This is a genomic window from Thermostichus sp. MS-CIW-34, assembly GCF_054060435.1.
In genome coordinates, this window is record NZ_JBSSDE010000023.1 from 1 (window position 1) to 50,509 (window position 50,509).

Here is a 50,509-nt window from a genome sequence, read left to right on the forward strand (position 1 = left end):
CGGATAAGTTGATTGAGAAGATAGGGGAAGCTCAAGCGGTTATTCCGCCTAAAAGGAATAGAAAGACGCAGCGGCATTATGACAAGCATCTGTATCAAGAGAGGCATTTAATCGAATGCTTTTTTCATAAGTTAAAGCAGTACCGGCATCTATTTTCTCGTTTTGACAAATTGGCCAGGAACTTCTTGAGTTTTCTCTATCTCGTCAGTGCTCTCTTTTGGCTCAAATGAAAGATCAACACAACCTAGTTTGAATCGAAATGACTACAACACCTACTAACAAGTAGACCTGAACAGAAATCCGGCACGGTTAGGAGCCAAACTGCAAACGGTAAACCTCCTCCTCTTGATCAGTTTCCACCTCCAAATCAGAGGTAGCATAGGCTACACACAGCAGCACAAAGCCCTGAGCCTGCAGTTCTGGGCCAATCCCCATTGCCTCTGTCTGAGTCACGGATCCCGACCTCAGCCGCCCCGCACAGGTAGTGCAAACCCCCGCCTGACAAGAGGAAGGTAGCTCTATCCCGTGTTCAAGAGCAGCTTGTAAAACCGTCTGATCCGCAGAGGCAGGGAAGCGGTAGGTTTGGCCGCGGTGATGAAGGGTTACTTGATAAGCCGTAGCAGACATCAGGAACGGGCTCCCGACGGAGTACGGGTCACCGTCAGAGACTGTGGCTGGCGCATTTTCTTCACCAGAGCCTGGATCTTTTTGGCTCCTTCCTTTTGCAGGTCGGCGATGTAGTGGCCTTTGAGCCGCTCCGCCTCAGCTTCATCGGAGAAGGGGCCGTAGTAGTAGGTACAGTCCTCGGTGGTGATCTCGATCCAGACCGATAGGCCGCGCAGCTTATCCAACAGATTGGCCAAAAGGTTGCTCACGGGATCCATCCCCCATTATCAAGTCTAGCAATCATTGGATGTCCTTTTGCAATCCCCTAGATTCTACTACTTTTATTGACGATTTGTTGAGGAATGTATCAACCTCAGGGCGTTTGAGGTGGTGGGGAGAGCGCTGCCGGTGGATTTCGTAGAGGGCAATGCCGGCGGCCACAGAAGCATTCAAGCTTTCAGTGCGGCCTGCCAAGGGAATGGACAGCAGTTGGTCACAATGGCGTTGTGTGAGCAGGCTAATCCCTTCCCCCTCGGATCCTACTACCAAAGCAATGGGCCGCTGAAAATCGGCGCTATAGATGGGGTCAGCCCCTCGGCTGGTGGTGCCATAGACCCAAAACCCCTGCTCTTTGAGGTATTCCAAAGCCCGATTCAAATTCACCACCCGCGCCACCGGCAAGGTGGAGAGGGCTCCCGCCGCTACCTTCATCACCGTCGAGGTTACCCCTGCTGCCCGCCGCTGGGGGATCACCATCCCCTGCATGCCAAAAGCTTCTACACTACGGGCAATAGCTCCCAAGTTATGGGGATCCTGGATCCCGTCTAGAACCACCAGCACCGGATTGGGGCCGGCCTGCCGGCTTCTTTCCACCAAATCCTCCAGGGCCACGTACTGATAAGGCGTGGCTTGGGCAGCGATACCCTGGTGGTTGGCGCCAGCCGTGAGGGCGTTCAGCCGCTTTGGAGACACTTCGTCGATAACGGTGCCCCGCGCTTTGGCTTCTTCCAACAGAGATAAAAATTGGGGGCTGTAGCGCAACTTCGGCAAGATCCAAACCCGATTGAGGGTGGCTTGACTTTTCAAAGCAGCCAGTACTGTCTGGCGACCGTAGATAATCTCTTGCTCCAGCTCGGTCTCCGGATTCCCGTCGGCCTGAGGCTGAACTTCCCCTGGCAAGATCCCTGTCTCGCCAGTGGAGAGGCCGGGATCCAGCTCGCCTACTGGTTGAGGAGCCATCTTGCCTTGGGGCCACTGCCGTTGCGCGTCGCGACGGATGGGCTTCACTGGAGCCTCTCGGAGGGCAAGCTTGGGATCCCCGTCTCGGCGTTTGGGCCGCTGTACCCGCTTGCTAACGGATTGCCCTGCCCTTCGCGGCTGCAGTTTGCCCGAGCGAGACAGCCGTGAAGCAGGTTTGCGCTGAGAAGTCTTGGGCATGGGCGTGGAAGATGGAAAGACGGAAAGACTATCCTAACCTTCCCACTCGCCTAGGGTCTCAGCCAAAACATCAGTGAGGGCGAGGATATGGCGCAGCCGTTCGGGATTGGCCAGGTAGAGATAGCCCAGAACTGTTTCCAGGCCGCTGGCGTTTTGGTAATCGGCCAGAGGCAGATGCCGGGGTGGGCGACCGCAGCCATTGCGACCCCAGCGGACAATTTCCTGCTCTTCGGGGTTGAGATGGGGCAACAGGGCCAACAGCAACTTGGCCTGAGCCGAGCCGCGCACCCGCCTCACCACCTGCTGATGATAGCGCTCCAGTCGATCCGGAGGAAATAGCCGTTGCCGCCGCACGTGCAGTTCGTAAATGGCGTCTCCCAGGTAGGCCAAGGCTGCGGGCGATAGGCGGCGAATCTCGGCCAAGGAGGGCCTTTCGGAAGTGGGTTCGGACAGCAGATCGTTCACAGCAGCTCACGAAAGATAGGCAGAAAAATCTCTAGAACCGCTGTCATCGGCTCATTGCAGGATTCAGTCCATGCTAAGACAAGCTTCCTCTGGTCTGCTAGCCTGACTCGCGCTCTTTCCCCCCTTGCAGGTGATTTGGATCACGAGGCCCAGAGAGAAAAGGTGCTATCGAGTAGACAGGGCAAAGCCGGTTAAGGGGCTGATGTTATGAGCCTTGAAAAGCCAGTTGGAGTTACTGCCAAGAATCTGGAGAGCAAAATCCAAGAAATTGTGGGTGAGCTGGCCAGCGATCAGCGTGAAAGGCTGGAAGGTAAGGCCGAGCAAACAAAGGCGGCCACCCACCCTGGAGTCGAGGATGCTCGAGAAGCGATTAAAGACGTTGTGGATGATCCAACGGATGGCCAATAGCTCCAGTTAAGATGCGGGGACAAGGAGATCTGCATTCAGCAAAAGCAGGTAGGCGACGACCGCCCCCCCCATACCCCCTACCAAAAAGCCAGCGGCCAATTCGCTCCAAGATTGGGATCCCCCTACCGGCCCTATGTTGCGCTGCGAGGTGACAGAGCCGTAGAGAGAAAGGGCCGCCGTCAGGATCAGGATCAGGCCACAGGCTCCCAAAAAGCCGCTCAGCAGACCGATGGGCTCGTTGCGCAGCGGCCCCAGCTTGGCAAAGGGGCCTACCAGCCAATAGCCGTGGGCCATACCGATTTCCAAGCCCCGCCAAATGGAACTCAATCCCGGTCGGTTGATGGGCAGCCAGTCGATCAACAGCCGGACAACAGGCGCGTGGTTGATCGGTGTCCAGAGATCCCCAATTTGCGGATCTCCCTCAGGGACGGTGACGTATCCCTTATTCATGTTCAACCTATTCAACGGAGCAGGATCGGCATTGGGTTCGACCATTTCAGCAACTCTGTGTCCAGTTCAAAGGAGGATGGAAAAAAGCCTAAAAAAGCAGGGATCCCACCGGGCGTAGGTTGCGCTGGGGATCCCTGGCCTACACTCAGAACGTCAAAATGTCGGGGAAGAAGCGATTGATCTCGATGAACAGGGCAAAAACAAAGCTGGAAAACAGGATAAATGCCACCGGAGCAGTGGTGAGAAACTTGGTGAAATCAGCCATAGATGCCTCTCAAAAGTTGAACAGATCGAGTTGGAAAGCCAGGCTCAGCGGGGCGAGATGGGCACAGCCGCTTCCGGCTCTTGAATTTCGCCGCTGGCAATCTCCTTGAAAGCAGCAGCAGGCCAAGCCAAAGCCGTGAGGAAACAGCGCAGCGCCAAGGGAACGTCGATGATGCTTTCTTTCATCTCCGGTTCGTCGCTATTCCGCACGGCAATCAGATAAGAGCGCCCTGCCCAGCCCAGCCAACCGGCGATGTAGAGAAAAAGCAAGCCGGGGATGAGAAACTCGCCCGCATGGTTCAACCGACCATCTGTAACCAGGTGGGGCAGGCCCTCTTCGCCGCAGAGCAGCTTGCTGTAGCGCTCAAAGCGCTTGCTGGTTTGGGCCAGCTTTTGCTGGTAGACGGGAGCCATAGCAGGGCTGGCGTTGAGGATCTTCTCCTCTAGGCTGCTCAGGCGTTCGTTCATCAGAGCCTGAAAGGCGGGAACTTCGCTGCAAGGTTTCAGACCAATCAAGGGCTCTGCCTGCACAGATTGGGCGAGGCCAAGCGCGATGCAAAGGGCCAAAAGAAGGCTTAAAAAGGTTCGCATAGCAGGATGTGTCCTTGAGGTAGGGGTCTAAGATCTGTCCAAATGCTAAGGGATGCTAAGTGCAGAAACAGGCACTAAACGGTTAGTATCATACTCCTGAGCGCCTCGCCCCGACGGATCCCGGGTTTTAGCTCACACAATTCTTAATTCAAGTATCTCAAGTATCCCAAAGCTCTCCTATCCCTTTTGCCCAGCTTGCTCTCCCATGCCCCGCGTCCTTGCCATCGAAACCAGTTGTGACGAAACGGCTGTGGCTGTGGTGGCGGCGGATGTGGCCTGGCCGGGATTTGCCCCACGGCAGCTCAGCTCCGTGGTGGCCAGCCAAATCGACCTTCATGCTGCTTACGGGGGGGTGGTGCCGGAGGTGGCCTCACGGCAGCATGTGGAAACTCTGCCCTTTGTGCTAGAGGCTGCTCTGCAGCAGGCCGGATTGGAGGTGGCCGAGGTAGATGCCATTGCCGTAACCTGTGCGCCGGGCCTGGTGGGATCCCTGCTGGTGGGGCTGATGGGGGCCAAGACCCTGGCTTTGCTTTACGACAAGCCCCTGATCGGGGTGCATCATCTGGAGGGCCATCTCTTCAGCGGCTTCTTGGCAGAGCCCGATTTGCGCCCCCCCTGCCTATGCCTTTTGGTATCGGGAGGCCATACCAGCCTGATTTGGATGAAGGACTACGGGGACTACCAGACGGTGGGCCGCACCCGCGACGATGCTGCCGGCGAGGCATTTGATAAGGTGGCGCGGCTGTTGGGGCTGGGCTACCCGGGGGGGCCGCAGATCGACCGTTGGGCCCAGCAGGGGGATCCAGAGCGGTTCCCGCTGCCAGAGGGCAAAGTGGATCATCCCTACGACAGCAGCTTCAGTGGCCTAAAAACGGCGGTGTTGCGCCTAGTACAGCAGTTGCGGCAAGAGGGCCAGGAGTTGCCCATTGCCGATATTGCCGCCAGCTTCCAGGCCTGTCTGACCCATGTGCTCACCGAAAAGGCAGTGGCCTGCGCCGAGGCGCTGGGCCTCTCGACGCTGCTGCTGACGGGAGGGGTAGCTGCCAATCGGGAGCTGAGGGCCCGCCTCACAGAAGCAGCCCGGCAAAAGGGGTTGCGGGTGGTGATCCCGCCTCTAGCCCTCTGCACCGACAATGCCGCCATGATTGGGGCAGCTGGGCTCTGCCACTGGCTGCGGGGGGAGGTCTCGCCGCTGGAGCTGGGGGTAGCCTCGCGCATGCCCCTAGAAGGGATCCCTTCCCTCTACCTGGGTGGGGGCGGAGCTCACAGAGAAGAACAGACGGGATCCGCCGCCCTCTGACGTTGCCTCACCTCAAGGTAGATGAGCAGCGCGTTGATGTCGGCGGGGTTGACACCGCCGATGCGGGCCGCCTGGCCCACGGTTAGCGGGCGCACCGCCGAGAGCTTATCCCGCGACTCTTTGGAGAGGGTGGGGATGGAGTGGTAGTCCAGATCGGGGGGCAGAGGGCGGTGGTACTGCTTGCTCACCTGCTCAATTTGGCTCTGCTGCCGCTGGATGTAGCCGCTGTATTTGACGGCAATCTCTGCCGCCTCCTGCTCAAAGGGATCCAGCTCCGCATCCCCCAGCCCCAGTTCCAGGAGATCGGAGTAGTGAATCTGGTTGCGGCGCAAGATCTCGGCCAGGGTGGCGGATCCCTTGATCCCCTGCCCCGTCAGTTGGCTTAGTTGGATGCCGGCCAGGTCGTGGGCCTTCACCCGCTGCGTTTCCAGGCGCTCGATTTCTGCGGCAATGCGCGCTTGCTTGGCTTGGAACAGGGCCCAGCGCCGGTCATCGATCAAGCCCCATTCTCGCCCCAGGGGGGTGAGCCGTTGGTCGGCATTGTCGGAGCGCAGGATGAGGCGGTATTCGGAGCGGCTGGTGAGCATGCGGTAGGGCTCCCGCAGTTCTTTGGTGCAGAGATCGTCGATGAGGGTGCCGATGTAGCTGGACTCCCGCGGCAGGGTGACCAGGGGCTTGCCTTGAACCAGGCGGGCAGCGTTGATCCCGGCTATGAGCCCCTGAGCTGCCGCCTCTTCGTAGCCGGTGGTGCCGTTGATCTGGCCGGCGCAAAACAACCCCTGCACCTTTTTGGTCATCAGAGTGGGGTAGAGCTGGGTGGCCGGCAGATAGTCGTATTCCACCGCATAGGCAGGCCGCAGCATGACGCACCGCTCCAGGCCAGGCAAGGAGCGCAACATCTGGATCTGGATTTTCTCAGGCATCCCCGTGGAGAACCCCTGGATGTAGAGCTCCGGCAGATCCCGCCCTTCCGGCTCAATAAAAATCTGATGGCTTTCCTTGTCGGCAAAGCGGACAATCTTGTCTTCGATGCTGGGGCAGTAGCGGGGCCCTTTGGCCTCCACCCAGCCGCCATAGACAGGGGTTTCGTGGAGATTTTCCCGGATGATGCGGTGGGTCTCTGGGGTGGTGCGGGTCAAGTAGCAATCCATCTGCTCCCTTGGCACCCACACCTCGGGGTCGAAGCTAAACCAGCGCACATCGGGATCCCCCGGTTGCCGCTCCATGACGGAAAAATCCACGCTGCGCCGATCCACGCGGGCAGGGGTGCCGGTTTTCAGCCGGCCCGTTTCAAAGCCCAGTTGGCGCAGGGTGTCGGTCAGCCCTTCCACGGCAAATTCCCCTGCCCGTCCGGCAGCTTGCCAGTGGCGACCAATCCAGATGCGCCCCCCCAAAAACGTACCGGTGGTCAGGATCACCGCCCGACAGCCGAAGATGGTGCCGAAATGGGTGACCACGCCCACCACCTCGTCGTTGCGCCCCAACACCAAATCGGTGACAGTGCCCTCGCGAATCGTCAGGTTAGGCTGGTTTTCCACCACCGAGCGCATCACCCGCGCATATTCCCTTTTGTCGGTTTGCGCCCGCAGCGCCCACACCGCCGGCCCCCGCGAACGGTTGAGCACCCGCTTTTGCAAATAGGTGCGGTCGGTAACTTTGCCCATCTCGCCGCCGAGGGCATCGATTTCGTGTACCAGTTGCGATTTGGCCGGGCCGCCGACGGCGGGGTTACAGGGTTGCCAGGCGATCTTGTCCAGATTCAATGTCAGCATGAGGGTGTTGCAGCCCAGCCGCGCTGCTGCCAACGCTGCCTCGCAGCCGGAGTGCCCCCCGCCGACCACCACCACATCGTAGTGATCGAGAAAATCAAGGCTATCCTGTCCAACTTTGAGCATAAGGTGGCAATTCCAAAATGAATAGCCGGGATCCCCGGTCTTTTAATTTTCAGGTTATTTCAGCTCGCTTATCCAGCTTAGCGATGGCGGCAACGGATAGGGTTATTTGCGACCGGCCTGAGGCAGGCAGAGCAGTAGGGAAAGTTTTCTGTTGCCCTGGGAAATAAAGTTGGGTAGAGGCTCAGTTCCCAGCCTAAGTCACCTGATTGAAGAGTTGAAGAGACCTCAGGGCGCTGGGATCAGCTCCCCCAAGGCTGCCGATAGCAGGGGATCCCAGAGGAAAGGGCAGAGTCGCCCAAGGGATGTTGCGGCTCATACAAACACCAGACAGCCCGCCTGAGAGAGCCAAGCACCGATTCCATTATCCTCAACCGGATCTAATCCAGACTATTTTAGTCGGGTTTAGTTGACGCGGCAGATTGCGGGTGATAAGATTCCCCCCAACGATAGGTAAGTTCAATCCAGCGCCCACCCTTTCCTTCACCTTGAGGCTGCCCATGTCCCAAACTCTTTCCGAACGCCCGCTCAGCCCTGCCGATTCCCCGTTGGCCTCTGCCTTGCACAGCTCCAAGGTGGGCTTCAGCCGTTTGCGCTGTCGGGAGTGTGGCGCCGAGTATGAGCCGGTCGCCAAGCATGTTTGTGAGCTGTGTTTCGGCCCCCTCGAAGTGGCTTATGACTACGACTGGCTGAAGCGCACGGTTAGCCGTCAGAGCATCCAGGCCGGGCCGCATTCCATCTGGCGCTATCGGCCTTTTCTGCCGGTGACTTCTGAGAAGCCCATTGATGTGGGCACCGGCATGACCCCTCTGATCAAAGCGGATCGGCTGGGTCGGCGGCTGGGGTTAAAAAATCTTTACATCAAGAACGATGCCGTCAACATGCCCACCCTTAGCTTCAAGGATCGGGTGGTGTCGGTGGCGCTGACCCGCGCCAAGGAGCTGGGTTTTACCACCGTTTCCTGCGCCAGCACGGGCAATCTGGCCAACTCCACCGCTGCTATTGCCGCCCACGCCGGCTTGGACTGCACCATCTTCATCCCGGCGGACTTAGAAGCGGGCAAAGTGCTGGGATCCCTGATTTACAACCCCACCGTCATGGCGGTGGAGGGCAACTACGACCAGGTGAACCGCCTCTGCGCCGAGGTGGCGGATCGCTACGGCTGGGGCTTCGTCAATATCAACCTGCGCCCCTACTACTCGGAAGGCTCCAAAACCCTGGCCTACGAGGTGGTGGAGCAACTGGGCTGGCAACTGCCGGATCAGGTAGTGATCCCGCTGGCCTCGGGATCCCTGTACACCAAGGTTTATAAAGGCTTCCAGGAGTTTGTGAAGGTGGGGCTGGTGGCGGATAAGCCGGTCGCCTTCCACGGCGCACAGGCGCAGGGCTGCGCGCCCATTGCCCAGGCGTTTCGCGAGGGGCGGGATTTTGTCAGCCCTGTTAAGCCCAATACCATCGCCAAATCCATCGCCATCGGCAACCCTGCCGACGGGATCTACGCCCTGGACATTGCCCGCAGAACCGGTGGGCAGATCGCAACGGCCACGGATCCCGAGATCATCGCCGGCATTAAGCTCCTGGCCGAGACCGAAGGCATCTTCACCGAGACTGCCGGCGGCACCACCATTGCCGTGCTCAAACGCCTAGCAGAGTCCGGCCAACTTGATCCCGAGGCGGTTACAGTAGCCTACATTACCGGCAACGGCCTGAAGACCCAGGAGGCGGTTCAACCCCACGTAGGCCATCCTCTGGTGATCTCGCCCAGGCTGGAGAGCTTTGAACAGGCTTTGGAGCGGGCCCGCACCCTGGAGCGGCTGGACTGGCAGGAGGCATCAGTATGAACTCGGTTTGCAGGGAAGACCCTCTCCATTGCCTCTTAACAGAATCTTAATGAAGAACTGTTAAGATCCCTGGCGTAGACCTATTGGCTCAGGAGCTTTGCACAATGCCTATCTTTCCTTCTGTTCAACGCCTTGTTCGCCGTTGGATCCCGTTGGCGGCTGTAGTGGCCCCGCTTGTCTTTGCTCCTGCGGCCCAGCCTCAAGGGCTAAACACCATTGCCGTTGAGCTGGAAACTTTGCCCAGCAGCTACTCGACGCTGGCGGCAGCTTTGCGGGCGACGGGCCTGAATACGGCGTTGGCAGGGCCGGGGCCGTTCACGGTCTTTGCCCCTTCCGATGTGGCCTTTGGGCAACTGCCGCCGGGTACGGTGGAGACGCTGTTGCAGCCGGCCAGACGGGCTCAGCTCACCCGCATTCTCACGTATCATGTGGTGCCGGGGCGGATTACCTCGTTTGACCTGCGGCCCGGCCAATCGACCACTCTGACCACCTTGGCAGGGCTGCCGCTGCAGGTGCAGGTGGGATCCGATGGCAGCATCCGGGTCAACGGGGCTAACGTGAACCTGGCGGATATTCCAGTTTCCAACGGCGTGATTCACGGCATCGATGGGGTGCTGCTACCCTAGTTTTTTGATGTTGGTTAATGGACGAGGCATTGGGCTATGGCAGTCAAGGTGCTGATTCCTAACACGCTGCGGGCGCTCACCCAGGATCAGGGGGTGGTGAATTGCGAGGGATCCACCATCCGCGAATTGTTGGATGCTTTGGAACAACGCTGTCCGGGGATTAAGGCGCGGCTGTGCGATGAGAAGGGGGAATTGCGCCGCTTCGTCAACTTTTATGTGAACAGCGAAGACATTCGCTTCCTCAAGGGATGTGACACCCCTCTGCAAGATGGGGATGAGGTGAGCATCGTCCCTGCCGTTGCTGGGGGCTGAGGGCTGCCAAGCCTGCCGTGGACGCTGTGGAGTGGTTGAGCCAGCCGGCCCCGCTGGTGGCACCTGCCTTGCTGGGCATGGTTCTGGTGCGGCAATTTGCCGATGGGCTGCAGGTGCGGGCCCAGATCGTAGAGACGGAGGCCTACACGGCTGGGGATCCGGCCTGCCATGCCTACCGCCGCAAGACCCAACGCAACCAGGTCATGTTTGGCCCGCCAGGGCATCTCTACATCTATCGCATCTACGGCCTCTACCACTGTCTAAATATCGTTACCGAGCCAGAAGGGATCCCGGCGGCGGTTCTGATCCGGGCAGCTCAGTTGGATCGCCTGCCAGACTGGATCCCGGCCAACAAACAGAATCAGCCAGCACGGGCGGCGGCGGGGCCGGGCCTGCTCTGTCAAGCACTGCGCATCGACGGATCCCACAACGGCTGGCGGCTAGAGCGGGCGGAAGCCGGCCAGGAAGGCATTTGGCTGGAGGGATCCCCCTCTTGGCAAACGCAGTTGTCCATCGTCCAAACCACCCGCATCGGCATCACCCAAGGAGCCGAGATCCCCTGGCGCTGGTACATTGGTGGACATCCGGCGGTGTCGCGCTATTAGTGGGGGCAGGCGGACAATGCTCGCAGAAGGCAGTGGCTAAAGGACTGATACATTTACGCTGAACACTGCTGAACATCACTGTTCAACTATGCAGCGATAGCATTCTGTTTGTTTCCAACCAGAATGGCGGTATCCCGCAAAGCTTTGAGTAGAATACCCAAAGCGCAGTTTCCGTGTCGTCTTACTACCAATTTTCTGCTTTGCTTTGGCTACCATGTTGGCAGACTCGAAAGTAAACAGAAAGATCAACTGGTAGTAATCCGTACTGAACATATTATACATTATTTTCAGTATAGTTGAGCTTATTATTGACTAGAGTCATGCTCCGTCCCGCTTACGCGAACGGCAGGGGCTGCCTGGGCTGGTCAGCGGGGTTGTGCTGCTCTTGCTGGGGTTGCCCACGTTGGCCCAGCCTGTTCCAACTTTTCCAGGACTGATACATTTACGCTGAACACTGCTGAACATCACTGTTCAACTATGCAGCGATAGCATTCTGTTTGTTTCCAACCAGAATGGCGGTATCCCGCAAAGCTTTGAGTAGAATACCCAAAGCGCAGTTTCCGTGTCGTCTTACTACCAATTTTCTGCTTTGCTTTGGCTACCATGTTGGCAGACTCGAAAGTAAACAGAAAGATCAACTGGTAGTAATCCGTACTGAACATATTATACATTATTTTCAGTATAGTTGAGCTTATTATTGACTAGAGTCATGCTCTTGACGATGCAATCCCAGACCCACTTCACCTATCGCACCGGGTTTCAGCGCTGGCGGGCGGGAGAAGCTCAGGGGTTTCAGGACTGGTCAACCCAAGGGATCTGCCTGAACGCCCGAGGGCAATTGGTCTTGGATCCAGAGGGTTTGCGGCAAGAAGTCAGCCTTGAAGAGCCTGAGGTGGCGCTAAGGACTCCGTCCCGCTTACGCGATAATGCTCCGCACCGCTTACGCGAACGGGGGCGCCCTTTCTATCCCCTTGGCCCCTACTGGGTGGGAGAAGCCACCAGCCCAGCAGTCCCCACCAGCTTCCCTATGGTCGGGGCAATCGCTTCCTGGAATGCCACCACGCCCCCCGGCACCTGGTTGGAACTGTGGATTCGGGCCAAGCTTTCAGACCGCTGGACAAAGTGGTATCACGGCGGGGTATGGGCTGCGGATCCCTTGACTCTGGCCAGCCACTCAGTGCAAGGACAAGGGGATGAGGATGGCAACCTGTACACGGACTTGCTGGTGCTCAAGGATACCCTCAACGGAGCAGAAGCCTTCCAGGTCAGGGTGCGCCTGTTCACGCAAGAGCCAGGCCGTTCTGCCGTTGTGGATCAGGTGGCAGTTGCCATTTCCAACGAGCCGGTCAGGCCCAGCCGCCTATCCCCTGGGGATCCCAGCCGCTGGGGCAAAATCTTGGATCTGCCTTGGTGCTCCCAGATGGTGTACCCCGATGGGGGAGAGGTCTGGTGTAGCCCCACCTCTTTGGCGATGGTGATGGCCTACTGGAAGCGGGATCCCCGCCCCTGTGAGGTGTTGGTGCGCGCAGCAGTGGCCGGTGTGTATGACCGGGTTTACCAGGGCCATGGCAACTGGGCTTTCAACGTCGCCCATGCTGCCGAGCAGGGTTTGTCCGGCGTGGTGGCGCGGCTGGAGAGCTTGGCTCAAGCAGAAGCCTGGATCGCGGCAGGGGTTCCGGTGATCCTCAGCTATGCTTGGGGTGAGGGAGAACTGGAAGGGGCGCCAATTCCCAGAAGCAACGGCCATCTGGCGGTGCTGGTGGGGTTTGCTCGCGGCAGCGGTGCGGAGCAGTTTAGCCACGGGGATCCCATCCTCCACGATCCGGCAGCCAAAACCAACGAAGAGGTTCGCCGTACTTACCGCCGCGAACAGCTAGAGTCGTTGTGGCTGGAGCACTCCGGGGGTACCGTCTACTTGATTCATCCGCGAGAGTGGCCTGTCCCCACTCTATAGCCGAACCGGGCGAACGCGGGCAGCATCGACTTACAGCGCTACCGCTATGGCCTGGATGATTTCCTGGCCGCTGAAACTGCTATCTGGTCTTTCGGTGGGGATTTGAGTAAGGATAGATGGAGTGAGGAGTGCGACTCACCTGCGGGTGAGGATGGTTGGTCATGAATAGGAATGCGGTTCAGGGGCCAAGGCATTGGTCGAGGTGGCTCCTGCGGCAGAGAGGGTGCTGGGCAATTCTCGCCGGTTTGTACGCTGATGAAGGTAAGCGTGGGGGTTTGGGTTTCCGCCATTTCCCAGTTTGTGGGAGGGGATGAGCTGCATCATGCCACGACGGGCTTCCCTGACACCGCTACCTTGGCCTGCGCTGAGTGCCTTGGTGCTGGCTCTCTCGGGCTGTGGCGAGCTTTCTTCTTCTAGTCTGTCTCCCAGCGTTGTTCCCCCTGCGGCCCTACAGCCGGTTTTAACTCCAACTCCTCTCCCTCCCTCCCCGCTTTCTCTGACTTTCGAGCAAGCCCGCCAGTCCGGCTTGTCGGTGCCCAGCAACCGCATTGTTCTGCTGCTTCAGGAACAGGGATCCGATCTGGTGGCCCAGCTACCGGCCTCAGAGGTGGATCGCTGGCTGGCTCGCACTCCCACCTGGCCGGGGGTGGAAGGCATCGACCTGAGCATTACCCTGGGCACTTATCGCCAAACCGCCACTGCCCCTCTGCGCCCAGGGCAACCGGCCACTTTCACCTTCACCAATCCTCCCGCCGGAGAAGCGGAGCTCAGCGCCATTGCCTATCGGGGATCCACCACTCTGGCGCAGGGGAAGGGATCCCTGACCCTTTCTGCCCGCTCTGGGAGTTCTGGCAGTGTCAATCGTCCTCCCCAAGACACAGAGCGCCAGCGCCGCCTTTCTATGTTGGTGCTCTCTGAGGTGGGGGTACCGCTGCTGCACACCAGCTCGGCAGCGCCCACCCTTGGCCAGCCGTTGCTGCTCTCAGGGGAAAATTTGGAGCGGGTGGAAACAGTTCTCTTTGCTGCAGCAGCCAATCCCGAGCGCATCCTGAGGGGGGAAATTCGCTCCCGCAGCGGTGACCGTTTGGTGGTGATGCCGCCTTCTTCTCTTTCCGGCTCAGTTTGGGTTGCTGTTGCGGATGCTTCCGGGCAAGGGTTGGGCACTCTGGTCTACGATTGGCCTGCCGCTACTCCTTCCCCCAGCCCCTCTCCCACCCCCACTGCTCCGGCAGCATCGGCCTGGGTGGTGGAAACTTTGCTGGATGGCCGCACCTCGCCCGCGGCAGATCCTGTCGGCAACGCCCCTGATAACACCGGCACCGAGTCCAGGATCTACCTGCAGCAAATCAGCGGCATTGCTGTGGATCCTGAAGGAGCCTTCTATTTAGCCGATAGAGCCCAGCACCGCATCTTCCGGCTGTCTCCAGAGGGGGAATTGGAAGTTTGGGCCGGCACAGGCCAAGCAGGCCGCCGCGACGGAGCAGCCAATCAAGCTCAGTTTGACTCCCCACAGGGGCTGCTCTGGGATCCCAAGGGGGGATTGTGGGTAGCCGACAGCGGCAACCATTGCCTGCGCTATATCAACCTGCAACGACAGGTGAGCACCTTTGCCGGCACTTGTATAGCCGGATACCGAGATGGGGGGCTTGACCGAGCTCAGTTCCGGGAGCCATCTGGGCTGGCTTTGGGTTCAGATGGCAGCCTCTACGTTGCCGACCGCGCCAATCGCCGCATCCGCCGCATCACCCCTGCCGGTGAGGTGACCACCGTTGCCGGCACGGGCCAGCCGGGATCCGTCGATGGCCCAGCAGAACAGGCCCAGCTCCTGCAGCCCACGGCTCTGGCGGTGGATAAGGAGGGGAACCTCTGGATTGCCGATGGACATCGCCTGCGCCGGCTCTCTGCTGGCGGACGAGTGACCACCCTCTCCGGGGCAGAGCCAGGCTATCGGGATGGCCCCCTGGCAGAGGCCCGTTTTCAAACCCTGGGGGGGCTGGCCTTCGATGCGGCAGGCAACCTCTGGGTGGCCGACCGAGATAACCATCGCATTCGTCGTCTTCAGCCTGGGGGACAAGTTTCCACCTTGGCCGGACAGAATCAGCCCGGCTGGCAGGATGGCCCCACCTCGGTGGCCCGGTTCGATCAACCTGCCGGCTTGGTAGTCTTAGCGGATGGCAGTGTGGTGGTGGTGGATGCCGGCTTGCCGGGCTTGCGTCGCATAAGCCGCGTTGCTTCTGGGCCTGTCACCCCAACCCCTGGGGGATCTCTGTAGGCTCTTGACAGGCCGCCGTCTCTCAGGTTTCACAGGGATCCCCATCTACTCAATCACCACACTCTTCGGGCCGGCGTTCACCTCTGGGCGACCCTGATTGAAGTTGGCCAGGAAGGTGTCTGGATCTTTGAGGCTGAAGACCAGCTTTTTGCAGGGCACTTGCAGCCCCACCGGCCCCAGCAACGGAATAAAAAGAGGCTTTTCCTGCACCAGTGGAATGGCGATCACCCCTTGGGTGCTGGTGACCGGGCCAACGATCCCCTGAAAATCGGTGCGCACGCCCAGTCCGTAGTACCAAGGCCAGGGGAAGCGCTCCCCTTGTCCCAACTCGCTCAGGGAGAACGTCTCGTTGAACAGGCTGCCCGCCCGCACAATGAGCTTGTCTTGCAGCAGATCGACATAGGCCGCCTCGCTGCTCACCCCAAACAGAGCCAGCGGCAAACTGGCTAGGGGATTGGAGTCGATGGCCATGTAATAACGCATGAGAAGTCTCCGAGTTCACAGATGGGTGACCAGGTGAGCCGCGGCCCCTAGCCTTGCCAATTATAGAAAATCTTCCCCGTTGCTCGACTGACCAAAAGGGATCCCATCTGCCCACAAGCTAACCGAGTATGATGGGTTGCTTGGAGCGTCCTTTGAGGACTCCGTCCGAATAGCGCGAACAGCAAGCCACTGGCCAGCGAGGAAAACAGGATGGATCTGCGAGCCCTCATTCGCTTGGTGCCCGATTTTCCCAGACCCGGCATCCTCTTTCGGGATATGACCCCCCTGCTGCAGGATCCGGCAGGCTTCCGGGCGGCTATTGAACAGTTGGCCGCCGGCACCACCGGCATGGGATCCCTAGATTATGTGGTCGGCATCGAGTCGCGGGGGTTCATTTTAGGGGCTGCTTTGGCACAACACCTGGGCTTGGGCTTTGTCCCGGTTCGCAAGCCAGGCAAACTGCCGCCGCCGGTGCTCAGCCAGACTTACAGCCTGGAATACGGCCAAGACCAGCTCCAACTGCACGCCCACGCCCTGCGGCCTGGAGAGCGGGTGTTGATCGTGGATGATGTCATTGCCACCGGGGGTACAGCCGCTGCCACCGCCCAATTGGTGGCCCAGAGCGGCGCTGAGGTGGGGGGATTTGCCTTCTTAATCGAGCTGGCCTTTTTGTCCGGCTGCAAGGCTCTTCCCCCTGGGATCCCTGCCCATGTGGTGATGGTAGAGGAAGGCAACTGAGTTCCTCAAGTAAGGTGCACCGACTGTTGGACGAGGATCCCTGGTGTTTTGGGCAAAGGTTGGCTCAAGCGGCTGATCTGAGCCTGCGCCTGCAGTTGTTCGTCAATCCAGTCCGCCAGTTCCCGCATGTAAAGCGCCACATGGATCGCCTGGTCGCGCTGTGCTGGCTCCACACCTTTTTCCGCCAGGCGGGCCAGAATTACGGGATCGCTCAGCTCCTCCAGGGCGGCAAAGTCTTCCGGTTGGTCGAACCCCAGCTCTGCCATTTTCTCGAACACATACCCCAGCCGCAGGCCGGTGGACTCGCAGCGCCCTTCCGGTTGCCAGGGATCCCTCAAGGCCAGGGCAACAGTTCGGTAGGCGGTTTGGGCGATGGAGCGCCAGGTGCCGCGGTGGATGCGCAGGCTGAGTTGCTGCCGATCCCAGCCCAGGGCTTCTCGCACCAACAGGCCGCAATTGCAGCGGGTGCTGTCCCGCCAGCAGTACTCCCAGTCCCAGAAGCCCCAGTGTTGGGATTGGATACGATCCGCGGTGCGGCGCAGGAGAGCTGCCAACTCAGGTGTGGGGCGCATGAGGCAACACAGAGCTAAACAAAAAACAACAAAACAAAAAACAACAAATATAGAGCGCCTCCAGTCTAGGCAGGCGAGCGATGGAGAACAAGCCCAGCTCAATCTTCTTTACATTCCTGGTCGCAACAGCATTGCGGAGCAACATATTCCTGTTCGGGCCTGTCCTCCGAGGGCAAAGCTCGTCGCCGTTGGCGATGCCGTTGCCAAGCCCCCCAGGCCACCCCCCCCAGCACCAGCGAGGCCCCGCCCAGGTAGGTGCCTCCTGCCGGCAAGCCCGCCAAGGCCAAGGCCAGGGATCCCCCCCAGAGGGTCATGGCGTAGATCAGCAGCACCGAATGCCGCTGGGATAGGCCGGCTTTGAGCAGACGGTGGTGCAGGTGGCCTTTGTCGGGATGGAAAGGCGACTTCCCCCTGGCCAGCCGCTTGAGGATTACGGTGGACATATCCAGGATCGGCACCGCCAAGATAAAGAAAGGCAGAGCCACTGCCAGCGTGGTCACCCCCTTGGCCACCCCGATCACCCCGATCCCAGCCAGGGTAAAGCCCAAAAAATAGGCCCCCCCATCCCCCATGAAGATCTGCGCCGGGTTGAAGTTGTAGCGCAAAAAGCCTAGGCAAGCTCCCGCCAAAGCCGCCGCCAGCATGGCCGCCGCCGGTCGATCCAGCAGCAGGGTTACGATCAGCATCACCACTGCCGCAATTCCCGACACCCCTGCCGCCAGCCCATCCAGCCCGTCCATGAAGTTGATGGCGTTGGCCATCCCCACCAGCCAGAACAGGGTAATCAGCAGGCTCAACCACACCGGAAAGGGCCAGATCCCTCTCCCGGGCAGACTGATGAACTCAATGCGCACCCCTACTCCCCAAGCGGCAGCAGCCACGCCGAATTGCATCAACAAGCGGGAAAAAGGCGACAGGTGAAACAGGTCGTCCGCCAGGCCAATCAAAAAAAACAAAACCCCACCGATCGTCACCCCCCAAATCTCGTACTCCTGCTCGGTGCGCAAGCCCCCAAAAGCTCCGGCTCCCCAGAGCAACAGCAGGGCCACCAAGTTGCCAAAAAAGATGGAAACCCCCCCCAGGCGCACCATCGGTTGCTGGTGGATCTTGCGCTCGTCGGGAAAGTCCAACTGGCCACTGCGGATCCCGACCGCCTTCACCACCGGGGTTGCCCACAGAACCACACAGGCAGCAGCCAGAAAGGCAACCAAGTAGGGCATAGCAAGCCGTGGCGAGGATTGCGGTTATCCCAAGTGGGGGTAGAGGGGGAAACGACGACAGAGCTGAGCCACCCGCTGGCGACACTCTTCCAATACAGCAGGCTCCTCAGGCTGAAACAGACAATCGGCGATGATCTCCCCAATTTCCTCAAATTCTACTGGCCCCAAGCCGCGGGTGGTCAAGGCTGGGGATCCCAGACGCAGGCCGCTAGCTACAAAGGGCGGCTGTGGGTCGAAGGGAATGGTGTTCTTATTGGCGGTGATGTGGATCTCCCCCATCAGCCGATCCGCCCGCTTGCCCGTCATTACCGGATCCGCCGCCCCAGTTTTTTCCAGCACCGCCGAAACCGAGCGCAGATCCAGCAACATCAGGTGATTGTCGGTGCCCCCGGAAACCAGTCGAATGCCTCGCCGTTGCAGGGATCCCGCCAGGGCTTGGGCATTGGCGATAACTTGGGCCGAGTACTGGGCAAAGCTGGGCTGCAGGGCTTCTCCAAAGGCCACCGCCTTGCCAGCAATAACATGCTCCAGCGGCCCCCCCTGGCTGCCGGGGAACACTGCCTTATCCAGCTTTTTGCCCAGCTCTGGGTCGCGGGTGAGAATGAGTCCCCCGCGCGGCCCTCGCAGCGTCTTGTGGGTAGTGGTGGTCACCACATCGCAGAGGGGCACGGGGTTGGGGTGATGTCCAGTGGCCACCAGGCCGGCAATATGGGCAATGTCGGCCAGCAGATAAGCTCCCACCTCATCGGCAATGGTGCGGAAAGCAGCAAAGTCGATTGCCCGCGGGTAGGCGGAGTAGCCGCAGATGATCAGCTTGGGCCGGTGCTGCAGGGCCAGATCCCGCACTTGATCGAAATCGATCCGCTCCGTTTGGGGATCCACCCCGTAATGCACCACCTGGAACCATTTGCCGGAGACATTCACCGGCGAGCCGTGGGTGAGGTGGCCGCCATGAGACAAATCCATGCCCATGATCGTGTCCCCCGGCTGCAGCAGGGCCAGGAAAACGGCGAAATTGGCCTGCGCCCCGGAGTGGGGTTGCACGTTGGCGTGAGCCGCCCCAAACAGTTGCTTGGCGCGGTCGATGGCCAACTGCTCAATCTCGTCGATAAACTCACAGCCGCCGTAGTAGCGCTTGCCCGGCAGCCCTTCTGCATACTTGTTGGTGAGCACCGAGCCCTGGGCTGCCAAGACGGCAGGAGAGGTGAAGTTCTCGCTGGCAATCATCTCCAGGTGATCCCGCTGCCGGTTGAGCTCTTCCTGGATCAGGCGGTAAACAACGGGATCCGTTTCCGCCAGGATGGCCAAGCTATCCCGTGAGGTGGTCAGACTTTGTGGAGCAGCTACCATGATGACCCCAAGACCGAACTTCGCAGGAGGAATGGGCAAGAACTGCTTCGCCGTCGCGACGGCGTTGCGGAGCAACATCGTAGCATGACCCGCAAACCAGCAGCGCAGGCCCCGGCCTTTCTGCCTGGGGTAAAACCCCAAAACTGAGAAAGAATCCCTTGCTTTAGGGGTGGGGAGAATGTCAGTCGCGACAGCGTTGCGGAGCAACATCGATCCAAGCAGAGGATCTGGGAGCCACGGTCAAGCGGGATGGGCAAGGGCTGCTTTGTAAAGAATGTTGAGCTTTTCTTCTCGGTGTCAAGGCTACCCCCCAAGCTACGGTAGAGTGAGGGGGCTAACTTTTGTGCAATTCCACTGTTAGGGAGTTGGTTATGACGGACGCACAAGTTTTCACCATCCTGGCGATTGCCTTGGTGCCGGCAGTGATGGCTCTGCTTTTGGGATCCGCCCTGGCCCGCAGCTAAAGCTCCTGCATCTCCCAAAAAGTGCCTCTGGATCCCTTCGGCCTGCCCCGTCACGACAGTGTTGCGGAGTAATAAGGCAGGCTTTTTTCTTTATCAAGGAATGGAAAGTGTGGCTTGCGCTGCTGCACTGATACATTCACGCTGAACTCTCCTGAACATGGTTCAGGAAAGAAGCGATCGCATCCTGCCTATCTCTGAGCAGGAAGGCGGTATCCCGCAAAGCCCTGAGGAATACCCCCCGAGCGCTTTCCCCCTTCACTTCCCGGCAACCGTTGCGGTGGACTCAAGGATCAGGGGGAAACTTGGTCTACTATATCCCTCTCAATGACTTTTGCCAAACCGCCTAAAGCTCAGTAAATTCAGCAAAGTTCAGGGTTTTGGGGGTTAGAGGCATGCTCCTTCGGTTGTCCTGCCGTTGTTGGCTAAAGTTGGATTGATAAGGAGCACTCCCGGCAGCCAAGCAACTTGAGCCAGGTGGATCTACAGCGGCTTCAGCGCGCCCTTTCCCTAGAAGCAGAGGTGGGGTTTACCGACCTGCGGGGGCGAGAGCAGACCTTCTCCCAATTTTTGGGGAGCGTGTTCGGACAGGATCCCCCCTCCGACTGGGTGCTGAATGGAGATGACCGGCGGCGGTGGCGAGAACTGGGATCCCGCTATACCCTGTATTCCGAGCTGGAGCTGCCCGAACGCCAGCACCTGGTGGCCGAAACTCGCCGCTGGCTGGAGCGAGTCCGACGTCAGCAAGAGCAGCCCCAACCGTTCGCACCAACGGGGCGGAGCCCTCGTTCCCACCCACCTAGCCCGCTGGCGGCCTCGTCGCAACAGCGGTGGGGTTCCCAGAGCCCCATTTCCCCGCCTCTCCCCGCCAGCCTTAGCCTGGAGCAGCCGCTGCAATTTCTCAAAGGCATTGGCCCCAAGTCGGCGGAAAAGCTGGCACAACTGGGCCTGCACACCGTGCGGGATGCCCTGTACTACTTTCCCCGGGATCACCTGGACTACTCCCAGCAGGTGCTCATCCGCCAGGCCAAGGTGGGAGAAACCGTGACTCTGGTGGGGACGGTTAAAAGCTGCACCTGCTTCACCAGCCCCAAAAACCCCACCCTGACCATCTTTAACTTGAAAATCGCCGACAAGAGCGGCACCCTCACCCTCAGCCGCTTCTACAGCGGGCGGCAGTTTGCCCAGCGCAGTTGGCAAGCTTCTCTGGAGCGGCAATACCCCAAGGGAGCGGTGGTGGCTGCCAGTGGCTTGGTGAAAAAGGGTAGGCTGGGCCTGACGTTGGACAACCCCCAAATTGAAGTACTGGCCAGCGAGGGCAGCCTGCAGGACAGTTCTGGGGTTGGCAAGATCCTGCCCGTCTACCCTCTCTCAGAAGGGATCCCCGCCGATCTGGTGCGCAAGGCGGTGCAACTGGCCCTGCCGGCGGCGGCGTTGGTGGAGGATCCCTTGCCCCCCGACTTAAAACAGCAGTTTCACCTGTTGGATCTGCCCACGGCGCTGCAGCAGATTCATTTTCCCGAGACGGCAGAATGTCTGGCCCAAGCGCGGCGAAGGTTGGTGTTTGACGAGTTCTTCTACCTGCAATTGGGCCTCTTGCAGCGGCGGCAGCGCTACCGCACCCAAGCCCAGGCCGTGCCCCGTTACCAGCCGGCTAGAGGGGAGCTATTGGATCGCTTCTATCAAATCCTGCCCTTTCAGCTCACGGCTGCCCAGCAGCGGGCCATCGACGAGATCCTAGCGGATCTGCGGGATCCCTTGCCCATGAACCGCCTCTTGCAGGGAGATGTGGGATCCGGCAAAACCGTGGTGGCGGTGGCGGCTTTGCTGGCAGCCATTCAATCCGGCTGGCAAACGGCCCTCATGGCTCCCACCGAGGTCTTGGCCGAGCAACACTACCGCAAGTTGGTGGAATGGCTCAGCCAGCTACAGGTGCCCGTCGAACTGTTGACCGGCTCCACCCCTCCCGCCAAACGCCGGGAGATCCTGCGGCAGTTGCAGACTGGGGAATTGCCCTTGGTGGTGGGCACCCATGCTCTCATCCAGCCGGCAGTGCAGTTTCGCAACCTGGGCTTGGTGGTCATCGACGAGCAGCACCGCTTTGGCGTGGAGCAGCGGGCCGCCCTGCAACAGAAAGGGGATCACCCCGATGTGCTCACCATGACCGCCACCCCCATCCCCCGCACCCTCACCCTGGCCCTGCATGGGGATCTGGATGTTACCCAAATTGACGAGCTGCCGCCGGGGCGCAAGCCCGTGCACACCCTGGTAGCCCGGCCAGGGGATCGCCTGCAGGTGATGCGGCTTATCGAGCGGGAAATTGCCCAAGGGCGGCAGGCTTACGTGGTGCTGCCTCTCATTGAGGAGTCGGAGAAGCTGGATCTCAAATCCGCCATCGAGGAACACCAGCGTCTGCAGGAAAAGGTCTTCCCCCAATTTCGGGTGGGCCTGCTGCACGGGCGCTTGACCAGTAGCGAGAAGGAAGCTGTCATTGCGGCCTTTCGCCGGCGGGAGCTGGATATTCTGGTCTCTACCACGGTGGTGGAGGTGGGGGTAGATGTGCCCAATGCCTCGGTGATGCTGGTGGAGCATGCGGAGCGCTTTGGGCTCTCCCAACTGCACCAACTGCGGGGGCGGGTAGGACGGGGATCTGACCAAGCCTACTGCATCCTGATGACAGGATCCAAAAGCGAGGAGGCCCTGCGGCGGCTGAAGGTGCTGGAGCAGTCCCACGACGGGTTTTTCATTGCCGAGATGGATCTGCGCTTCCGCGGCCCAGGGGAGGTGATGGGCACCCGCCAGTCGGGGCTGCCGGATTTTGCCCTGGCCAGTCTCATGGAGGATCAAGAGGTGCTGCAGCTGGCCCGCCAGGCGGCAGAGCAGCTTATTGTCCAAGACCCCGACCTGAAGCGCTGGCCCCCCTTAAGCCGCATACTGGAAGAGCGTCAGGCCCGTCTCTTGGGCCCTGGGTTGTTGACCTAAGCTAGGGGCAATTGGAGCATGACTCTAGTCAATAATAAGCTCAACTATACTGAAAATAATGTATAATATGTTCAGTACGGATTACTACCAGTTGATCTTTCTGTTTACTTTCGAGTCTGCCAACATGGTAGCCAAAGCAAAGCAGAAAATTGGTAGTAAGACGACACGGAAACTGCGCTTTGGGTATTCTACTCAAAGCTTTGCGGGGTACCGCCATTCTGTTTGGAAACAAACAGAATGCTATCGCTGCATAGTTGAACAGTGATGTTCAGCAGTGTTCAGCGTAAATGTATCAGCACTATGCCCTATACTCTCGAAGACTTAAAAGCCCACGGCCTTTCCCCGGCGGAATATCAACAGATCCAGCAGCAGCTGGGCCGGGATCCCAACCCCAACGAGCTGGCCATGTTTGGGGTGATGTGGTCAGAGCACTGCTGCTACAAAAACTCCCGCCCTCTGCTGAAAAACTTTCCCACCACCGGAGAGCGGGTAGTGGTGGGGCCGGGGGAAAATGCCGGCGTAGTGGATCTGGGGGAGGGGGATTGGCTGGCGTTTAAGATCGAGTCCCACAACCATCCTTCGGCAGTGGAGCCCTTCCAGGGGGCAGCTACCGGCGTGGGAGGGATCCTGCGGGATATCTTTACCCTGGGCGCCCGTCCCATTGCCCTGCTTAACTCGCTGCGCTTTGGGCCGCTGACCGATCCCCGCAACCGCCGCCTCATGGCCAGGGTGGTGGAAGGGATCGCCCACTACGGCAACTGTGTCGGGGTACCCACAGTGGGGGGAGAAGTGGCGGTGGATCCCTGCTACAGCGGCAATCCCTTGGTCAACGTCATGGCCTTGGGGCTGCTGGAGACCCCTACGGTTGTCAAATCTGCAGCCCAAGGGGTGGGAAATCCCGTTTTGTATGTAGGCTCCACTACAGGGCGGGATGGCATCCGCGGCGCCAGCTTTGCCAGCGCCGAGCTCAAGGAGGATGCGCAGCAGGATCGGCCGGCAGTGCAGGTGGGGGATCCCTTCCTGGGCAAGTGCCTCATCGAGGCCTGTCTGGAGGCCTTTGCCACGGGAGCCGTGGTGGCTGCCCAGGATATGGGGGCAGCCGGGATCACCTGCTCCACCGCGGAGATGGCCGCCAAGGGAGGGGTGGGGATCCGCTTTGACCTCGACCGAGTGCCGGCGCGGGAAAGCGGCATGGCTGCCTGGGAATACCTGCTCTCGGAATCCCAGGAGCGGATGCTGCTGGTGGTGCAAAAAGGCCGCGAGGCGGAGGTGATGGAGATCTTCCACCGCTGGGGTTTGCAAGCTAGTGTGGCCGGGGAAGTCATTGCCGAGCCGCTGGTGGAGATCTGGCACCAGGGATCCTGCGTGGTGCAGGTGCCGGTGCGGGCTTTGGCCGAAGACACCCCCGTCTATGTCCGTCCGGTGTTGCCAGAGCCGCCAGCCTACGTGCAGGCAGCGTGGCAATGGGATCCCGCCACTCTACCCCCTTGTGATTGCCAGGGGATCCACCTCGCTCAGGCAACGCTGGCATGGAAAGAGGTGCTGCTGCAGCTTTTGGCCAGCCCCACTCTGGCCAGCAAAGCCTGGATCTATCGCCAATACGACCACCAGGTGCAAAACAACACCGTCCTTTGGCCGGGCCAGGGAGATGCGGCGGTTATCCGCATCCGTTCCCAAAAGTTTGGCGTGGGCAAGGTGCCGCCCCTGCGAGCTTCCCGCAAGGCCATCGCTGCCACCCTGGATGGCAATGGCCGCTGGGTGTATTTGGATCCCTACGAGGGGGCCAAGGCAGCCGTGGCGGAAGCTGCCCGCAACCTCACCTGTGTGGGGGCCGATCCCCTAGCTGTTACCGATAACCTTAACTTTGGCAATCCCGAAAACCCGGTGGTGTACTGGCAGCTGGCCCTGGCCTGTCGGGGGATTGGAGATGCCTGCCGTGCCCTCGGTACGCCGGTAACGGGGGGAAACGTTTCTCTCTACAACGAGACCCTCACCCCACAGGGATCGCAGGCTATCTACCCTACCCCTGTCATTGGCATGGTGGGTCTTATTCCCGACTTGAAATGCATCTGTGGCCAGGGGTGGCAGCAAGCAGGGGATCTCATTTACCTCCTGGGATCCCAGGCCCTCACCAGCTTGGGGGGCAGCGAGTATTTGGCGGTCATCCACCAGCAAGTTACGGGCCGGCCCGCGCCAGTGGATCTGGAATTGGAAAAGCGGGTGCAAGCTGCCTGTCGCCATGGAATCCGCCAGGGCTGGGTGCGCTCTGCCCACGACTGCAGCGAGGGGGGATTGGCTGTGGCTTTGGCAGAAGCCTGCTTGAGCGGAGGCCGCGGCGCAACCCTCTCCCTGGCTCCTGGATCCTTGCGCTGGGATCAGGCCCTGTTTGGCGAGGGATCCAGCCGCATCCTGGTTTCTGTGGATCCGGCCCAGCGCTCTGCTTGGGAAGCCTACTTAGAAGCGCAGCTTGCCGGCCAGTGGCAGCTTTTGGGAGAGGTGGGATCCCCTGCGGATCCCCTGCTCTTAAGGACGGCAGAAGAGGATCCCTTACTGGTGGTGTCTTTGGCAGCCATGCAGGCCGCCTACCACGGTGCCTTTTCAGACTAGCTGAGCCTCGGTTGGGAAACCGTTTTCTGCGCCCAGCTCCCTTCTCCCTTGGGGAGAGGGGCCAGAGGTTGGAGAGGACAACATCCTTAGGGGGATTTTTCCTCACACAAATTGGCCTGGATCACCTCTCGATATTGGGACTTGGGCTTAACGCCCACCAACTGGGCCACCAGCGTCTTGTTTTTGAAAAATTGCACCGTCGGGGTGCCCGCCACCCCCCCTGCCTCTGCAATCTCCGGATCTTTCTCGATGTCGATCTCCACCACGTGCAGCTTGTCCGAGAACTCATCGATGATCTTGTTCAAGATCGGCTTGAGGGCATGACAAGGGGCACAGGTGGGGGCGGTGTACTTGACCATGAGCAGGCGATCGCTTTCGTGGTAGAGTCGCCGCAGGGCATAGCTCCCCTCATGGCAAGTCTTGCTGAAGTCTAAGTCATCCTGTCCATTCTCCTCAAAGCTGGCCTCCTCAACAGCAGGATCCCCAGCAGACTCTGCCGCAGAAGTCGCAGCAGGGCTGGGTTCAGGATGGCTTTGGGGAAGGACGTGATACTCCTGGGCCAAGCCGTGTTCCGAGAGCCAGCGCTCTGCCAACATGGCCGCCATACAGCCAGTGCCGGCAGCGGTAATCGCCTGACGAAACTCGTGATCCTGCACGTCGCCGGCGGCAAACACCCCCTCCACACTGGTGGCCACGGATCCCGGGCGGGTGACGATGTAGCCGACTTCATCCAGTTCCAGTTGTCCTTTGAACAAGTCGGTGTTGGGCTTGTGGCCAATGGCATAAAATAGGCCACCCACTGACATCTCGCGTATTTCGCCGGTTTGGTTGTTCCGCACTTTCACCCCGGTCAGGCGCAGGCCGTCGCCCATCACTTCCACCGCCTCGGTGTTCCAGTGCACAGTGATCTTGGGGTTGTTGAGAACACGATCCTGCATGGCCTTGCTGGCCCGCATTTTGTCGCTGCGCACCAGCATGTGCACGTGGGATCCAAACTTGGTCAGGTAGGTGGCCTCCTCACAGGCAGTATCGCCGCCGCCGATCACCACCAATTCCACCCCTCTGAACATGGGCATAGCCCCATCGCAGACAGCACAAGCTGACATGCCCCGGTTCCAGTAGGTCTCCTCCCCCGGCAGGTGTAGGCGCTTGGCTGTGGCCCCGGTGGCGATGATCAGGCTGTGGGTGCGCAATTCCCGCTCGTCAGAACGGACGACAAAGGGCCGCTGGCTTAAATCCACAAAGGTGACATCTTCGGTGTAAAGTTCTGCCCCCCACCGCTGCGCTTGAGCCCGCATGTTCTTCATCAGTTGGGGGCCGGTGATGCCCTCGGGAAAGCCCGGAAAGTTTTCCACCTCGGTGGTGGTCATCAGTTGCCCGCCCGGGATCCCGCCCGCCTGGAACCCCTCAAACACAACCGGCTTCAGGTTGGCACGCCCAGCGTAAATGGCTGCTGTAAACCCAGCAGGGCCGGAGCCGATAATCACCACATTCTCAACCCGACTTTGCTCTGTCATCCGATGTCTCTCCTTCTGCAACAGGACTAAAAGTCAAACTCATAACGACTACGCTTTAGCTTAACACCCTTTGGCAAACCGGGCGAGCTGGGGGCCTGCTGATCCTAATTTTCGCTCGCCTCAGGCAACCGGGGCAGGGTTTTGCCCGCCCCATCCGGTTATTTCTGCCCAGAGGTTGGCAGGGTGGCGGCCATTGCTCAAGTTCTGGATCCCCAACACCCCATCTGGATTGACCAAAACCAACAGGGAAAGGGGAGCGACTCCGATGAGCGAAAAAGCGGTGTCCGAGATAGCCAGCAAGTGGGTCAGAAGGCCAGGCTCAAAGCAATTTTGTATCAGAAACTACAAAATGCCCGTGTTGGCCTTTCTAGGATGAGTGAGCGTTTTTGGCCTGTCTGGGTCGAAGCGTGGGGATCACCTGCTGGGATCCCATTTGTTTCAGCCACAGTTCCCCCAGTCTTAACCGCAACCCAATCAGGAGAGAGTAATGGCATCCACGCCCCAAGAAGTGCTTCAGATGATCCAGGACAACAACGTCCAGATAGTGGATCTCAAGTTTGTGGATATCTTTGGCACCTGGCAGCATGTTTCCTTCCACACCTCGATGATCAAGGAAGAAACCTTCACCGAGGGGCTTCCCTTTGACGGATCCAGTATCCGGGGCTGGAAAGCGATCAACGAGTCGGACATGTACATGGTGCCGGATCCCAAGACGGCTTGGATCGATCCCTTTCTGGAGGTGCCCACCCTCAGCATAACTTGCAGCATTGTTGAGCCGCGCACCGGCCAGCCTTATAGCCGTTGTCCCCGCAGCCTTGCCGCCCGTGCCGTTGCCTATCTGCAATCGACGGGCATTGCCGATACTGCCTACTTCGGGCCGGAGGCAGAGTTTTTCATCTTTGAGGATGTTCGTTTCGACCAAACCCAAAACTCGGCCTACTACTTCGTGGATTCCATCGAAGGTCGCTGGAACTCGGGCCGCGAGGAGAAAGGTGGCAACCTGGGCTACAAGCCTCGCTACAAAGAGGGCTATTTCCCGGCCCCGCCCACCGATGCCCATCAAAACATCCGCACCGAGATGCTGCTGACCATGGGCAAGTTGGGGGTGCCCATCGAGAAGCATCACCACGAGGTGGCTACCGGCGGGCAAGGGGAGTTGGGCTATCGCTTTGCCGATCTGATCACGGCTGCCGACTACATGATGGTTTACAAATACGTGCTCCGGAACGTGGCCCGCAAGCACGGCAAAACCGTCACCTTCATGCCCAAGCCCCTGTTTAACGACAACGGCACCGGCATGCACACCCACCAGTCCCTCTGGAAGGATGGCCAGCCTTTGTTCTATAGCGAAGGCACCTATGCCAACCTGAGCGAGACAGCTCTCTACTACATCGGTGGCCTGCTCAAGCATGCCCCGGCAATCCTGGCCTTCACCAACCCCACCACCAACTCCTACAAGCGCTTGGTGCCCGGCTTCGAGGCGCCGGTGAACCTGGCTTACTCCCAGGGCAACCGTTCCGCCGCCATTCGCATTCCCGTGACCGGCAACAATCCCAAGGCCAAGCGTCTGGAGTTCCGCTGCCCGGATGCCACCTGCAACCCCTACATCGCCTTTTCGGCCATGTTGATGGCTGGCCTGGACGGGATCAAGAATAAGATCCACCCCGGCGAGCCTCTGGACAAAGATATCTACGATCTGGAGCCGGAAGAGCTGGCCAAGATCCCTTCCACGCCTGGATCCCTGCTGGATGCCCTGGAAAACCTGCAGAAGGATCATGCCTTCTTGCTGGAGGGAGGCGTCTTCACCGAAGATCTGATCCAGACCTACATCGAGTACAAGATCGACAACGAGATCAACCCCATGAATCTGCGGCCTCACCCCTACGAGTTCGCCCTTTACTTCGACGCCTAAGCGGTGTGGCCGATTCTGCAGCGGGATCCCATCAGGGATCCCGTTTTTTTCCGAGGAAATAGCACCCCTCAATTGTGGATCCCTTGGGCAACTTAGCTACTTTTGGTCAACAGCACCTCGTGCCAGCGTTGAAGCGTCCTGTGCCGTCCATCGACCTGAGGAAGCTCAACCCAGAAACCAAAAGGGGATCCCCACCGGGATCCCTTCTCGCTGAGCTCATGCCAGAGCATCAACAGTTACGGGCAGATCAGCTCATGCTGACACGGCTACGGTCGTAGTTGAGCCGAAAGGTGGGATGCACTTTTCCTTGGATGCGGTTCCAGAAGTTGCGCACGTTGACATGCAGGCCAATCTGCTCTGTACCGCGGAGCAGCATGGATTGCTGGCGAATCCGAATCAAGCGTTGATGGCTCATCATCAAGCGGCGAGACAGCTCATCCAAGACATGAGAACGGCCATTGGCAGCCACCGGGGCAGATGCCTCTGCCGTCTGAACGGGTTGAGCCGGCCCTTCGGCCGCCTTGAGATGATGAGCAACACCCCGATAGAGCAGGTCAAGGTTGGTGGGCAAAACCACCGGCTTGCTCAGGTGGCGGAACCGCCAGTCCAGCCCCCGGTAACGACCCCCCACTTTGCCGGGAGAAACCGCTGCAGTTGCAGAAGAGGGGGTGTAATCGACGCCACGGTAAAAGAGTGCCATGATCTTCGCCTCCAAATGAGTTGAGTTTTCATCCGTTCGCCTTCTCCCAAGAGAAGCCCCACGGTTACCAGAAGAGTTGAGGCGCGTTCCTTCGGGATCTCTCCCTACTTCCGTCCTCTGGCCGTGATGTCGCTCTACCTACATTAACGAGCCGCCCAGCACGCGAGAGGATGAACGATTTCTATCTACATTCTGTATTATAAGCTACGGTTTTGAGGTATTGCCAGCAACTTTTAACAAAAATTTCCACTGAGTTTCTGGCCAGCTTCCTCTAATCGGGACTAGTCAGCCGGGATCCCTGGGGGAAGTAAGGTGCAGGGCTTGGGGCCAGGTTCTCCACTCTGTCCGAGATGCCAGAGGAAGCATTATCGTGGAAGAATCCTCAGGATTGGCTACAAAAGTTCACATTCCTTGGTGGGTGCCCTGTGCAGGAAGACTTTCGTCTGATTTTGGACATTGTGACGGTATTGGCGGCAGCGGCAGCAGGTGGATTCTTGGCCTCACTGCTGAGGCAGCCGGTGTTGCTGGGCTACTTATTAGCCGGGATCTTAGTGGGGCCCACCGGGCTGGGGTGGATCAAAGAGTTGGTTCAGGTGGAAACCCTGGCTCAATTTGGGGTGACCTTTTTGCTGTTCACCTTGGGGGTGGAGTTTTCCCTGAAAGAATTGCGCAAAGTGCGGGGGATCGCCTTTGGCGGAGGCATTTTGCAAATTGGCCTGACGATTTTGATCACGGCGGTGCTGGCGGTGGTCAGCGGCTGGTTGACGCCGGTGCAAGGGATCTTTTTAGGGGCCGTACTCTCCTTGTCTTCCACGGCGGTGGTGCTCAAAAGCCTCACCGAGACCAACCAGATGGACACTCCCCAAGCCCAAGCCATGTTGGGGATCCTGATTGTGCAGGACTTGGCGGTGGGGCTGATGCTGGCGGTGTTGCCGGCTTTGGATTGTCCCTTGCCGGAGCTGGCGGGATCCCTGGCCAGGGCCTTGGCAGAAATCGGCTTGGTGGGGCTGGGGGCGGTGGTAGGCGGGATTTGGCTGGTTCCCGGTTTCCTGCGTCTGCTGGCTCAGCAGGAGAGCAAAGAGGTGTTTCTGCTGGGGGTGATCAGCCTCTGCGTGGGGATTGCCCTGTTGACGGAGCGGCTGGGCATTTCCAGCGAGATTGGGGCCTTCATTGCCGGGCTGATGATCTCGGAGGTGGAATACGCCGACCAAACCCTGGACTATGTGGAGCCTTTGCGGGATGTGTTTGCCGCTCTCTTTTTTGCGGCCATCGGCATGCTCATCGATCCCAGCTTTATCCTCGGCCATCTGTTGCTGATCCTGGGGCTGGTGGGGCTGGTGATGGTGGGCAAGTTTTGCATCGTGGCTCCCTTGGCGCGGCTGTTTGGCTACACTCTGCCGGCAGCGGTGGTGGTGGGGCTGGGCTTATCGCAAATCGGCGAATTTTCCTTTGTGCTGGCCAGCGAGGGGCAGGCGTTGGGGTTGGTGTCGCGACAGATCTATTTGTTGATTGTCAGCACTACAGCCGTTACCCTTCTGCTCACCCCCTTTCTGCTGAGGGGCGCTCCTCGACTGTTTTCCGGGCTACACGGGATCCCCTTCTTGGCCCGTTGGTTGGAATTGGGCGAGCGGCCTCGTGCTCTGGCCCCTGAGGCTCCTCAACAGGGGCATGTGGTGGTGTGCGGCTATGGGCAGGTGGGGCAAGATATTGTGCGCATTCTGGAAGCCCGTCGTCACCCCCTCTTGGTTATCGATCAGTCAGAACGGGTGATCCAACACCTGCGTTCCCGTGGGATCCCTTACCTCTACGGAAATGCGGCCAGCCCGTTGGTGCTGGAGAAAGCTTGCCTGCCCCAGGCCCGCGCCCTGGTTATTGCTCTGCCGGATCGCATGAGCATCCGCCTCTGCCTGAAACGAGCTCTGGAGTTGGCGCCGCAATTGGATGTGGTGGTGCGAGCTACCGACAAGGAAGACATCGAACAGCTCTATCAGTTGGGGGCCAGAGAAGTCGTCCACCCCGAATTTGAGGCCAGCCTGGGGCTGTGCAGCCATGTGTTGCTGGAGTTGGGAGAACCCCCAGACATCATTCAGCAGGAGATCCTGGCCATTCGCAGCAGCCACTACCGCGATCTGCGCCCTCTCCACCCCAGTTGTCTGATCCCCGCGCCTGTCAGTTGGCTGACACCGCCGGCCCCACCTTCCTCTCCCCCCCTCCCCGCCAATGCCAACGGCAGCCACGACAGCCACCCACCTGAGTCTGTGCTGGTCTGGTGGGAACGCTGGCAGCGGCCTGTTCAACCCGAATGGGCAGGGATCCCTGGCTCTGCCGAGTAGAGATTTGCACCTCAATCTTCGTAGTATCCTGCAAACTGGAGGTGTGGCCACTGCAAGTTGCAAGCCTCGGGACAGTTCCCCCGCTGCCTTTGCGGATGGAGACGCTGGGAGGTTTTCCAGAGGCAACGGAAAGGGTCCTCGGCGTTGCTCGGCACTCTGGGGGGAGGGGTGCCCCATCTGGTTCTGGCCTAGGTTGCCATGCCGACCGTTAACTATCTGCGCATCAGCTTGATCGATCGCTGCAATTTCCGCTGCCAGTACTGCATGCCTGACGAGGCGGAGTTGACGTGGCTGCAAGCCCCAGAGCGTTTAACGGATGAGGAAATCCTCACGTTGGTTCGAGAGGTGTTTTTGCCGTTGGGGATCGATTGCTTTCGCCTCACCGGCGGCGAACCCCTGCTCAGGCCGGGGCTGGAGCACCTCATCCGGGCTCTATGCAGCCTGCCTGGGGTGAGAGATGTGGCCCTTACCACCAACGGCTTCAACCTCAGCCAAAAAGCTCAACTCCTCTATGAAGCGGGGTTGCGCCGCATCAACATCAGCTTTGATTCCCTCAACCCCGAGACCTTTCGACTGATCACGGGGCGGGATCGCTGGCGGCAGGTCTGGGCCGGGATCCAAGTTGCCCACCAAGTGGGGTTTGATCCCCTCAAGTTGAATGTGGTGGTGATCCCTGGGCTCAACGAATCGGAAGTGGAAGATCTGGCTGCCCTTACCCTGGAGCGGCAATGGCATGTGCGCTTCATCGAGTTTATGCCCATCGGCAATGCTGCCCTCTTCCAGCAGGCCGGCTGGGTGGAGTCTGAGGTGCTGCGACAGCGAATTCGCGCTCGCTTTGGCCTGGAACCTGGGTTTGTGGCCGGCAATGGGCCGGCGGATGTGTTTCGAATCCCGGGGGCAAAAGGCACCTTGGGCTTTATCAGCCAGATGTCGGAGTGCTTTTGTGATCGATGCAACCGCATGCGGCTATCCAGCGACGGTTGGCTGCGCCCTTGCCTGCTCAACGAATCCGGCCAAATCAACCTGCGGGATCCGCTGCGAGCTGGGATCCCTGCCGAAAGGCTAAGACAGCAGGTGCGAGAACTGCTGGACATCAAGCCGGACATCAACTTCAAAGGACGGGATACCGGCAGCCAGGGATCCTACCGGCGCACCATGTCTCAGATTGGCGGCTAGCGGGGATAAGGGATCCGCAAAAGCTGGTTGACCGGTGGGTGGGCCACCTGCAACTGTTTCCCATCCGGCCACTGGATCTGGATTTCCTTGACCCCTGTTTCGGATCCCAGGCCAAAGTGGGCCACCGGCTCCATCTGACAGAGGTAGCCGCTGCCGGCGTCGATGGCCTGGATCTGGGTACGGGTGGAGGTGAGCAGCCTTACCAACGCGCCGCGGGCCGGGGCTCCCTGGCGGGTGAGGGGCAGAACTCTCAGCCAGTTGTTGGCATTGGCCTGAGGGCGATAGAAGCTGAGAGGCTGGGCGCCAGACTCCCCATGGGCAATCAACAATTCCAGACGACCATCCCCATCCACATCGGCCACTGCTGCTCCTGTCCCCAATCCCTGCGGCTCGGCAGCATCTCCAATGTCAATGGCTTGCCAACGGCCTGAGCGCCATGCAAACAGACGGTTGGGCTCGCCGATGTTGTTGAAAAACAGCTCTGGGTAGCCGTCGTTGTCGAAGTCGGCAGCAATGACCGTGCGAATGCGAGAGGGCCTGGCCAGCTCAGGGGGGGCTACATCCTTAAAAAAACCGCTGGGGGTCTGGATCCAGAGGCGATGGGGGCCTTCCCAGTTGCCATAGAGCAAATCCAGCCGTCCATCCCCATCCAGATCCACCGCTGCCACGCCGCGCCCATGCTCGTCGGGATCTGCTAGGCCCACCTCAGCGGCAATCTCTTCAAAGGTGCCATCTCCCCGGTTGCGAAACAGAAAGTTAGGTCCCTGCTCATTGACGGCAAAAATGTCCATCCGCTGCGAGACCAAGGGCACGGCCACCAACCCCCGCCCGCCCGTCACCCGATTGAGTCTCGCTTCTGGCGCCACATCGGCGATCATTTGGTTAGGGCCCAACTCGTAGAGGCGCATAGGGCCGCCGTAGTTGGCTACGAAAAATCCATAGCTCCCCTGGCCAAGACGATCCACACAAGCTACAGAGCGACCTGCGGTCAAGTTGAGGGCATCTTGGTTTTGCGGCAGGGAGAACAGGTCCACCCAGGCGGATCCCTGCCAGTCGAAGAGGCGATCCCCAAAGCGCTTGCGCCCGCCGAAGGTATCGGTGTTCAAGACATAAAGTTCTTCCTGCCCGTCCCCGTCAAAGTCGGCGGCAGCCACCCCAATTGCCATGCGCCCTGCATCGGCCAGGGTGTCGTCTGCTTGATCCACCAGGGTTTGCCCATCCCACTTCAAGACTCGATTGGAGCCGCGGAACCCGCACACAAACAGCTCAAAGGCCCCATCCCGATCCAAATCGCAAGCGGCAACCCCGTAGAAAAGGGCAGGTGGGTTAAAGCGGATCTGCGAGCTGCAATCTTGGAACATGGGGATCCCATCGGAGAACAATAGGAACTGGTGGAGCTTCCAGCTCTGATGGTATGCTGGATCTTCGCTGGAACTTCCCTTTCAACCATGCCACGCATCAAATCTGCCATCAAGCGCGTTCAGATCGCAGAGCGGAATCGGCTGCGCAATAAAGCCACCAAAGCCATGGTGCGCGCTCTGATGAAGAAAGTGATCTCCCTCTCGGCTGCCTACGCTGCCAACCCACAGCAAGAAACTCTGCAGGAAATCCAGGCGGCTATGAGTGCTGCTTTCAGCCGCATTGATAAAGCTGCCAAAACCGGCGTTCTGCACAAAAACACAGCCGCTCGTCGTAAGGCTCGGCTGGCCCGGATTGTGAAGCTGTCTGTGGCTTCCTCGGAAAAATCCCAGGCTGAGGCTTTGGTTGAGCATGGTTGAATTCTCCTGCTGCTTTGGAAGTGGTGCTTGTGCGGGATTTCAGCCGCACGCAAACGAGATTTTGCCTCGGTGCCGGCAGGGATCCCAAGTAGCAGCCAAAACCTAATCTTGAGTATCCAACCTGCGCACCAACCAGCGCCGCAGCGGATGCCACACCGGCAAGGACAGGATCCAGCGGGATTGCTGCTCCAGCATGAGACGCTCCACCGGATACAGGCCGAACAGCTCATAGCGGCTTTGGGCAATCAGGATCCCCATCGTGAAGCTGACACAGAGCAATAACCCCAAGGTGGGCCATCCTGGGCGGTGAAACAGGGCATATCGCAGGCCTGCCCAGGTGAAGTAATCCCACAAGCGGGCTATATCCGCTCGCAAAGCCCAGAGACTGGGGATCCCGACCACCAGCCACAACAGGCCCAGAAAGATGAAGCTACCGCCGTGGTAGAGGCGCAACAGGCGCTTGGCTGCCGGAGACAGGGATTGAGTGCCAGAGGCAGCTTTCTTTTCCGCAGCTGAGCCAGGATCAGGGAGCAAGGGCATGGGGATCCCAATTTTCGACACCTCAACACCCATTTTGGACTTATCTCCGACGCAATAACTCGGTTGCATGGGATCCTCGAACTCAAACGAGTACTTTTCTGCTTTCGGCTCGCCCATTTTAAGGGATCGATGCACAGGGAGCCCAGTTGTGGCTCTCCCGCTGCACAGCGCCATCCAAAAAGGCACTGATCAAAGCATCTGCTCAAAGCATCTGCCGTCTGCAAGTCTTCCTTATCCGTACAGTCAAGTTTCCTGAGAGACGCCCAGACGTCCCGTTCCAAGAGCTTGGCAGACGATCTCTTTGACGTTCATATCCTGAGCGAAAACCAACATTCCCATGGTGAAGGGATCCCGCCCTGGCTCCCCAAGGCAAACCGCGCAATTTGCCCAAGCAACACTGCGGAAATCCAAGCCAGAGGCAGGTGGGCAGGGTTGGGGATTGGGAACTTGGTCGGGGATATAATGGCTCTGCATCCTTTTCTTCGGCCTTGCTAGCTCAATGGATAGAGCACCGACCTTCTAAGTCGATGGTTGCAGGTTCGAGTCCTGCGCAAGGCGCTGGCCTTGCCCTCTAAGCCTTGCTTGGGGTTTCCGACAAGCTGACCTGATGGGGGCACCACATCTGAACCATCACCTGCCGAGAGTGGCTTTCTACCCGCAGGGATCCCTGCAGCAGCTCCACTGCCTTTTGAACCAGCGATAGACCCAAGCCCGTTCCCCCGGCGTTGCGGCAATCCAACTGGGGGAGGCGATAGAACTTTTCAAAAAGGCGGGGCAACGCTTCTGCAGGAATTTCCGCCCCTGTATTGCGCACCGTGATCAGCCAGCCGGGACGGCCATTGGAGTTAGCCTGGCTCACACTTAAATAGATGCTTTCCCCAGTGGGGGTGTACTTACACGCATTGTTTAAAAGCTCGCTGACCACCCGCGACAAGAGGCTCTCATCCGTGCAGAGGGGCCAAAGGTCGGGATCCCATTCCACCTGAAACTGTTGGCCCTGTTGGGCAGCTCGCAGCCGGAAGGGCTCGCAAAGATTGGGGATCCACTCCTGGGGAGATAAACAGGTAAGTCTGAGGGCTTTGTTTCCGGACTCGATGGCTTGCAATTCCAATAAGTCGTTGATCAACTCCAGCTCGCGGTTGGTCTCCATCTCCAAAATCTGCAAGTAGCGCCTTTCCCGCTCGGTTAGGTTGGCTTTGGATAAAAACCCAATGGCCAGCTTCATGTTGGTGAGAGGTGTGCGCATTTCGTGGGAGACCATGTGCAGAAACTCATCTTTGAGTTGGTTGAGCTCCTGCAACTGTTGCACCTGACGCTGGATCGTTTGATAAAGACGTGCTTGGCGAATGGCGATGGCACATTGGCCGGCTACCCGTTGGATAAGCCGTTGTTCCCGCTCGGTAAATATCTGCTCTGGCGGACGGGATCCACAAATATTCCCCAAAACAAGCAGTTCCTCGTCTTGCCCTGCCAGATCCCTTTTTTCACAGATGGGGGCGACGATCAGGGTACAGCGGTCATGGTTGGGCCAGCAGGGGTGATGGAGATTGCTGAAGTGGCAAAGCTGTCCGCGCTGGAGCTGACGAAGCACATCGGCAAAATCTGCAAACGGGATCTCCAGGGGAAAGCGCCGGATCCCTTCTCCGGCCAAATAGTCCACCGCCAAAACGCTGACCTGCCGCTCTGGGCCATGGAGGGCAATGGTGCAATTGGATAGGTTCAAGCTGAGGGCCAGTTCTCGGGCTACCGTTTCCAAGATTTTTTGTTCGTCCAAAGTGGAGCGAATTTCTTCGGTGATGAGCTGGAGTAGCGCTTCGTCGTTGTAAGCTTGTTCGAGCTCTGCATTGCACACCCGCACTTGGTAATCCAATTCAGCATTGGTCTGTTGCAGCTTTTGATAAAGCTCTGCCTGCTGAATGGCCACCGCCAGGTGATCCCCAATGGCCTTGGCCAACTCGATCTCATCGGTTTGCCAATCCGGATCTGAAGTCAGGCGCCGCAGCGATAGCCCGCCCCACATTTGTTCCTGACAAGCCACCGGGATCACCAGCCAAGGGCCCAGTTGGTATTCTCGCTTCTCATAAATGGCAAAGGGATCGGCAATCTGCTCCGGATCCTGGACATGAAAAATTTGCAGCCGTTTCAAATGATCGAAAACCATAAAATCCCTGCTATCCGGCAGTCGCAGGTTCAGATTGTTGGGCAAATTAGGAAATCGGCTATGGCTGGCAATGCCCAACCACACGGCCTCAGCGGGCAGGTACTGATAAAGGGTAACTCGTGCTGCCTGCAACACTGCCCCCACTTCCCGCACCGCCACATCAAATAGGGTGGGTAAGTCCAGAGAGGTGTTGATGGCCTGAATGAGCTGGCTGAACAGCCTTTCTCGCTGCAATTGCCGCTGCAGCTTCAGCTCGGCTTGCTTACGAGGGGTGATGTTTCTAATGATCATCAGCACTTGATCTTCCCCATAGGGGACGATGCGAGCCTGCCGATATTGGGGCTGAGGGGATCCCTCTGGGCAGGGGTATTCGATCTCTTGAGCTTGCCGGGTTGCCAAGGCCAGCTCCAGATGCTCGCGAATGGCTTGGGCTATGGGTTCCGCCCCACCGGTGCAACCGGTATCAGGAAACAGCTCTTCAGGAGTTTTGCCCAGGTAGTAGGCAGGGGGATGGGGGACAGAAAAATAGCTGGGCGGCTTGAACTCCAGACAGCGGCCCTGGCGATCCAGACAAAGCAGCATGTCGGGCAGAGCTTCCAGGATCTGGCGATGGCGACACTCCCGCTCAGCCAAGGTGGCCTCTAGTTGCTTGCGCTCGCTGATATCCAGGGTCACGCCGACAATCTCGCCGGGATCCCCTTTCGGCCCCAGCAGGACAACCCCCTGGGAAAGCTGCCAGCGCATCTGGCCGTCGGCCTGGTAAACCCGATATTCCACCGAAAAGTTGGGATCCCCCTCTACCGCCCTGGGCCCAGCCGTCTGCAAAGCTTCTTTCACCCTTTGGCGATCTTCCGGGTGAACGTGCTGCAAAAACACTTCCAGGGTGAAATCTTGGCCGGGATCCAGCCCGTATTTGGCCTTGCACTGGGGAGAAGCACTCAACTCCCAGGTGCACAGATCCAGTTGCCAATAGCCCAGTTGGGTGGCTTCTAAGGCCAAATAGAGATGCTCCGGATAAAAGCTGCCGTCTCCTGGCCGCACCGGCACCAGGCGGTATCGAGTTGAAGCCATCTCCCTCACCAGACGGTTAATTTGCCGCAAGCCCTGCCTCATTGTGGACGATTTTCAGGAGACGTGAGGGATCCTACTATTCGAATTGCCAGAAATTCCTAACCTTAAGCATGGCTTCAGAATGACTTTGGAAATGTATTCTTTGACACCAACCCTTCAGCCTGAGCTAGGCTTCAAACCCACGGGGAGAAGGCTACCCTGCTGATGCGACCGGGGAACTCTGGGCCGGGCTTGTGGGAAGGGGGGGTGCCTCTGCTATAGTGATGGTCGGTTGCGTTTCGGATCCCAAGCAGTGGGATCCCCCTGGCAGGTAGGGTCGGGGCAGGTTTCGAGACATTTTTGCGTTTTCGGGAGAGGTCGACGTTGGGTTGTGCCTTCTCGGTGTGAGCTTGCCCTTAGCCTGCGTGAAGCGTTTCTTCTTTTTTATGCTTTCCTGTGCAACGTTAAGCCTGACGTTTAATCACAGAAAACTTCTCCTGCTCTCGAGTTTGGGTTTATCTGTAGTAAGACCTGTATTCAGATTTTCCCGATGGGTTGACGGTTTCCTGTTCGCCCTGGCGCGGCTTCTCAAGGTGCCGTTGCCCTCTTCATTTGGTTAGCGGACGGGGAAACAGAAGATTGCTAGATCTGGACAATTAGCAGGGCCGAGGTTGTCTTCACTTCCTTGGGCTTTGGCTTAAGTTTTCCTTTCCCCGGGTATCTCTTGCAAAGTTGCCCGATGTTGGCGATGGCAACAGGATAGTCTGTTTAGCCTGCTGTTAGGTTTTCTGGATTCTCTGAGTTGGGTTGATGGGCTGGCCCGCGGCATGGCGAGCGAAGGGATCCCTTTGACCTTTCTCAGCAGACTTCTCCCTATTTTTTCCTAGCTCAACTCAATCATTTTCCAACCGAAGAATTCAAGGTTATTGCTGTGGTTTGTAAAGTTTCTCCCAGTTTGGATCGACATAGCCAGTCGAGTGAATCTGCTTTGCTTGGCCAGGCTTCATTGCCCCAAGGCCACCCCTTGGATCCCCTTAGCGCCGAGGAAATGCGGCAGGTGGTGCAGATCCTGCGCCGGCAACGGCCCCTCAGTTCTCAGGGGCGCTTTGTAACCATCCAGCTACAAGAGCCGGAGCGGCCTTGGATGGAAACTTGGCAGCCGGGGCAGCCGTGGGATCGGCAGGCTTTCGTGGTGCTGTTGGATCCGGCCAGTGGCAACACCTACGAAGCGGTGGTCTCTCTGTCAACACAGCAGGTGCGCTCTTGGCAGCTCATTGCGGGCGTGCAGCCCCCCCTGTTGGATGATGAGGTGTACGCCTGCGACCGCCTGCTCAAGGAGGATCCCCAGTTTTTAGCGGCTTTGCAGCGCCGAGGCATTGCCGATGTGGATTTGGTGATGGTGGACTACTGGACGGTGGGCTACTTTGGGATCCCGGAAGAAGAAGGGCGGCGGCTGGTGCGAGGCTTTTGTTTCCTACGTACTTCCCCTTGCGACAACGGCTATGCCCGCCCCATCGAGGGGCTCTACCCCTGGATTGACCTCAACCGCATGCAAGTTGTCAAGGTGGAGGATCGGGGTCTGTGGCCCTTGCCGCCGGAGTCCGGTAACTTCGACGAGCTGTTTTTCAAAGATTTTCGCCAAGACTTGAAGCCGCTAGAAATCACTCAGCCTCAAGGGGTGAGCTTCCAGGTGGACGGCCACCACATCCGCTGGCAGAAGTGGGATCTGCGCATCAGCTTTAACCCGCGAGAGGGGCTCGTCCTCCACCAGGTGAGCTACGAGGATCAAGGCCGCCTTCGCCCCATTCTCTACCGCGCCTCGGTAGCCGAGATGGTGGTACCCTACGGGGATCCGCGGGATCCCCACTGTCGCAAAAATGCCTTTGATGTGGGGGAATACGGCATTGGCATGCAGGCCAATTCCCTGCAGCTGGGCTGCGACTGCTTGGGAGAGATCTACTACTTCGATGCCTGGCTGCCCACCAACAGCGGTGAGCCCATGCTTTTGAAAAATGCCGTCTGTATGCACGAGGAGGACTTTGGGGTGCTCTGGAAGCACACCGACTGGCGCACGGAACGGGCGCAGGTGCGGCGCTCGCGGCGGTTGGTGCTTTCCTTTTTCACCACCATTGGCAACTACGACTACGGCTTTTTCTGGTACTTCTACCAGGATGGCACGCTGGAGTTTGAAGCCAAGCTCACCGGCATCATCAACACTTGCGCCACGTTGCCGGGGGAAGAGCCGGAGTTTGGCGTCTTGGTGGCACCCCAATTGTCTGGCCTCAACCACCAGCACTTTTTCACTGTCCGCCTCGATATGGCGGTGGATGGGCCGTGCAACTCCCTCTATGAAGTGCATGCAGAACCTCTGCCTCTGGGGCCGGATAACCCTCACGGCAACGCCTTTCGCGCCCGCTCCACCCTGCTCAAAACCGAGCAGGAGGCTAAGCAAACGGTGGATCCCTTGCGGGGCCGCTATTGGAAGATTGTCAACCCCAATCGCCACAACCGCCTGGGACAGCCGGTGGCCTACAAACTGATGCCGGGGGAAAACGTCCAGCTTTTGGCCCACCCCGACTCTTGGCTGTACCGACGGGCAGGATACCTGGCCCACCACCTCTGGGCCACGCCCTACCATCCCGGCGAGAAGTTCCCAGCAGGGGACTACCCCAACCAACACCCCGGTGGCGAAGGGCTGGTGCAATGGACGCAAGCGAACCGATCCCTGGAAAACACCCGCCTGGTGCTCTGGTATAGCTTTGGCTGCAATCACTTCCCCCGCACCGAGGACTGGCCAGTGATGCCGGCTAGCTACATCGGCTTTATGCTCAAGCCCCTGGGCTTCTTTGAGTGCAACCCAGCTCTGGATGTGCCTCCTCCCCCGCCGAAGACCAAAGGCTGCTGCAGCTTTATTGACTACCCCCCTGCCTAGAGGGCGAGGATTCTTTCAAGTGCGAACAGCTTGGGCGCGACAGGAGTGAGAGGGGAGGCACTCTTCGCCCACGGGGCTTGAGACCTGGTTTCTGGGTCACCGTAGCAGGTGCCTTCCATTGCTCAGCCCCGGTCTTTGGTGCTGGGCAAAAGCTCTGCTCAGATCTGCTCAGATTGAGAGTTCACAAGCTGCTGCGAATCACAAACGAGTAGTTGCTGCCCGGTTCCAGCAGATAGTCGGATTTTTCCAGAAAGCGGCTCAAGGGCTCGCAAATCAAAGCTCGCCCCACAGAAGGCTCCACTCTGAGTTCCCCGGCCCGAAAGCGCCAGCAAAAGCGCCAAACCCAACCATTGGCATTGACTTCCCCCTCAATGGCACCCTCTTGCCAAGAGCGGCGGGTAATTTGGATGTGGGCAGTGGTCTGAGGCAGTCGGCTCATCCGGCATCTCCCGACGGGATCCCTTGTAGGGTAGCGCGTGGCTCCCTCGCTGCCGCCAGCAGATCCAGCATGGGGAGTGAGGTATCAGAAGCTCAACCCATTGAGTGAAAGGGATCCCCTAAATAGGGTCAGTTCTTTTGATTTTCTTGATTTTCTGAGAGCGGCTGCAACAAACCCCCCAGGGTAGGGGGGCTGTTTCCTGGGCTCCTGCTGTAGGAAAAGCTGGCCAGAAGCTAGCGAGCGGCAGTTGCAAGGGTCTTCGAGGATTTTTTCTCTGGCTTTTCAGCCGCAACCTCTGCTAACAAAGCTCGCAGGCTGGGAAAAAGGAAGTGGTTCTCCTCGACATATTGCGCGCCGAACAACCCCTTCTCCGCCCAGAAAAACCGATCAACTGTATGTTCATTTCGTCGCACCAAAATAAGTGCGGGGGGCTGAATAGACTTTTCCTGAATATATTTTCGAGCAGCGGTTACAGACTTCTCTTCACCACTGTCCAAATTAAATTGAGGAATGTGATCTAAAATTTTGCGCCCTTCCAGACGACGGCGACTCTTACGCTTTCTTCTCCTAACCAATGTAAGCCTCCCGTAGAAGGATGACCGAACAACCGCAACCGCAAAGAATATATCAGCGCTGCTTAAGAAAAGCAATAACTTTTACCCATTTTTGTTATCATCTTTTACAAAGGCAATAAAGACAGCAGTCGCCCTCAAAGCCCTTGAAGGGTTACTTATGGACGCGCCCAAAAAAATCTAATCGGGAACCTTTCTCCGAACAAAAAATCCTCCAACAATCGCCTGCAAAGAGAGCTGGCGATTGGGCGTTTGCTAGGTTGACTGCTGATATTGATAGGGGATCCACGGGCTCTGACACCTGCGAAGAAAGTCAGATGCCGATGTGGGAGATCCGCATCAAATCTGGCCCCTAGCCTAACATTAACAAAAACGATACTCAACAGAACATATACCTAAGCTCAGCTTCAAGACAACCCCCTTTGGGCTGAAGTGCTAAGTCAATTGCCAATGCTGCAAGTCTGGAGCTGCTCAACCGAGGAGAGAAAGGGGCACTCCGGTGCCGGGCTACCGTTGAACAGCGCATGTAAGACTGTACAACCAACTTCTTGTTTCTACAAGAGATCCACTGCAGATCCCCAGCATGTCCACACAGCCCTTTCGCGAGTTCATCCTGGGAGCCCTGGAGTGAGGAGTTCTGGTACCGTAGGGATTGGATGGATCCCGCCTCAGGTGCTGGCAAGCTGGAATGAGCTTGATGGGCTGCCAGGACTGCGTTGAACCGATTAGACGGAATTCAGGCATCTTGCTAGTCTGGCTTCAGGTTTGGCTGCACCTCAAGGGCTTAGGTCTATCTTGTCTGGGTTTGGGGAGTTTTGGGCATGATGAAATTCGCGTTGCTGATGGGTCTGGGACTCAGCTTGGGATCCCTGCCGGCTTGGGCACAGGGAGCAACCCCGTCGCCCGGCCCTGCTGCAACTGCTTCTCCGACTTCGGGGGGGGCTCCGGCCACAGCAACTCCCAGCCCTGTGGCATCTCCAACTCTGACCCCAGAGCAAGTCACCGATGCCCAGGTGGAACAGTTGGTGCGGATTCTGTTGGAGTTGGATCCCCTGATTCGGGAAGCGAGCGCCCAACTGCGGGAAACCCAGAACGAGGAGGAGTACGAGCAAATTATGCAGCGCACAGAAACCCAAGCCAGCCGCATTGTCGAGGAGCAAGGGCTGACAGTGCTTCAATACCGCGAATTGATGACCTTGGCGAACGAAAATCCTGTTCTCAACCAGCGGGTTCGGGCCCGCTTGCAAGAAGTTTTGCAGGAAGGGGAAGCTTCCAACTCTCCAAAGCCGGCCACCCCGACGCCTACACCCTAGGCTGAGCTGGCTTGCCTTGGCCAAAGACAGGGAGAACCCGAGGCAGCCGCAAGGTAAAGCAGGTGTGGTTGGCCTCGCTGTTGAGGTGAATGCTTCCTTGCAACAGGCTTACCCCCTGCCGCACAAGGGCCAACCCCAACCCTGTCCCCCCTTGCCGCCAGGGATCCGCGCTGGGCACCCGATAGAACTTCTCAAATACCCGCTTTTGCTCTTCCAGGGGAATGGTTACGCCGGTGTTGAGGACTTGGATGTCCAGGTGGTCGGAATGGCAGGTGGCCTGAAGGCTGATCAGGTGCCCAGCAGGGGTGAATTTACATGCATTTTTCAGCAATTCCGCCAGCACCGACTTTAGCACTCCCGGCAGGGTAAAAATGGCAGGCAGTCCTGAAGGGATCCCAAGGCTGAAGCGCTGATGGCGGCTATGGGCCTCCTGAGCAAAGGGCTCCGCGATCTGGGGCAACCACTCTTGCAGCTCCAACCAGCAGGGCCGCTGTGAACCGTTCGCGTTAGCGGGACGGAGTCCCTTGAGCACCTCTAACTGCTGCAGTTCCAGCAGATCCTCGACCAGTCTGATCTCCCGCTCACATTCGTTGTCCAACACCTTCAAGTACTGAGAGATTTTGGCCAGATCCGGGGATCTGGGAGCGCCCTGGGCAGGCAGCAGGACGGAGCTGAGCAGGTGGATGGCCATTTTCATGTTGGAAAGAAGGGTGCGCAGCTCGTGGGACACCGTGCTAAGGAAGTCATTTTTCAGGCGATCCAGCCGCTGCAATTCCTGTATCTGGCGATCCAGTTGGGCGGTGCGGGCCTGTACCTTTTCTTCCAGGGTGCGGTTCAGCTCCTGAACCTGTTGGAGCAATTCCGCCTGCCGAATGGCGATGGAGAGGTGATCGGCCAGGGCCAAGATCAGATCCTGATTGGTGGCCAGCCAACCGGGACGTGCCGTTTTCAGTTGCAGGCACAGGCTGCCCCAAAGGGTGGGGTGGGCCGAGTCAGATTCGGGGCTTTCGCCGCCGTAGAGCGGTACCAGCAGCCAACTGCCAGGATAGGCTTTGGCCATGGCGGAGATGTAGACCCAGCCTTTGGCTTGGTCGGCTGCCTCCAGCAACATCACTTTCCCCTGCTTCAGTTGCTGGGCAATGGGGCTTTCGGAATCGGGAATGAGACAGCCCAGGTAGCCATCCTGTTGAGTGCTGTACTCGGAGACAATACGCCAATGCTGTTGCTGAGGCTGATAGATGCTGATGCTTACCCGATCCGCCTCTAGCAGATGGCCTATCTCGCGGGTGACGGCAGCAAGGATTTGATCCAACTGCAAAGAAGTGGGAATGGCTCGGACGATGCGGTTCAGGGCTTGCTCGCGGGCCGCCTGTTGGCGTAGGTTCAACAAGTTCTGGCGGGCCTTGATCAGGTGTTGGATGCGCTGACGCATTATCGGCCAGTGAATGGGCTTGGTCATGTAGTCGCTGGCTCCGGCAGCAAAGGCTTTGTCTACGGAAGCTTGATCCTCGAGCGAGGTAATCATCAAGCAGGGCAGATTCGCATCCAAAGCCCGCAGGCGGCGGCAACACTCGAACCCATCCGTGCCGGGCATGAGGGCGTCCAGCAGGGCAATTTGAGGCTGAGTTTGACCGAAGAGCAGCAAGGCTTGGTCGCCGTCTTCAGCCTCTGCCACTTGATAGCCTTCATGAACCAACAGGTGGGTCAAGTACCCGCGTATGCATGGGTCGTCATCGGCCAACAGTACTGTCGGCGAAGCATTTGTCAGCAGATGTCCAGGATTGGGGATGGGGGGAGATTGCACAAAATTCACTCCACAGAGTCGGCCATTCGCGACGGCGGTGCGAAGCACCAAGGCTTTCTTTGCACACAAAAGGGATCTCTAATCTGTCTCCAGCTTAATCTTTCGCGTTAGCGGTGCGGTTCCCGACGGGGTGCCGTAGGCATAGCACTTTCGCGCCCAGGCCGGGGATCCCTTGAACAGACCTATTTCCGTTAGGATTGACGAGGTGGTGTGAGAAGTTGCCATGACTGTTTCTGAGAACATTTCTGAGGAAATGACCCCACTACCAGATGGTACCTCAAGGCAGCTATCCAGAGTGCAGTCCACAGTGGTGATCGGGGCGGGGCCAGCTGGATTGAGTGCCGCCTACGAGCTGAACAAGCAGGGCTACCCGGTAACGGTTTTGGAAGCGGATCCGGTGCAGGTAGGGGGGCTATCCCGCACTGTAACCTACCAAGGCTATCGCTTTGATATCGGTGGACACCGCTTTTTCTCCAAGTCGGCGGAAATTGAGGCTCTGTGGACGGAGATTTTGGGCTCGGAAATGCAGGTTTGCCGTCGGCTTTCCCACATTTTTTACCGAGGTGTTTTCTTTGATTATCCAATTCGACCTACGGATGTTTTTGCCAAACTGGGGCCAGGGTTTACCACCCTCTGTCTGCTCAGTTACCTAAAGGCGCGCCTCTTTCCCAGGCCCAATCCTGTATCTTTTGAAGATTGGGTCATTAACCAATTTGGGGAACGGCTGTATCGCACTTTTTTTAAGACCTACACCGAGAAAGTGTGGGGGATCCCTTGTCACGAGATCAGCGCCGACTGGGCAGCCCAGCGGATCAAGGGTCTGTCGATGGCTTCTTTGATCCGTAAAACCTTTTTCCCCAACCGAGAGGGGGTGATCAAAACCCTGATCGATCGCTTTCGCTATCCTCGCCTAGGGCCAGGCCAGATGTGGGAGCGCGTTCAAACCTTGCTGGCAGAAGCCGGGCAGCCGGTACAACTGGATCGCAAGGTTACGGCAATCCACTGGAACCGGGCCGGAGTTCAAGCTGTACAAGCCTGTTCTCAAGGGGGAGAGACCTTTTGGGTGACCGGCGAGCAGTTCATTTCCACCATGCCGCTGCGCTCTCTGGTGCGGGCTTTGGTACCTGCAGCACCGGAGCCGGTGCGAGAGGCTGCCGAACAACTGCGGTATCGGGATTTTTTGACGGTGGCTTTGCTGGTGGATGAGCCCAACTTATTTCCAGATCACTGGATCTATATTCACGATCCCTCGGTGCGGGTGGGGCGTATCCAAAACTTCAAGAATTGGAGCGCGGACATGGTTCCGGATCCCTCGGTCACCTGCTTGGGTTTGGAGTATTTTTGCTCAGCGACGGATCCCTTTTGGGGACAAACCGATGAGGATTTGATGGCCTTGGCAACGCTGGAATTGCAGCGGTTGGGCCTGCTGGGGAAGGCAAAGGTTTTGGGCGGCACAGTCATTCGCGCCCCGAAAGCCTACCCGGTTTACAATCACGGCTATCAAGCTCACATCCAGACCATTCGAACCTTTTTGGAAGAAGCACTGCCCAATTTGCAGGTGGCAGGCCGCAACGGCATGCACCGCTACAATAACCAGGATCACGCCATGATGACGGGCCTTTTGGCCGCTCGCAACATTGTGGCGGGGGAACGGCGCTACGATGGGTGGCGGGTCAACCAAGATGCTGAGTATCTGGAAGAGGCGGATTCAACAGCAGCCTTGGCGGGAGGACGGGCGGTGCCTCAGGTGCTGGGTCACCGGAGTTAGCGGCAAAAGGGATGCCGCTGGGGGCCGGCTGCGCCATCCAACACCTCTAGGATGGCCTTGGCAGCGCGAGCCAGAACGCCGGGTTCTCCTAGGGCTGCCCGCATCGCGGCGTAGTCGGCTTGCAGTTGGGCTTTGCGTTCGGGCCGAGTTAGCAACTCCAGCGCCAGTTGGGCGATCTTCTCCGGCTGGGCCTGCTCCTGCAGCAACTCCGGGACAATGGGGCGCATCTGCACCAGGTTGGGCGGAGACATGAAGGGCACCGACACCCTCAGCCAATGGCGGGCGATCCAGAAGGTGAGGGGGTTAAGGCGATAGATCACCACCTGGGGGATCCCCAAGATAGCCGTCTCCAAGTTCACCGTGCCGGACTTGGCCAACACCAAATCAGCCGCTGCCAAGGCGAGGTGATGGGCTTTGTGGGGGGAGAAGAAGGGCAGAGCTTGGGGATCCAAAAGGGTGAGGTTGAGCCCAAGGCGGCGGGCAGCCCGCGCAATCGGGGCAGCAAAACGGGGCGAGGCCAGGGGCACCCAAAACTGTGCCTGAGGCAGGTGAGCTTGCAACAACTGAGCCGCCTTGAGCAAGACAGGCAGAACCGAGCGCAGCTCTTGCCGACGCGAAGCCGGCACCACCACCACCACCGTGGCTTCGGCAGGGATCCCCAACTGGGCTCTGGCGGCAGCACGGCTGGGCACAGCGGCCAAAATATCCAACAGGGGATGGCCCACATACTGGACATGGGCTCCTGCCGCCGCGTAGTAGCGGGCTTCCTCAGGGAAAATCGCCAACATCAGCCGCATCTGCTGGGCTAGTTGGTAGGTGAGGCGGGCATCCTGCGACCACACCCACTCTTGGGGGGCAATGTAATAGACGGCAGGGATCTGCCGCCGTTGCAGCAGACGGGCAATGCGGCTGTTGACGCCGATGTAGTCCACCAGCACGGCCACATCTGGGGGGTCTTGGGCTAAAAAGCGGCGAATCTTCCACTCCGTCCAGAGGGCGGGGCCGATAAAGGGAAGAGCCTCTAAAATGCCAACGGAGCTGATCTCGGTGGTGCGGTGCAACAGACGGGCCCCCGCAGCAGCCATGCGCTCTCCCCCGACCGCTGTGATGCGCAGTTGAGGGCGCTGGCGCAGCAATTCTTCAATCAGATGGCCGGCCTGCAGATCCCCTGAGACCTCGCCCGTGCAGATGAACAGGTGGCTCACTAGAGCTACGCTCCCGACCCCAATCTTTAGTCATCCAGCTCTGAAGTGCTCTGCACCGGCGGATCTTCCCCCCTCCCGCGCAGGGCCGGCAGAGGGCCTCGTCGTTGCGGCTGCGAGAGGGAGTCTTCCAAAAATTGCAGCAGATGTTGCAGGGATCCCGTCTCGTCCACCCACTCTTTCCCCTGTAGGGAAAGGACATGGCGCTCTCCCTCCGCACCGCTGTTACAAACGACACACAGGCTGCTGCGCAGCGTTTGCAGCGCTTTTTCCAAAGGCAACCCTGAGCGGTACAAAAATCGGTAGACCTGCCGCAGCAAGGGCAGGGATCCCTCCATCCCTTGGGCTCGCCGCAGCCCCACCAAGTTCAGACCGCGGATGCGGGCTGGATGTCCTTCCACCAACATGTAGGGGGGAACGTCGCGGTCAACCCGGCTCATCGCCCCCACCATGGCCAAGCGCCCGATGCGGGTGAACTGGTGGATCCCGACCATGCCGCCGATGCGGGCTTGAGACTCGATGTGGATGTGGCCGGCCAAAGAGACAGCATTGGTAATCACCACCTGATTTTCGATGACACAGTTGTGGGCGACATGGGTGTAGGCCATCAGCAGGTTGTGATCTCCGATCAGGGTGGCTTCCCCTTCATTGGTGGCCCGGTTGATGGTGACAAACTCGCGGATGCGATTGCCTCTGCCGATCACCACTTGAGAGGGGGCGCCGCTGTACTTCAGATCCTGAGGCTCGGTGCCCACAACTGCTCCCGGAAAAATGTGGTTGTCCTCGCCGATTTCCGTCCAGCCATCGATCACCACATGGGCTCCCACCACCGTATGGGCAGCGATACGAACATGCTCGCCGATCACCGCATACGGGCCAACCTGCACCGTCTCGTGTAGCTCAGCTTTCGGATGGATCACCGCGGTGGGATGAATCCGCTCGCGTGAGCGGTGCGGCGCACTTGCAGAGGCGTTGGGAGTGGATCCCGCTGAAGCGAACGAACTCATTTCCAACCTAGCCAGCAACTGTGGTTACGCTCCCAACCCTGCGAAGGATCACCAAGACTCGACTCCAGGGGAGATGAGCCTTAGAGCTACGCCCCACTGTCGCGACAACATGTCTACCGTATCCCGACAGAAAGGCGCAAGCAGCCCCCGAGCCATCTTTCTATCCCAACACTTTATCTCAATTGCGAGAACACCCACACCGGAGCGCCTCCTGGATGGCCGCTGTTGGCCCATCAATCCACCAGGGAGAACATCAGCTCCCCCTCGGTTACCAGTTGCCCTCCCACCTGAGCGCGGCAGAACATCTTGCCAATGCGCCTCTGGCGAATGGTGAGCAAGTCGGCAGAGAGCAGCAGCTGATCCCCCGGCAGCACCGGGCGGCGAAAGCGAACACCATCGATCCCGGCAAACAGGGCCAAACGCCCGGCCACGTCCGGCAACTTGGTCAACACGATCCCCCCTATCTGGGCCATGGCCTCGACGATTAGGACGCCGGGCATGATGGGTCGGTTGGGGAAATGCCCTTGAAAAAAGGGCTCGTTGAAGGTGACGTTTTTCAGGCCCACCGCCCGTTGCCCTGGTTGATACTCCACAACCCGATCCACCAGCAAGAAAGGATAGCGATGGGGCAAGATCTCCAAAATCTGCTCCGTTGTGAAGACAGGGGGAGCAGTTGCCAATTGAGCGGCTGCCTCAGCCGAGAGGAGGGGAGGAGGGGAGACATCAGAGGACATGGTGAACCCACAGAGGCAGAGGACAAAACCAAATCCCGGACGGGGAGCATGACTCTAGTCAATAATAAGCTCAACTATACTGAAAATAATGTATAATATGTTCAGTACGGATTACTACCAGTTGATCTTTCTGTT

General features: G+C 58.8%; 46 protein-coding genes, 1 tRNA gene, 2 pseudogenes and 1 riboswitch. Of the genes and pseudogenes, 21 read left to right on the plus strand and 28 right to left on the minus strand.

Annotated features, from left to right (window positions below; all coding sequences use genetic code 11):
• Positions 1-230, plus strand: a 230-nt coding sequence (locus ACVWYY_RS09050) for a transposase (RefSeq protein WP_457440321.1), incomplete at its 5' end; no start/stop codon positions are given.
• A 79-nt stretch (positions 231-309) separates the two neighbouring features.
• Here ACVWYY_RS09050 and ACVWYY_RS09055 read toward each other — a convergent pair.
• From ACVWYY_RS09055 to ACVWYY_RS09070, 4 genes are read right to left on the minus strand one after another with little or no spacing between them, the layout of a single operon-like run.
• The gene (locus ACVWYY_RS09055; RefSeq protein WP_414342213.1) at positions 310-627 is read right to left on the minus strand and encodes a 2Fe-2S iron-sulfur cluster-binding protein; all 318 of its coding nucleotides are present in this window, start codon (positions 625-627) and stop codon (positions 310-312) included.
• The gene (locus ACVWYY_RS09060) at positions 627-884 is read right to left on the minus strand and encodes a DUF1816 domain-containing protein (RefSeq protein ID WP_414384163.1); all 258 of its coding nucleotides are present in this window, start codon (positions 882-884) and stop codon (positions 627-629) included. Before ACVWYY_RS09060 ends, ACVWYY_RS09055 begins: the two co-directional genes overlap by 1 nt.
• 22 nt (positions 885-906) lie before the next feature.
• On the minus strand, positions 907-2,043 hold the full coding sequence (gene rlmB, locus ACVWYY_RS09065) for a 23S rRNA (guanosine(2251)-2'-O)-methyltransferase RlmB (protein ID WP_011434369.1): 1,137 nt from the start codon (positions 2,041-2,043) through the stop codon (positions 907-909).
• A 33-nt stretch (positions 2,044-2,076) separates the two neighbouring features.
• A complete protein-coding gene (locus ACVWYY_RS09070) occupies positions 2,077-2,508 on the minus strand; it encodes a ribonuclease III domain-containing protein (protein ID WP_457393906.1) in 432 nt (143 codons plus the stop codon).
• Between the two features lie 207 nt (positions 2,509-2,715).
• Here ACVWYY_RS09070 and ACVWYY_RS09075 point away from each other — a divergent pair, with 207 nt between their 5' ends.
• Positions 2,716-2,916 carry a CsbD family protein gene (locus ACVWYY_RS09075; protein ID WP_041436874.1) on the plus strand — a complete coding sequence of 67 codons (201 nt, stop codon included), beginning with the start codon at positions 2,716-2,718 and terminating at the stop codon, positions 2,914-2,916.
• A 6-nt stretch (positions 2,917-2,922) separates the two neighbouring features.
• Here ACVWYY_RS09075 and ACVWYY_RS09080 read toward each other — a convergent pair whose 3' ends face one another.
• The 3 genes from ACVWYY_RS09080 to ACVWYY_RS09090 all read right to left on the minus strand — a co-directional run bounded on the left by ACVWYY_RS09080 (position 2,923) and on the right by ACVWYY_RS09090 (position 4,221).
• Positions 2,923-3,411, minus strand: a complete 489-nt coding sequence (locus tag ACVWYY_RS09080; protein ID WP_457403668.1) for a photosystem I reaction center protein subunit XI — start codon at positions 3,409-3,411, stop codon at positions 2,923-2,925.
• Between the two features lie 100 nt (positions 3,412-3,511).
• On the minus strand, positions 3,512-3,631 hold the full coding sequence (locus ACVWYY_RS09085; RefSeq protein ID WP_011434365.1) for a photosystem I reaction center subunit IX: 120 nt from the start codon (positions 3,629-3,631) through the stop codon (positions 3,512-3,514).
• A 44-nt stretch (positions 3,632-3,675) separates the two neighbouring features.
• Positions 3,676-4,221: a photosystem I reaction center subunit III gene (locus ACVWYY_RS09090; RefSeq protein ID WP_011434364.1), complete on the minus strand. Its 546-nt coding sequence runs from the start codon at positions 4,219-4,221 to the stop codon at positions 3,676-3,678.
• A gap of 205 nt (positions 4,222-4,426) precedes the next feature.
• Between ACVWYY_RS09090 and tsaD the strand changes: the two genes are divergently transcribed.
• Positions 4,427-5,521: a tRNA (adenosine(37)-N6)-threonylcarbamoyltransferase complex transferase subunit TsaD gene (tsaD, locus tag ACVWYY_RS09095; protein ID WP_457403669.1), complete on the plus strand. Its 1,095-nt coding sequence runs from the start codon at positions 4,427-4,429 to the stop codon at positions 5,519-5,521.
• Here tsaD and mnmG read toward each other — a convergent pair.
• The gene (gene mnmG / locus ACVWYY_RS09100) at positions 5,485-7,416 is read right to left on the minus strand and encodes a tRNA uridine-5-carboxymethylaminomethyl(34) synthesis enzyme MnmG (protein ID WP_457403671.1); all 1,932 of its coding nucleotides are present in this window, start codon (positions 7,414-7,416) and stop codon (positions 5,485-5,487) included. The two genes, tsaD and mnmG, sit on opposite strands and share 37 nt — an antisense overlap.
• Before the next feature lie 497 nt (positions 7,417-7,913).
• On the opposite strand from mnmG, the gene thrC reads away from it, so the two are divergent.
• The 4 genes from thrC to ACVWYY_RS09120 all read left to right on the plus strand — a co-directional run bounded on the left by thrC (position 7,914) and on the right by ACVWYY_RS09120 (position 10,797).
• Positions 7,914-9,254 (plus strand): threonine synthase, encoded by a 1,341-nt coding sequence (gene thrC / locus ACVWYY_RS09105; RefSeq protein ID WP_457403672.1) that lies wholly within the window; start codon positions 7,914-7,916, stop codon positions 9,252-9,254.
• Between the two features lie 104 nt (positions 9,255-9,358).
• The gene (locus ACVWYY_RS09110; protein ID WP_457403673.1) at positions 9,359-9,880 is read left to right on the plus strand and encodes a fasciclin domain-containing protein; all 522 of its coding nucleotides are present in this window, start codon (positions 9,359-9,361) and stop codon (positions 9,878-9,880) included.
• 36 nt (positions 9,881-9,916) lie between these two features.
• Entirely contained in the window at positions 9,917-10,192 is a 276-nt protein-coding gene (locus ACVWYY_RS09115; protein ID WP_011434358.1) for a ubiquitin-like small modifier protein 1, read from the plus strand.
• A 17-nt stretch (positions 10,193-10,209) separates the two neighbouring features.
• Positions 10,210-10,797 (plus strand): DNA-3-methyladenine glycosylase, encoded by a 588-nt coding sequence (locus ACVWYY_RS09120; protein WP_041436871.1) that lies wholly within the window; start codon positions 10,210-10,212, stop codon positions 10,795-10,797.
• A gap of 86 nt (positions 10,798-10,883) precedes the next feature.
• Here ACVWYY_RS09120 and ACVWYY_RS09125 read toward each other — a convergent pair.
• Positions 10,884-11,067: pseudogene (locus tag ACVWYY_RS09125) on the minus strand (hypothetical protein); the annotation flags it as partial.
• 205 nt (positions 11,068-11,272) lie between these two features.
• Positions 11,273-11,456, minus strand: a pseudogene (locus tag ACVWYY_RS09130) (hypothetical protein); the annotation flags it as partial.
• 50 nt (positions 11,457-11,506) lie between these two features.
• Here ACVWYY_RS09130 and ACVWYY_RS09135 point away from each other — a divergent pair.
• Both ACVWYY_RS09135 and ACVWYY_RS09140 read left to right on the plus strand, forming a co-directional pair.
• The gene (locus tag ACVWYY_RS09135) at positions 11,507-12,751 is read left to right on the plus strand and encodes a peptidase C39 family protein (protein WP_457440323.1); all 1,245 of its coding nucleotides are present in this window, start codon (positions 11,507-11,509) and stop codon (positions 12,749-12,751) included.
• Positions 12,752-13,073: 322 nt separating this feature from the next.
• On the plus strand, positions 13,074-15,023 hold the full coding sequence (locus tag ACVWYY_RS09140) for an NHL repeat-containing protein (RefSeq protein ID WP_457403675.1): 1,950 nt from the start codon (positions 13,074-13,076) through the stop codon (positions 15,021-15,023).
• Positions 15,024-15,068: 45 nt separating this feature from the next.
• On the opposite strand, the gene ACVWYY_RS09145 is transcribed toward ACVWYY_RS09140, so the two are convergent.
• Entirely contained in the window at positions 15,069-15,506 is a 438-nt protein-coding gene (locus tag ACVWYY_RS09145) for a hypothetical protein (RefSeq protein ID WP_457403676.1), read from the minus strand.
• Between the two features lie 210 nt (positions 15,507-15,716).
• Here ACVWYY_RS09145 and ACVWYY_RS09150 point away from each other — a divergent pair, with 210 nt between their 5' ends.
• On the plus strand, positions 15,717-16,244 hold the full coding sequence (locus ACVWYY_RS09150; RefSeq protein ID WP_011434353.1) for an adenine phosphoribosyltransferase: 528 nt from the start codon (positions 15,717-15,719) through the stop codon (positions 16,242-16,244).
• Between the two features lie 5 nt (positions 16,245-16,249).
• On the opposite strand, the gene ACVWYY_RS09155 is transcribed toward ACVWYY_RS09150, so the two are convergent.
• The 3 genes from ACVWYY_RS09155 to glyA all read right to left on the minus strand — a co-directional run bounded on the left by ACVWYY_RS09155 (position 16,250) and on the right by glyA (position 19,386).
• Positions 16,250-16,816, minus strand: coding sequence for a hypothetical protein (locus ACVWYY_RS09155; protein ID WP_457403678.1), 567 nt, complete (start codon positions 16,814-16,816; stop codon positions 16,250-16,252).
• A 98-nt stretch (positions 16,817-16,914) separates the two neighbouring features.
• Positions 16,915-18,036: a glycosyltransferase family 4 protein gene (locus tag ACVWYY_RS09160; RefSeq protein WP_457440325.1), complete on the minus strand. Its 1,122-nt coding sequence runs from the start codon at positions 18,034-18,036 to the stop codon at positions 16,915-16,917.
• A gap of 24 nt (positions 18,037-18,060) precedes the next feature.
• Entirely contained in the window at positions 18,061-19,386 is a 1,326-nt protein-coding gene (gene glyA / locus ACVWYY_RS09165) for a serine hydroxymethyltransferase (RefSeq protein WP_457440327.1), read from the minus strand.
• A 371-nt stretch (positions 19,387-19,757) separates the two neighbouring features.
• Between glyA and psaM the strand changes: the two genes are divergently transcribed.
• The 3 genes from psaM (at position 19,758) to purL (ending at position 25,436) form a co-directional block, all read left to right on the plus strand.
• On the plus strand, positions 19,758-19,850 hold the full coding sequence (gene psaM / locus ACVWYY_RS09170) for a photosystem I reaction center subunit XII (RefSeq protein WP_011434349.1): 93 nt from the start codon (positions 19,758-19,760) through the stop codon (positions 19,848-19,850).
• A gap of 474 nt (positions 19,851-20,324) precedes the next feature.
• On the plus strand, positions 20,325-22,829 hold the full coding sequence (recG, locus tag ACVWYY_RS09175; RefSeq protein WP_457403702.1) for an ATP-dependent DNA helicase RecG: 2,505 nt from the start codon (positions 20,325-20,327) through the stop codon (positions 22,827-22,829).
• 300 nt (positions 22,830-23,129) lie between these two features.
• Entirely contained in the window at positions 23,130-25,436 is a 2,307-nt protein-coding gene (gene purL, locus ACVWYY_RS09180) for a phosphoribosylformylglycinamidine synthase subunit PurL (protein ID WP_457440329.1), read from the plus strand.
• Between the two features lie 86 nt (positions 25,437-25,522).
• On the opposite strand, the gene trxB is transcribed toward purL, so the two are convergent.
• Together trxB and ACVWYY_RS09190 are read right to left on the minus strand one after the other, a co-directional pair.
• A complete protein-coding gene (trxB, locus tag ACVWYY_RS09185) occupies positions 25,523-26,953 on the minus strand; it encodes a thioredoxin-disulfide reductase (RefSeq protein ID WP_414328790.1) in 1,431 nt (476 codons plus the stop codon).
• A gap of 120 nt (positions 26,954-27,073) precedes the next feature.
• A complete protein-coding gene (locus ACVWYY_RS09190) occupies positions 27,074-27,253 on the minus strand; it encodes a hypothetical protein (RefSeq protein ID WP_414356529.1) in 180 nt (59 codons plus the stop codon).
• Positions 27,254-27,440: 187 nt separating this feature from the next.
• On the opposite strand from ACVWYY_RS09190, the gene glnA reads away from it, so the two are divergent.
• Positions 27,441-28,865, plus strand: coding sequence for a type I glutamate--ammonia ligase (gene glnA, locus ACVWYY_RS09195; RefSeq protein ID WP_457383959.1), 1,425 nt, complete (start codon positions 27,441-27,443; stop codon positions 28,863-28,865).
• 247 nt (positions 28,866-29,112) lie between these two features.
• Here glnA and ACVWYY_RS09200 read toward each other — a convergent pair whose 3' ends face one another.
• The gene (locus ACVWYY_RS09200; RefSeq protein ID WP_011434342.1) at positions 29,113-29,565 is read right to left on the minus strand and encodes a DUF4278 domain-containing protein; all 453 of its coding nucleotides are present in this window, start codon (positions 29,563-29,565) and stop codon (positions 29,113-29,115) included.
• Positions 29,566-29,645: 80 nt separating this feature from the next.
• A riboswitch (Glutamine riboswitch) is annotated at positions 29,646-29,744 on the minus strand.
• Between the two features lie 246 nt (positions 29,745-29,990).
• Here ACVWYY_RS09200 and ACVWYY_RS09205 point away from each other — a divergent pair.
• Complete coding sequence (locus ACVWYY_RS09205; protein WP_457440332.1) at positions 29,991-31,898, plus strand: cation:proton antiporter; 1,908 nt, start codon at positions 29,991-29,993, stop codon at positions 31,896-31,898.
• Between the two features lie 198 nt (positions 31,899-32,096).
• Positions 32,097-33,074: a GTP 3',8-cyclase MoaA gene (gene moaA, locus ACVWYY_RS09210; protein ID WP_011434340.1), complete on the plus strand. Its 978-nt coding sequence runs from the start codon at positions 32,097-32,099 to the stop codon at positions 33,072-33,074.
• Here moaA and ACVWYY_RS09215 read toward each other — a convergent pair.
• On the minus strand, positions 33,071-34,435 hold the full coding sequence (locus ACVWYY_RS09215; protein ID WP_457440334.1) for a CRTAC1 family protein: 1,365 nt from the start codon (positions 34,433-34,435) through the stop codon (positions 33,071-33,073). The genes moaA and ACVWYY_RS09215 overlap by 4 nt on opposite strands.
• Before the next feature lie 87 nt (positions 34,436-34,522).
• Between ACVWYY_RS09215 and rpsT the strand changes: the two genes are divergently transcribed.
• Positions 34,523-34,852 carry a 30S ribosomal protein S20 gene (gene rpsT, locus ACVWYY_RS09220; protein WP_414400762.1) on the plus strand — a complete coding sequence of 110 codons (330 nt, stop codon included), beginning with the start codon at positions 34,523-34,525 and terminating at the stop codon, positions 34,850-34,852.
• A 102-nt stretch (positions 34,853-34,954) separates the two neighbouring features.
• Here the strand turns inward: rpsT and ACVWYY_RS09225 are convergent, their stop codons facing one another.
• Together ACVWYY_RS09225 and ACVWYY_RS09230 are read right to left on the minus strand one after the other, a co-directional pair.
• Positions 34,955-35,392, minus strand: coding sequence for a hypothetical protein (locus ACVWYY_RS09225; protein ID WP_457403687.1), 438 nt, complete (start codon positions 35,390-35,392; stop codon positions 34,955-34,957).
• A 243-nt stretch (positions 35,393-35,635) separates the two neighbouring features.
• Complete coding sequence (locus ACVWYY_RS09230) at positions 35,636-35,866, minus strand: hypothetical protein (RefSeq protein ID WP_457440336.1); 231 nt, start codon at positions 35,864-35,866, stop codon at positions 35,636-35,638.
• An 11-nt stretch (positions 35,867-35,877) separates the two neighbouring features.
• Between ACVWYY_RS09230 and ACVWYY_RS09235 the strand changes: the two genes are divergently transcribed.
• Positions 35,878-35,950: transfer RNA gene (locus ACVWYY_RS09235), tRNA-Arg, on the plus strand.
• Between the two features lie 13 nt (positions 35,951-35,963).
• Here ACVWYY_RS09235 and ACVWYY_RS09240 read toward each other — a convergent pair.
• On the minus strand, positions 35,964-38,624 hold the full coding sequence (locus tag ACVWYY_RS09240; protein WP_457440338.1) for a sensor histidine kinase: 2,661 nt from the start codon (positions 38,622-38,624) through the stop codon (positions 35,964-35,966).
• Between the two features lie 967 nt (positions 38,625-39,591).
• Between ACVWYY_RS09240 and ACVWYY_RS09245 the strand changes: the two genes are divergently transcribed.
• A complete protein-coding gene (locus tag ACVWYY_RS09245) occupies positions 39,592-41,535 on the plus strand; it encodes a primary-amine oxidase (RefSeq protein WP_457440340.1) in 1,944 nt (647 codons plus the stop codon).
• 181 nt (positions 41,536-41,716) lie between these two features.
• Here the strand turns inward: ACVWYY_RS09245 and ACVWYY_RS09250 are convergent, their stop codons facing one another.
• Both ACVWYY_RS09250 and ACVWYY_RS09255 read right to left on the minus strand, forming a co-directional pair.
• Positions 41,717-41,974, minus strand: coding sequence for a DUF3146 family protein (locus tag ACVWYY_RS09250; RefSeq protein WP_414329773.1), 258 nt, complete (start codon positions 41,972-41,974; stop codon positions 41,717-41,719).
• A 233-nt stretch (positions 41,975-42,207) separates the two neighbouring features.
• Positions 42,208-42,549, minus strand: a complete 342-nt coding sequence (locus ACVWYY_RS09255) for a DUF3155 domain-containing protein (RefSeq protein ID WP_049749658.1) — start codon at positions 42,547-42,549, stop codon at positions 42,208-42,210.
• A gap of 818 nt (positions 42,550-43,367) precedes the next feature.
• Between ACVWYY_RS09255 and ACVWYY_RS09260 the strand changes: the two genes are divergently transcribed.
• On the plus strand, positions 43,368-43,859 hold the full coding sequence (locus ACVWYY_RS09260) for a DUF4168 domain-containing protein (protein ID WP_414522018.1): 492 nt from the start codon (positions 43,368-43,370) through the stop codon (positions 43,857-43,859).
• Here the strand turns inward: ACVWYY_RS09260 and ACVWYY_RS09265 are convergent.
• Together ACVWYY_RS09265 and ACVWYY_RS09270 are read right to left on the minus strand one after the other, a co-directional pair.
• Positions 43,849-45,711 (minus strand): response regulator, encoded by a 1,863-nt coding sequence (locus ACVWYY_RS09265; RefSeq protein ID WP_457440343.1) that lies wholly within the window; start codon positions 45,709-45,711, stop codon positions 43,849-43,851. The two genes, ACVWYY_RS09260 and ACVWYY_RS09265, sit on opposite strands and share 11 nt — an antisense overlap.
• Before the next feature lie 30 nt (positions 45,712-45,741).
• The gene (locus ACVWYY_RS09270; protein WP_414374904.1) at positions 45,742-45,888 is read right to left on the minus strand and encodes a hypothetical protein; all 147 of its coding nucleotides are present in this window, start codon (positions 45,886-45,888) and stop codon (positions 45,742-45,744) included.
• A gap of 28 nt (positions 45,889-45,916) precedes the next feature.
• On the opposite strand from ACVWYY_RS09270, the gene ACVWYY_RS09275 reads away from it, so the two are divergent.
• Positions 45,917-47,431 carry an NAD(P)/FAD-dependent oxidoreductase gene (locus ACVWYY_RS09275; protein WP_457403704.1) on the plus strand — a complete coding sequence of 505 codons (1,515 nt, stop codon included), beginning with the start codon at positions 45,917-45,919 and terminating at the stop codon, positions 47,429-47,431.
• Here ACVWYY_RS09275 and lpxB read toward each other — a convergent pair.
• The 3 genes from lpxB to fabZ form a co-directional block, all read right to left on the minus strand.
• The gene (lpxB, locus tag ACVWYY_RS09280; protein ID WP_011434329.1) at positions 47,428-48,636 is read right to left on the minus strand and encodes a lipid-A-disaccharide synthase; all 1,209 of its coding nucleotides are present in this window, start codon (positions 48,634-48,636) and stop codon (positions 47,428-47,430) included. The two genes, ACVWYY_RS09275 and lpxB, sit on opposite strands and share 4 nt — an antisense overlap.
• Before the next feature lie 26 nt (positions 48,637-48,662).
• Positions 48,663-49,640 carry an acyl-ACP--UDP-N-acetylglucosamine O-acyltransferase gene (lpxA, locus tag ACVWYY_RS09285; protein WP_457403692.1) on the minus strand — a complete coding sequence of 326 codons (978 nt, stop codon included), beginning with the start codon at positions 49,638-49,640 and terminating at the stop codon, positions 48,663-48,665.
• Between the two features lie 233 nt (positions 49,641-49,873).
• Complete coding sequence (gene fabZ, locus ACVWYY_RS09290) at positions 49,874-50,374, minus strand: 3-hydroxyacyl-ACP dehydratase FabZ (RefSeq protein ID WP_011434327.1); 501 nt, start codon at positions 50,372-50,374, stop codon at positions 49,874-49,876.
• Positions 50,375-50,509 lie beyond the last annotated feature (135 nt).

Excerpts from the sequence above, each read along its gene's own strand:
- ACVWYY_RS09055 (WP_414342213.1), bottom strand. The coding sequence starts at position 627 with ATGTCTGCTACGGCTTATCAAGTAACCCTTCATCACCGCGGCCAAACC.
- ACVWYY_RS09060 (WP_414384163.1), bottom strand. The coding sequence starts at position 884 with ATGGATCCCGTGAGCAACCTTTTGGCCAATCTGTTGGATAAGCTGCGC.
- rlmB (WP_011434369.1), bottom strand. The coding sequence starts at position 2,043 with ATGCCCAAGACTTCTCAGCGCAAACCTGCTTCACGGCTGTCTCGCTCG.
- ACVWYY_RS09075 (WP_041436874.1), top strand. The coding sequence starts at position 2,716 with ATGAGCCTTGAAAAGCCAGTTGGAGTTACTGCCAAGAATCTGGAGAGC.
- ACVWYY_RS09080 (WP_457403668.1), bottom strand. The coding sequence starts at position 3,411 with ATGGTCGAACCCAATGCCGATCCTGCTCCGTTGAATAGGTTGAACATG.
- ACVWYY_RS09085 (WP_011434365.1), bottom strand. The coding sequence starts at position 3,631 with ATGGCTGATTTCACCAAGTTTCTCACCACTGCTCCGGTGGCATTTATC.
- ACVWYY_RS09090 (WP_011434364.1), bottom strand. The coding sequence starts at position 4,221 with ATGCGAACCTTTTTAAGCCTTCTTTTGGCCCTTTGCATCGCGCTTGGC.
- tsaD (WP_457403669.1), top strand. The coding sequence starts at position 4,427 with ATGCCCCGCGTCCTTGCCATCGAAACCAGTTGTGACGAAACGGCTGTG.
- mnmG (WP_457403671.1), bottom strand. The coding sequence starts at position 7,416 with ATGCTCAAAGTTGGACAGGATAGCCTTGATTTTCTCGATCACTACGAT.
- thrC (WP_457403672.1), top strand. The coding sequence starts at position 7,914 with ATGTCCCAAACTCTTTCCGAACGCCCGCTCAGCCCTGCCGATTCCCCG.
- ACVWYY_RS09110 (WP_457403673.1), top strand. The coding sequence starts at position 9,359 with ATGCCTATCTTTCCTTCTGTTCAACGCCTTGTTCGCCGTTGGATCCCG.
- ACVWYY_RS09115 (WP_011434358.1), top strand. The coding sequence starts at position 9,917 with ATGGCAGTCAAGGTGCTGATTCCTAACACGCTGCGGGCGCTCACCCAG.
- ACVWYY_RS09135 (WP_457440323.1), top strand. The coding sequence starts at position 11,507 with ATGCTCTTGACGATGCAATCCCAGACCCACTTCACCTATCGCACCGGG.
- ACVWYY_RS09140 (WP_457403675.1), top strand. The coding sequence starts at position 13,074 with ATGCCACGACGGGCTTCCCTGACACCGCTACCTTGGCCTGCGCTGAGT.
- ACVWYY_RS09145 (WP_457403676.1), bottom strand. The coding sequence starts at position 15,506 with ATGCGTTATTACATGGCCATCGACTCCAATCCCCTAGCCAGTTTGCCG.
- ACVWYY_RS09150 (WP_011434353.1), top strand. The coding sequence starts at position 15,717 with ATGGATCTGCGAGCCCTCATTCGCTTGGTGCCCGATTTTCCCAGACCC.
- ACVWYY_RS09155 (WP_457403678.1), bottom strand. The coding sequence starts at position 16,816 with ATGCGCCCCACACCTGAGTTGGCAGCTCTCCTGCGCCGCACCGCGGAT.
- ACVWYY_RS09160 (WP_457440325.1), bottom strand. The coding sequence starts at position 18,036 with ATGCCCTACTTGGTTGCCTTTCTGGCTGCTGCCTGTGTGGTTCTGTGG.
- glyA (WP_457440327.1), bottom strand. The coding sequence starts at position 19,386 with ATGGTAGCTGCTCCACAAAGTCTGACCACCTCACGGGATAGCTTGGCC.
- psaM (WP_011434349.1), top strand. The coding sequence starts at position 19,758 with ATGACGGACGCACAAGTTTTCACCATCCTGGCGATTGCCTTGGTGCCG.
- purL (WP_457440329.1), top strand. The coding sequence starts at position 23,130 with ATGCCCTATACTCTCGAAGACTTAAAAGCCCACGGCCTTTCCCCGGCG.
- trxB (WP_414328790.1), bottom strand. The coding sequence starts at position 26,953 with ATGACAGAGCAAAGTCGGGTTGAGAATGTGGTGATTATCGGCTCCGGC.
- glnA (WP_457383959.1), top strand. The coding sequence starts at position 27,441 with ATGGCATCCACGCCCCAAGAAGTGCTTCAGATGATCCAGGACAACAAC.
- ACVWYY_RS09200 (WP_011434342.1), bottom strand. The coding sequence starts at position 29,565 with ATGGCACTCTTTTACCGTGGCGTCGATTACACCCCCTCTTCTGCAACT.
- moaA (WP_011434340.1), top strand. The coding sequence starts at position 32,097 with ATGCCGACCGTTAACTATCTGCGCATCAGCTTGATCGATCGCTGCAAT.
- ACVWYY_RS09215 (WP_457440334.1), bottom strand. The coding sequence starts at position 34,435 with ATGTTCCAAGATTGCAGCTCGCAGATCCGCTTTAACCCACCTGCCCTT.
- rpsT (WP_414400762.1), top strand. The coding sequence starts at position 34,523 with ATGCCACGCATCAAATCTGCCATCAAGCGCGTTCAGATCGCAGAGCGG.
- ACVWYY_RS09225 (WP_457403687.1), bottom strand. The coding sequence starts at position 35,392 with ATGCCCTTGCTCCCTGATCCTGGCTCAGCTGCGGAAAAGAAAGCTGCC.
- ACVWYY_RS09230 (WP_457440336.1), bottom strand. The coding sequence starts at position 35,866 with ATGCAGAGCCATTATATCCCCGACCAAGTTCCCAATCCCCAACCCTGC.
- ACVWYY_RS09240 (WP_457440338.1), bottom strand. The coding sequence starts at position 38,624 with ATGGCTTCAACTCGATACCGCCTGGTGCCGGTGCGGCCAGGAGACGGC.
- ACVWYY_RS09250 (WP_414329773.1), bottom strand. The coding sequence starts at position 41,974 with ATGAGCCGACTGCCTCAGACCACTGCCCACATCCAAATTACCCGCCGC.
- ACVWYY_RS09260 (WP_414522018.1), top strand. The coding sequence starts at position 43,368 with ATGATGAAATTCGCGTTGCTGATGGGTCTGGGACTCAGCTTGGGATCC.
- ACVWYY_RS09270 (WP_414374904.1), bottom strand. The coding sequence starts at position 45,888 with ATGGCAACTTCTCACACCACCTCGTCAATCCTAACGGAAATAGGTCTG.
- ACVWYY_RS09275 (WP_457403704.1), top strand. The coding sequence starts at position 45,917 with ATGACCCCACTACCAGATGGTACCTCAAGGCAGCTATCCAGAGTGCAG.
- lpxA (WP_457403692.1), bottom strand. The coding sequence starts at position 49,640 with ATGAGTTCGTTCGCTTCAGCGGGATCCACTCCCAACGCCTCTGCAAGT.
- fabZ (WP_011434327.1), bottom strand. The coding sequence starts at position 50,374 with ATGTCCTCTGATGTCTCCCCTCCTCCCCTCCTCTCGGCTGAGGCAGCC.